The sequence below is a fragment of the Bacillus sp. MYb78 genome (genome assembly GCF_002975115.1).
GTDB lineage: Bacteria > Bacillota > Bacilli > Bacillales > Bacillaceae_G > Bacillus_A > Bacillus_A cereus.
In genome coordinates this window covers 1-57671 of sequence record NZ_PCOB01000013.1, presented here as the reverse complement: position 1 = coordinate 57671, position 57671 = coordinate 1, and the positions used below count along the sequence as shown (strand labels likewise).

The window sequence follows — 57671 nt, the reverse complement described above, 5'->3', positions numbered from 1 at the left end:
TGACTTTGTATCAACGGGGATTGGCTATGTACTTCCTGGTGCAGGCGCTGCGAACGTAGCGGGGAAACTGGGAATGGCTGCGAAGGTGGGAGAAAATACTTCTAAACTTGGCAAGATAGGGCAATTTGCCAAAGAAGGCGCAGTAACAGGTGCTCTGATTGCAGGTGCAGAAACACCAGCCAAAGCATATGTGAATCCGGAACAGACGGTAGAAGACCATTTAAAACGGATTGGCGTAGAGACCGCAGCAGGGGCAGCTATTACGCCGCTTGCCCACGGTTTGATGAATGCGGTGCAAAATTTGCGTAAGACGAAGGGGCATACTTCTAACGTATCGGATGATGTCATTCAGCAGGAAAGACATCAAAGGGAATTAACCAATCAAGCTGTGGAAGAACAAGCATTACAAAATACGCGTATCAAAAACGAACCGGAATCTTTACCGATTCAATCTGAATTAGAATCCGCAACATCGCTAGAACAAGCAATAGAAAGTGTGGCCAAACAGAAAAAGAAAGCTTCTTCAAATGGAGAACTCCCTGATGACGTACAAGCGATGCGCAATGCACCACCGGTCATTCAATCCGCTATGGCGCCAGATGGGCGGACCATTACGCAGAAAAAGTTAATGGATAGTTTCCGTGATAACGTAGGCATCACGCTTCGTACAGGGCGCATGGGAGTCGGCGACGATGCGGTTTCGGGTATTTATAAGAATAGTCCCGAAGTCATTCGTACGCGCGATTATGGGGACTTAGAAACGTTAGCGCATGAAACGGGTCATCATTTGGATAAGAAATTTGGATTGAATGACCCAAAATTTGATGACGAATTAATGAAACTTGGTTCCCACACATCCGGTCAAAATTATACGCCTGAACAAATTCGTCAAGAAGGTATGGCGGAATTTATGCGCCGATACTTATTAAATCCAGCCATGGCAGAACAAGAAGCGCCTGCATTTATGAAGCATTTTCAAAATACCATTCCGGAAGATGTACAAAAGGGATTGAAAAAAGTACAAGAAGATGCGCAAATATGGGCGAATCAAGGGGATGAAGCGCGTTTCCGCGGAAAAATTAATGTAAATGAAAAACCTAAGGGTCTTGAGCGTGTGAAGCAAGTACTGCAAAAACTACCAAAAACGAAAGAGGAGTTCTATACAGATGTAATGGATAGACTTTATCCGATTTCTAAAGCAGAGAAAGAAATACTTGGTGGAGAATTGGCGGATGCGTCTGTTTCTCCTTATAAGAAGGCAAGACTTGCAGCGGGAACGCCTAAAAAGGCGCAAATGAAGGTAGAAGAGTTCCGTAATATCTTTGGAGATTCAAAGGTTGATATGGCAGATATACGGGATTATGTGACCGCTACACATGCAAGAGACTTAGAAAAACAAGGCATTAAAACTGGGTTTACTCCGGACGAGATAGAGAAAACAATTGCGAAGTTTGATAATCCTGAAATACAAGCGGCACACCAAAAGATTAAAGCCTACAATGACTCTTTGCTAGATATGTTGGTTGAAGGGCAAATGTTATCTAAAGACGCTGTTACTGCCATGCGTGAAAAACACCCAAACTACATGCCATTCAATCGTTATTTTGATGAAGAAGGCATAGGTGAAGGTTTCGGCGGAGGAAAAGGATTTGTAGATTTAACCAATCCTGTTAAGCGTATAGAGGGTTCGAGCCGAAATGTCATTGATCCATTTGAAAGCATTGTGAAAAATACCTTTAAGTCTATGCAAGCAATAGAACGGAATAAAGTTGGCCTAGCTCTAGCAGATTTAGCGGAAAACGAAGGCGCAGGGAAATGGATTGAAAAGCTTGCAGGTGATGGGAAAGAGTCGGTAGCGAAAGAGAACATTGTAACTGTTTTTCGAAATGGAGAGAAACAGCAATATCAATTAGCACCGGAATTGTATCGTGCAGTGAAAGCAATGGACAAGGAAGTTACAAATAAATTTGTATTGGCCGCTGGGAAACCGAGTGATTGGTTACGAGCAGGTGCAACTCTAACACCTGAATTTGCATTACGGAATCCAATACGTGACCAGTTTGCATCTTATGTGGTAAGTGATACAGGTTATAATCCTTTCGACTTTGTAAAGGGACTTAAAGAAGTTGGGAAGAAAAAGTTCGGGAAAGGTTCAGAGGTGTATGATGACTGGGTAAATCAGGGCGGTGCATATGGTGGATATTTATCTGCCGATCGTGACTTGTTGAAAGAACAGTTATCAGGATTAGAAAAACAAGAATCTGGACTTCCAAAAGCGATAAAGGCTATTACAGCTCCTGTTAATCCTAAAAATTGGCTGAAAGTACTACAGAATATCTCCGAAGTATCGGAAGAAGCAACAAAAGTCGGAGCTTATAATAAAGGATTGAAAAAAGGATTAACGCCTGAGGAAGCTGCGTATCAAGCGCGCGATTTAATGGATTTCAACCGTATGGGGAATTCCATGCAATCTGCCAATCGAATATTTACGTTCTTAAATGCAAACGTACAAGGAAAAGACAAATTAATTCGTGCGATGAAGGAACATCCAGTTCGAACAAGTGCCCGTATTGCAGGTTCAACCCTACCACCAAGTGCACTAGCCATCGCAAGTTATGCAAGTGCAAATGATAAACAAAAAGAAATGATGGATAATATGCCGCAACAAGAGAAGGACACGTATTGGTCATATGCCATTCCTGGTACTGATAAAGTGGGACGGATTCCTAAGCCTTTCGATATTTCATTACTAGCTAATACAGTAGAAAGAGCAAATAAATATAGAGAGGGAGATCAGTATGCGTTTGATGGATTTGATAAAACTGTAAATGATGCGGTGAAAGTACCGTGGATACCGACTACGTTACAACCAATTGTCGAGAATATGGCAAACTATAGCTTTTTTAGGGATGGTCCAATTGTTCCAAAGCGTGATGAGAAAAATTCACCGAAAGAGCAATACGGTCCGAATACGAGCTTAACAGCTCGTGAAATGGCAAGTGCATTAGATAAGATTGGAATTGAAGCTTCTCCATACAAAATTGATAATTTATATAAAGGATATACGGCTGGATTAGGTCAGTTTCCATTGAAAGGATTAGATAGTGCGATTTCATTAATATCTAATAAAGATGTACCTACACCAATTGCACAAGAATGGAATGAATCGACACCAGGTGCGAAAGCGTTCTTTGTAAATGGACAAGGTGGTGGGCAGGTCATGGAAGATTACTATAATATCATGGATGAACAACAAGCGATTCAAGCGGATAGTAAAAAGAATGAAGAAGATGCATCAAATGCCGAAGAAATGAAAGCATTTAATAGAATTGATAGAGAGATGGCTAAGTTACGTAAAGAATATTATGTTGTAAAATCGGATACCGAGATGAATCCAGAAGTAAAACGAAGTGAATTAGATCGTTTGGATGAAGAAATGCGTACACTTGCCCGAGAAGGAATTACAATATTTAGACCTGATTATAAGTAAGAGCTCCTAAAAGGGCTCTTTTTCTATTGCCATGACAAGGGGATGAGAACAATGGAAGAACAAATCTTCAATTCCATGATTCAACAGGGAGCATTCGCAGCGTTATTCGTGTGGATGCTTTTTACTACGCAAAAAAAGAATGAACAGCGTGAAGAACAATATCAGAAAGTCATTGAAAAGAATCAGGACGTTATCACAAAACAAGCAGAAGCTTTTGGGGATTTATCAAAAGATGTTTCTGAAATTAAACAAAAAATCTTAGGAAGTGGAGATGTTCAATGATGGAAATCAGAAAAAACTTAGTTGACCCAAGTAAATATGGTACAAAGTGTCCGTATACAATGAATCCTGAGTTTATCACAGTTCACAATACGTATAATGACGCACCAGCGGAAAATGAAATCGCGTATATGATTCGAAATAATAATGAAGTGTCCTTCCACATCGCAGTAGATGATAAGGAAGCGGTACAAGGAATTCTTTTAGAGCGTAACGCTTGGCATTGTGGTGATGGTGGAGGTAACGGAAATCGTAAATCTATCGGGGTGGAAATTTGCTACTCTTTAAGTGGTGGAGATAGATATTATAAGGCGGAAAATAATGCGGCTATTATTGTGGCTCAATTGATGAGACAATATAACATTCCGATCAGTAAAGTTCGTACACACCAATCGTGGAGCGGAAAGTATTGTCCACATCGTATGTTAGCAGAAGGACGTTGGAATTCCTTTATAGAAAGGGTGCAAAAAACATATGACGGTGGTGGGAATACAACTCCATCCACACAACCTGCCAACAATGGTGTAGGTGTCGTTACGATTACAGCGGATGTATTACGCGTTCGTACAGGACCAGGAACGAATTACGACATTGTGAAAAAGGTGTACCGCGGAGAACGCTATCAATCTTGGGGCATTCAAAATGGATGGTATAACGTTGGGGGAGACCAATGGGTGTCAGGGGAGTATGTGAGGTTTGAGGGGTAGGGTGTAACGGTTTTATAGAGTATGCATACTATGTAACTGCGAATGAAGCCTGTGTGTATGTGAAGTAAAGGAAAAAGGACATCGCTCAAATTAGAACGATGTCCTTTAGTAAGTTTAAATAATTATTTATTCAACTACTTTTTCAATAGTAGGCATAATAGCAATTGGTGGAATAGAGTAAGTCCATGCTTTTGCAAATACATTTAACTTTTCGCCTAATGCGTAATTATCACCAGAAGAAATAGGAACTCTTAAGATTTTATTCTGAGAAGCTAATTCCCACCAATTATTTTGGTAAGAAAGTGCTTCTTCTTTTGTAGAAGTGTTAGCAACAACTAAATAATGACTATCCACTGAAATAACATACCCAGTGAACGATAGTTGTTCTTGGTTCTGTATAGAAGAAATCGGTGTATTAGTTGTGGAAACTTCATTAGAATCCGCAAAAGCTGGTGTAATACTGAAAGAGAATCCACATCCTAATGCTAAAGTAGTTGCGACAGTTACTAGTTTTTTTGTAAACATAATAAATTATCCCCTTTGTAATGAATTTATTCGTACGTATCAATAGTACTCTGTTGATTAAGAAAAAACTTAATAATTTCCTATATTTAACAGAAAATTCGCATTTAGAATGTAAGTGTGCATATTCGGTAGTTTTTGTGGGTGAATTATGTTACAGGTGAAAAACAAAGTGATAGTAAATTTTCTAAATCTAAAAAGACACCTTCCCCAGTTGAAGGCGTCCAAAATGTGGTGATTCTCTAGATGCATAAATAGTATATCCGTTAACAATGCAAAGTAGAACTCGTTATTGACTGTTAGATTAAAATATGGTATATTCTAACTATTCCATTTTATAATTGAGTGGTTAACCTGCAAAGAGCCGTTTCCTTTTGGGAGACGGCTTTTTTGCGTTTACATCCAGAAATTTATACAAAAGAATAGTTTTATTAAAATGAATAATAAAAACCAGAGCATTCTTTAGGAGTGCTCTGGTTACATAGGATGCTTATTATAAAAGAGGAACGTGTTAATTTATTTTATGTAGTAAAATGTTAAAATATGAGAAAAAGCACTCCAGGGTGGTGAGACCGGAATGCTTTTTCTGTATAGATTGGCATGTTGTATGACATAGCCGGAGCAATTTATTATATGCTTCTAAAGTGCTTAACATGCTTTTGAAAAATACACTTTATTCAAAATAGAATCAGCTATTGACTAATAATTTTTGTTATATTATATTTTATATTCAACCATTCTTAACTGAAATAGTTAACCTAAAAGTCCGTTTCCTTTCGTGGAGGCGGACTTTTTTGCGTTTACATATCCCAAAAATCATCAGCTCTTATTTTAGGATCAAATTCTCGAAGTACTTTTAATATTTTCTTCATGGTTTTTTGTGTAGGATATCTATTAGGATTATTAGCTAGTTCTCCAATTGTATTTCTTCCTAAATCCGATTTTCGTATAAGCCATTCTTGTTCGATTTCATGTTTGTCCAAGAATTTTCCTAGTTTTGTACGTTTTTTACCAAGACCCCACATGTTTTCACCTCATTAATTAATTTATTATATACAGTCATGTCCAATTTTCACTAAAAATAAAACCCCAAAAATGGTGAATATTGTCCAAGCTCTCCACAATATGATGTATCAAGGTAGTTACCACGGCAAGAAGAAACTCAGTTATCAAAGTAGCTATCAAGGTAGGAATAGGTAATTTTACCGAGGTAGTTATCAAGGTAAGATTTAGATTTCTACCACAGTAACTACCATGGTTCCTATCAAGGTAACTCTACCACGGTAATGAGTGTGTGAAGCGTTATTTTATCTGGGTTTTATATTCTGTTTATAGAGGGGCGAAAGAAATGAACATCAAGATGGCATTATCAGAAGAAACTTGTGAGTATTGTAAATGTCTGCTATCCGATTGGTTGTTTTGGAGATGGAATGGAAAGAAGTATTGTTCAGAGTCTTGTGCGGAATACGATAAGAAATAAATGACGGGGAGTAGATTCTATGTTTACAAGAAAGCAAGTTATTCCTTTTCGGGATTTTATGGATGGATCATACAAAATGAAAGAGCAGAAAATACAAAGATATCATTCATTAAGTCCGTTAGCATTTGTTCATATGTCGGATTCTATTTTAAATACGTATCTGGCATTAGGGATAATGGGAACGGCTTTAATTGGGGCAGTCATGTTAGAAAGATATCTTGTACGAAATGATTATGTATCAGCGGCTAAATTATTATCCAATGGGATTCATTATGGCGTAAAAATTGGTGGAGTGGGATTCATTACCTATGTATTTGTTCGAATTGTAATTATGTTCTAGGAGGCTTGTCATGGGAATCATAAAAGAATGGCTTCATAAGAGGTCTTTAAAACACCAGATTATTGAGGTGTTCCAAAAGGCAGGTTTATATACGGAACATCAAACACGTGGAGGGAAAATCCCAATTTATCCAAAGGTTCATGCTGTTTTTTCTTCAAACGAAAGCGTGAAATATGTATTTACTATCCCCAACGGATTAGATCCAAAGACAATTGAAAAGAAATGGTTTTGCTTTCAACAAATATTTGGACGGAATGTAGCAATTGAGGGAGATATTAAAAAGTTTGTGCTCAATGTATTTCATTCTGATGGTGGTTTGAAACAATACAACTACAGTTATAAGCAATGGCAACCATTCATAAAAGAATGCCGTCTTCCTGTTATAGTAGGGCGTGACCAGTTTGGAAACATGCTTGTTTATGATATGGTAAACCCCAATACACCCCATTTACTAATTGCAGGAGAAACAGGTAGCGGAAAAAGTAGTATGGTACGTGTTGTACTTTCTACACTCATTCAATACATGCCTCCTGATAAATTATATTTGTACCTAGGCGACTTGAAAAACTCTGAATTTCATTTCTTGCGTAGAGTAAAACATGTGAAAGAAGTGTGCATGGAAGAAATCGAAATGAAAGTCATGCTTCATAAGGTTTGGAATGAAATCAGGGAACGCAGAAAGCTCATGGAAGAATATGAAGTGGATCACATTGATGAGTACAACAAATTAAATCCTGATAAACAGAAACCTTATATTTTGTTAGCTATCGATGAAGTAGCGATGCTACAAGATGAAAAAGAATGTATGACGACAATAGAAAAAATATCGGCAGTTGGTCGGGCGCTAGGTGTATTCCTTATGCTATCCATGCAAAGACCAGATGCAAAGGTGTTAGATGGTAAGTTAAAGCTAAATATGACGGTTAGAATGGGCTTTAAATGCGATAACACAATTAATAGTAATATAATGGGCACACCTGGATCAGAACAATTAGAGCAATCTGGCCAAATGATTTTAAAGTTAAATGGATTAAAGAAAGTGCAAGCTCCTTATTTAGAACTTAATAAAGCAAAGCAAATAGTTGAACCTTACCGTTTACTCAAAGAAGATATAACGCTTCAGAATTCGCTACAACAAGAACTTCCTTTGTTTGGAGTGTTGGAACATGAAGAGTAGAGATAAAGCGATTATAAAAGACTTATGTCGCTTTAGATGCCTATCACGAGATGATATTATCGATTTGCATTTCCAAGGACTCAAGAAAGCTGTGACCAGTTGCAATACGGTTATGAAACGATTAAGGCGAGATGGGAGCGTGGACGTAAATTTGTTACAGAAACCATATATCTACTTTCCACAACCGAGTCCGATTCGAAAAACAAGTCAAAAGATTCCGCACTTCCTTGCTATTGTGAATGTATATAAGCAACTTCTTCAGTACGAAAAGCCTAAATTGTTTAAAGTCGAGCCCAAGTATGGTAAAGCATATATGGAGCCAGACATATTTACAATTTGGCGACAATCTCCATTTTTCATAGAAGTGCAGAATTCGGTATACAGTAAGAAAGTAATGCAAGAGAAATTAAACCGATATGAATTTTACTTTCATAGTTTGGAATGGCAGCAAGAACTATGGCAACCCAAGAAATCGAAATACTTCCCTTCTCTTCTGGTAATTACCGATAGCCAGTATGACATCTCCTCTTCAAATTTTCGCATATTTCAAGCTAAATCCATTCACGATTTCATGAATCAAATGGTTGTTAAGACATAACAAGTTAACCATCAATAAATTCTTTGAAAAAAGCTAGTCCAGTATATTTATTTGCCTTACGACTTGCAAGGTTATGTATCTCTCTAAAGCTATCAATGTAGTTATAGACGATTCTTTTGAACGTTCGAGTAAAGTATCCAATAGGATTTTTCATCGATTTTCCATTATGCTCGTACTTATGTGTTTTAAAGTACAAAACAGAAGAAGCATTTGCAAGAAGGTTGTGAAATACATCTGTATCTGCTAATAAATTAAATTGTTTTGCAGCCTTCTTTGCAATGTTTCTGGCATTTTTGAAAGACTCATTAATCACATTGGGTGAAAAAGCAGTTTGTAATTCCATACGCATAGATTGTGGCACACGATAATCGATGAAGTCTAAATCATGTTGAAAAGATTGCGAAACTTCCTCTTTACGTTTATTTATATCTTTTATCTTTTGTTTTAAGGTTTTTGTAGTTGTTTTCTTGGTGTGACAAATTTCCACAGTTTTAGTAGGGGCTTCTGTGACAAGTTGTTCTTTCGTAATAATTGGCTGAATAATGATTATATTACTAGTTTGTCTCATGTCACTCTTACGTTTCATTTCCAGTTGCTTAATAATACCAAGTGATTCTAAGTGGTGGCATGCACGAATAACTGTTCTACGGCTAATATCAAGGTCTTCAGCAATGTGTTTTTTCGTTCTGAAAGATACACCAAGGAATTTAGAAGAATAGTTGTGCAATTTATTTAATACAGCTAATTGGTTTTTATTTAATTGATCAGCAAATTGCCTCTTATATGCGCGTACAGTGTCATTTAATTCCTTGAGAGTTTGAAAAGATACTAAGTTTTCGTATGTTTCTATGCTAGCAAGAATAGTAATTGCTTGTTTCTTTTTCATAAGGGCTCGTCTCCTTTGAAAATAAAAAAGCAACAGTATGCCACAAAAATGTAAGCAAACTGTTGCGGAAGAACCCTTACGTACGGTAAAATAAAGTACATAAAGAGTTACAGCAAGTGTTTGCCTAGGTGATTTAGGCGGACGGTATAAGGGGTGTTGACGCACCTTTTATACACGCTGTGCTCTTTTATTTTTTTATTAGTTTAATTTTGATTTTTTCGGTAACGAATATGGTCACAAATCAACAGAAAAGTGTTGCCATTTACATTTTTCGATATAGCGACAAACTGCTTAATATAGCTGTTTTGTGCTCTTTTTGGAAATTAAAGTTTTGTATATTAATGATTACTCTGATCATTATCCAGTAGAGGCGACTATTTCTATGAAGTAGTTTCAAAAAGTTTCTTCGTAAAGAAGAAACTTTTTTTATTTGCAAACAGGAAAATCATACTTTCTTTCCAATATGTATAAGACATATTGAAAAGAGGAGAGAAAAATGTGGATCGAGGAATTTTTAAAGAAGTTCCATTACCGTGTGCATTTTTGGATGAAGTGGCTTTAGATAGAAATATTCAATCGATTATAGAGTTAAGTGGAAATAAGAAGATTCGTATAGCGAGTAAATCGTTACGTTCTGTTCCGATTATGCAAAAGATTTTAGCTGCAAATGATCGATTTCAAGGTATTATGTGCTTTTCACCTAGAGAGGTTTTATTTTTAATAGAACAAGGATTTAATGATTTATTGCTCGGATATCCTGCTTATGATGAAAGAGCTTTGTGTGAAATTAGTTTGCTAACAAAGAAAGGTTTCATTATAACTTGTATGGTGGATTGTGAAGAGCATATTGTGTATTTAGAAAAAATTGCTGAGAAATCTAAAGGATGTTTTCGTGTTTGTTTGGATATTGATATGAGTAGTCGTTTCTTTCAATTTCATTTTGGTGTACAAAGATCCCCAGTAAAAAATGTGAAGGATGCGTTGAAAGTAGTAGAAAAGGTGAGAAGGTCATCATATTTAATGTTAGATGGTGTGATGGGTTATGAAGCTCAAATTGCTGGGGTGGGAGACCATATACCGAATCAATGGCTGAAAAGTAAAGTGATTTCGTATTTAAAGCAGAAATCAGTGCTAGAAGTGAAAGAAAGAAGAGAATATATTGTAAAAGCAATACAAAAACTTGGTATTGAGCTAAGGTTTGTAAATGGAGGCGGAACAGGAAGCATAAAAACAACTGAGAAAGATAATTCAGTTTCAGAGATTACAATAGGTTCTGCTTTTTATTCTCCGAAGCTGTTTGATTATTATAAAGAGGTGAAATTTCATCCAGCGGTCGGATTTGCTTTACCAGTTGTGCGTAAACCAGTCCCGTTTATTTACACTTGCCTAGGTGGTGGATATATTGCTTCAGGAGCAGTTGGAAAAGATAAAGAGCCTGAAGTTTGGAGACCGAAGGGTGCAAAACTATTAGCTTTAGAAGGTGCTGGCGAGGTACAAACGCCAATTTTTTATAGCGGCGAGGAACGAGTGGATATAGGAGAGTCCATTTTGTTTCGTCATAGTAAGGCTGGTGAATTATGTGAGCGCTTTCCTTTTTTGTATCGTGTTAAAAAAGGAGAGATTGTTGGGGAGTATTCAACATATCGGGGGGATGGCCAATGCTTTCTATAAAGGGACAAAAGTGGAGGAATTGGACAGGGAATGTAGAAGGAACGCCGCATTATACGATGTATCCAGAAAGTATACAAGATGTAGTAGAAGTAGTGGGGCTTGCACGAAAAAAGGGGCAGAAAATTCGTGTTGTTGGTTCAGGACACTCGTTTACACCCCTTGTGCAAACGGAAGAAGTTTTAGTTTCTTTAGATGAATTGAAGGGCATTGTGAATATTGATGAAGAAAAGATGGTCGCTGAAGTGTGGGCAGGAACAAAGTTATATGATTTAGGGAAGTTACTTGAGGAAAAAGGTTATGCGCAAGAAAATTTAGGGGATATTGATTCGCAATCTATTGCAGGAGCGATTAGTACGGGGACTCATGGAACGGGTATTACCTTTGGGAGCTTATCAACACAAGTTATAGAGATTACGGCAGTTTTATCTAATGGTGAGAGTATAGTTTGTTCGGAAGCTGAGAACGTAGAATATTGGAGAGCGTTTCAGTTGTCACTTGGAATGTTAGGTATCATTGTAAAGATAAAATTGAAGGTTATTCCAGCGTATTCACTCGTTTATAAAAGTGAAAAACAGTCATTATCTACTGTAATGAACAAACTAGAAGAGTATAAGAAGCATCGTCACTTTGAATTTTTCGTTTTTCCTTATTCTGATGAAGTACAAGTAAAACTTACGAACGAAACAACGAATCAAGGCAGTGATTTGAAATGGCATAAACTAAAGGTGGAGTTACTTGAAAATAGGATGTTCTCTTTACTATCTAAAGGGTGTAAATGGTTTCCTTCTATAAGTAAAGGAGTGAGTCGATTATCAGCTAAGGCTGTACCAAACACAAAAATAATTGGCCCGAGCTATGAAGTATTTGCTACATCACGTACGGTACCATTTTATGAAATGGAGTATAGCATTCCTTCAAAGTATATGAGGACTGTGGTAGAAGAAATCTCAAATATTATTGAAAAGAAAAAGTATAAGGTGCACTTCCCGATCGAATGCCGCTATGTGAAAGGTGATGATATATGGCTTAGTCCAGCCTATGGAAGAGATTCAGCGTATATCGCTGTTCATATGTATAAAGGTATGAAATATGCTGCTTACTTTGGCGAAGTGGAAAAAATTTTTCTAAAGTATGAAGGGCGTCCGCATTGGGGGAAAATGCATACATTATCGTATGAGCAATTACAAGATATATATCCAGAGTTTCATTCGTTTTTACAGGCGAGGAAGTCTCTAGATGAACTTGGAATGTTTTTTAATCCTTATGCAGAAAAGTTATTTATCCCGCTATTTGCCGGGCAGTAAGACCCCCACTGATTAAAGTTTCACATTATGTATATAAAAAAGCTGACAAATAATTATTTGTCAGCTTTTTTTAGTGTAATTGCATTTCTTGTATGACTAATATGTTCATAAAAAAGTAGTTTATCACGGCTAAATACATGCAGTAAAACATGAATAATAAATAGGCCGTTAATGATAAATAGGAATAACAATGTAACGAGTAATACTAAAGGCTCTGTATGATTTAACATAGAGCTACTAGAAAGAATGTAATTGATTCCGCCTAACGCAAAATAAAATATACCGTAGCGAATAAATAGTTCTTTTAATGTAATACGATCTGATTTTCCTTTCAGGTGAATGCGAAGCAATGCTTTCCCAATTGTTTTTCCATTCGTAAAGTATGGAATAATAATAAAGTAAATAAGGATTGAACACGTAATGAAAATGAGTTCATACATATTGGTGTAAGATTGCATATTAGAAACGAAGAAAGAATTTCCTTTGTTTTTAACGACAGGTACAACGATAGATAAGAAAATCCAATCAATTTGCATCGCGATAAGGCGACGAATGAATCCGACTGGTTTCGTTTCCAAATCAATATGACTATCTAACTCATTTGTCTTCGGAAGGAAGTACGTAAATATTGGTGCAATGATAAAACCAATTACGCCACCTAATGTATTTAAAAACAAATCATCGATATCAAATAATCGGTATGCACAATTGTATATACCGTATAATCCAGTCACTTGTGTTAGCTCGAAAAATAGTGAAAGGAAAAAGGAAATGCAAATTGTTTGTAAGAAACTACGTCGGAAATAATAACGTAAGTAAATACCGAATGGAACAGTTAATAGAACATTAAATGCAACTTGTAAAAACGCAGACTCTTTTAATAAGTAGAAATAAGTAGCTGGTTTCGTTAAAACTGCCGATGTATGACTACTAATCTCTTGTATGAAATAAAATGGTGAGAGTTGCATGTGTTGTGTATTAGCCGGTTGTAGGCTACAAGTATCAAACGTTTGTGGTAACGGCAAAATAACAAGAAAATAGGCATTTAATAAGTAAAGTAATAATGAGTATAAAATAAATGAGCGCCATTTATTTAAATAACCGTATTTTCGATAATTAAATATTAAAAAAGGGATTAAAAGAAACATTGCTAAAAAGGGAAATAAAATAAACGCTGTTTTCACTGGAAATAAATATGCAGTCAAAGTAAAACTCCTTTCAATAAAAATTCGTTTATCATTATAGCGCTAAAAATATTTAAATACAAAGTTAAAATCTTTCGAAATAGAAATAATTACTAATTTTATAGGAATTAAGTTATAATAAATTTAATATGAGGATATTATGATTATATAAGTTGAGAGAGGGTACAAGAGATGCGATATGAACTTTTTTCTGTAAGTGGGGATCATATTACGACTTTTGAAAGTGCATGGCGTTTTCAGGAGGGAGAACAGATTTTTGTTCATGATGATCAAACAAAAAGAAACTTTATTATTATTCGTCTGACGCATGATGTATTTCAACAAAATAAACATGTTATTCGTTTGTATTGTCAAGAGAAGAAAGTGTATGCATAAGAGAAGCCCTCTTACAGTATGAAAAGTAAGAGGGGCCTTATCTCGTTATTTGTGAACAGCCCGATTGATGAGAGCTGATTAAAGTTTCACTTTATCATTTTGCCCCTCGTAAGGAATAAAAAGAGGAGGGTTAATGTACATAGCTAGCATTTGATTTGGAAGAAAGGATATAGCCTTGTATTTTGCGCTTCAAAGTTACATTTCTTTCTCTTTGAGAAAGCCATGTATGGTAATCTTGTTGTGTTTTCCATAACATACGAATCATATATTCTGTCTTATCATTTGTACGATGAACATGTGAAAACTCTATGTTAATACAACCGTTCGTTCCGGGAGAAGGATAATATTGTTTAAGCCCATAAAGAAGCTCACATTCATATCCGTACTTAATATGAATGAGTTTAGTAACAATAAACATATAAACACCTCTTTTACGATAATAGTAGGAAAGATAGCTTTACTATAATAGTGAACTTAAATAATATTATACTATTCAGAAAATTCAAAGTAAATAATAGATTTTAACTTAATAAAGGTATAAAAAAGCGAGTCATCTAGTGTAATAGAATGACTCGCTTTCAATTTGTAAGTTTCATTTTATAAGAAAATAAGAGTAAGTACACCTACGATAATACAATAGAAAGAGAAATATTTTAAATTTCCTTTTGCCATAATGTTCATAAACCATTTTAGTGAAATATACGTCATGATAAATGTTGCGATGAATGCAACAACATATGGCACGAATAATGTGTCTAGATTTGGATCATTTGCAATGTCTGTAATGCTTAACAATAAGCCACCTAAGCTAACAGGAATGTATAGTAAGAATGAAAAGCGAAGAGCTGTTTCTTGCTTCATACCAAGTAACATTGCTGCTACGATTGTGGCACCAGATCGGCTTATTCCGGGAATCAGTGCGCAAGCTTGTGCTAATCCGACGATGATTGCATCTTTCATAGAAAGGTCGCCATCATTTTTACGACCGCGTAAATTTCTAATAATCCAAAGGCCGACAGCAGTAATAAGAAGGGAAATCCCAACCATCTTCACACCTTTTAAGTACTGATCGATGTAATCTTTAAATAAAACACCAATAACACCTGCTGGAATGGTTGCAATAACAAGATAAATAATAAAGAAGAAATCTGATTTTGCGTCTTCTGCTCTTGTAAATATATAAGAGAGACCATTCTTCGTTAGACGAATTAAATCATTTCTATAAATATGTAATACAGCTAATAATGAAGCTGAATTAACAAGTAGTTCGAAGCTAAACCCTTCTATTTTTAGTCCTAGCAAATGTTGTGCTAAAACGAGATGACCACTTGAAGAAATCGGAATTGGTTCTGTTAGTCCTTGGAACAGACCGAGAATTAAATATTTTAAAACGTAGTAAAATTGTTCCATAATAACCTCCTTGTTTATTAGTTGAAAGAAACAACTTTTCCATTATAACAAAGATATGGATGAATATTGAAAAGAAATAAATATTCGAAATAAAATAAAAATCCCTCATAGCAGTATAAGGGATTTTTATTTTTAATTAAGAATTTACTGTTCCTTGAAGACTTTTAGACAATTGAACATCGACTTTTTCAGCATCATGAATATGATTCATAATAGTAGTATTTAATTTTTGGAACATTTGTTGTGTGTTAGCGAATTCTCGTAATATGTCATCATTACAAGATTTTTGGTTTTCAATAGCCTTAATAACATTTGTAGCACCATTTTGTAACGTTTGAATCATAACTAAAATATTTTCAATTCTAGCATTTGTATCGGCGCTCATTTCTACACCTTCATCGACTAAATGTAAATTATCTTTTGTGTTATCGTATGCTTTTTCAATTTCTTCTTGAATTTTTTTCGTTAAGTTGCCTATGTTTTTTGTACTTTCTGCTGTACTTTCTGCTAGTTTTCTTACTTCATTGGCAACGACAGCGAATCCTTTACCGTGTTCTCCAGCACGTGCGGCTTCAATACTCGCATTTAAAGCAAGTAAATTTGTTTGTGCTGCAATGTTTTGAATGACTTCTACAATTTGCTCGATTTCCTTTGAGCGTTCGCTTAGATGATTCATACTATTAGACGTGCGTTGGGATTGTTCACCTAATTTATTAATTACAATAAGTAAGCGGTGAACGGATTCTTTACCTTCATTAGAGCAGTCAATAATTTCTGCAATAGACTGAATTAAGCTTTGTTCCTTTTGTAACATTTCATTATTTAACTCATTGGAATGTGTCGTACGTGTTGAAACATTTTCGAAACATGAACTTAATTGTTGAACTAAATTTTGGAGTGTATTGTGTTGGTTATTTACAAGTTGGTGCTCTTGGACAACGCTTTGTACACGATCGTGGATAGTAGAAATAGTCTCTTGTTTTTCAATATCTTTTTGTTTTAATTCTGCTTCTAATTCTTGTATACGCTCTTCTAATTGAGCAATTGTATGTTGGAGTGATTTCTTTTGAGTAAACATGTATTTATTTCAACCGCCTTCGAAAGTTATATTTTCTCTATATTTGGATTTTAGCATCTTTTGTATTTTTTAAATATAGGAATTGTTAAATATTTAAGAATCTATTACATTTTATTCATAATTCTCTTTTTTTTGTCACGAAAAATAAACTGTATTTAATCGTTTTGTAAACAAACTGTAAAATAAATCATGTATAACTGTATAAGAAGGGAGTCGGATTATGAACTATTTTAAGCGAATCAGCTGTCTAGTATTAGCAGGAATTATCGGTCTTTCTAGTACAGTCGCTGTTAAAGCAGAGTCAAACGACGAGAAACTTAACAACATGCAACAGCAATTGCAACAAAACGATGCAGAAATGCAAAAGAAAGAGCAAGAGAAGCAAGCTGTTAGTAAAGAAATTAAAGGTATCGAAAACGAACTACATAATTTAAATAATACAATTGCAAAAAATAAAGAGGATCAAGCTGCTATTCAACGTAAAATCGATGAAACACATAAGCAGATTGAACAAAAAAAGGAAGAAATTGTCGTTTTAGAGGATAAAGTCCTTGCTCGTAAAGATATTATGAGAAAACGTATGGTTTCTGTTCAAAACAGCTCAAATACAAGTTTAGTAGTAGAAGTTGTAGTAGAGTCAAAAAACTTTGCAGACTTCTTACAACGTATGAACGCAGTTTCTACTATTCTAGAAGCTGATAAAGAAATTTTACGTCTACAAGAACAAGATCTTCGTCAAATTGAAGAAGATAAGAAAACAATTGACGATAAAGAAGCATCTTTAGTAGTAGATAAACAAAAATTAGCAAAAGCACAAGCTGAACTGCAAGATAACTTGAAAAAACGTCAAGATAACTTACAAACAGTTCAAGCTAAATATAATGAGGTTGCAAGTCAACTTAATTTAGCAGCGGAAGAAAAAGCTAAAATTGAATCAAATATGAAGGCAGTACAAGAAACAATTGCTCGTGAACAAGAAGCAGCAAGAATTGCGGCAGAAGAGCGTGCAAAAGCAGAAGCGGCTGCAAAAGCAGAGCAAGAAGCCTTAGCGAAAGCACAAGCAGAAATTGCTGAAAAGCAAAAGCAAGAAAAAGCTAGTAAACCGGCTGAACCAGTTGCTAATAATAATTCGAAGGTAGAACCTGCAAAACCTGCAAAACCTGCACAACCTGAACCATCTTCTAAGCCAACTGCTGGCGGGAAAGAACTTTATGTACATGCAACAGCTTATACAGCAGATCCAGGTGAAAATGGCTATGCACCAGGTCAACAAGTATATTCTGCATGGGGAGGCTATAATCTAACTGCAAACCCAGGAATGAAATTGATTGCGGTGGACCCATCTGTTATCCCATTAGGTTCTCGTGTATATGTTGAAGGATACGGAGAAGCAATTGCAGCAGATACTGGTGGCGCGATTAAAGGTCACAAAATTGATGTTTTAATGCCAGATAAAGCTTCGTCTAGTAAGTGGGGCAGAAAAAATGTTAAGCTTACAATTTTAAACTAAAACGTAATCCAACTTTACAATACGTAAAGTTGGATTTTTTTGTAAGAATAATGTTAAGTTGAGTTTACATTTTGTTAAGGATAGCATACAATAATGGTAAGAGGTGGTAAATTTGACCATTTTAAACAGAGTAAAAGAATTAAGAGCTCGTTTTAACTTTACACAAAGCGTATTAGCAGAAAAGGTGGGAGTAACGAGACAAACAATTGCAGCAATTGAAAAAGGGGATTACGTTCCTTCGTTGTTATTAGCACTTACGATTTGTGATGTGTTTCAGTTAAAGATGGAAGATGTGTTTGTTTTAAATAAGGAGGGGGAAGAGGATGAATAGAATTGTTTTTTCTTATATCATAAACGTGCTTTATACTGCTTTAGCATGCTGGACATTTGTTGAATTTTATAGTGTCATTACAGAGTTAGCAGATATAATTAAAAACGAGAAATTCCCATTTGAAGTATGGTTTAATGGAGTACCATTCATTTTATTATTTATTGGAGCAATTATAGTTACAATTTTTTATAGAATTCAAAAGAAAAAATATAAGAATTTATCTTTTTGGATGTATCCATTATTATTTCCACTAGAAGATGAACGTGAAAAAGCGATTACGGATAAAGCTTGCCGAACAACATTTGTATCGTTATGGTTTGTGTTACCTTGTGCAGTTGGATTTTTAACTTTTTCGCCTATTATTAATGAATATCTTCCTGGATACCCATTATATATTCTATTTTTGATTTTCTTTATTCAAATGACAGTATTTCACGTATCACTATACAGAAATAAATTAGCTTAAAAAGAAACCTTCTTGCACCGGCAAGAAGGTTTCTTTTTAAGCTAATACTTGTACATATGACGATATTATTTTATCATTTTATATAGAGTAAGATTTTGTAAGGGAAAGGAATTGTATATGAATAAGCAAAGAATTTATAGTATAGTAGCAATCCTTCTATTTGTTGTAGGTGGCGTGTTAATTGGAAAGCCATTTTATGATGGATATCAGGCTGAAAAGAAACAGACTGAAAATGTACAGGCTGTTCAAAAGATGGATTATGAAAAGCATGAGACGGAATTTGTAGATGCTTCCAAAATTAATCAACCAGACTTGGCGGAAGTAGCGAATGCATCATTAGATAAGAAACAAGTAATCGGTCGTATTTCGATTCCAAGTGTTTCAGTAGAACTGCCTGTTTTGAAAGCTTCTACTGAAAAAAACTTATTATCAGGTGCAGCGACAGTAAAAGAGAATCAAGTTATGGGAAAAGGAAATTACGCACTAGCAGGACATAACATGTCTAAAAAAGGTGTTTTATTTAGTGATATAGCTTCTTTGAAAAAAGGCGATAAAATTTATTTGTATGACAATGAAAATGAATATGAGTATGCGGTTACTGGTGTATCTGAAGTAACTCCTGATAAGTGGGAAGTTGTAGAGGATCATGGGAAAGATGAGATAACGCTTATTACATGTGTATCTGTAAAGGATAATTCTAAGCGTTATGTTGTTGCTGGTGATTTAGTAGGAACGAAGGCGAAGAAGTAAAAAAAGAAGGTGAACTCTTTAAAGAGTTCACCTTCTTTTTTACTAATGTTGAGAAATAATAGAATATTTTGGTTGGTATTTAAGTATTCTTCTATTTATGTATAATAAAGTTAGAATTCTATATTTTGGGAGGAACAAGAGTGAGACAACAGGTGAAGAAACTTCTTTTAACAACGAGTATAGCGTTATTGGTAGCTCCAATTTCAGCTTATGCGCATCCAGGGCGTACAGATGCTAATGGCGGACATACGTGTCGTACAAATTGTGAGAAATGGGGATTACAGTACGGGGAATATCATTATCACAATAAACCAGCTTCTAGTAGTGGTGCAACGAGCCCAGCTCCTAGCCAGAATAATAATAGTGCTGTAGAAGCTGAGAGACAAGCAGAAGCCCAGCGCAATAATGAGGCTGAAAAACAACGTGCTGCAGAAGCACAGCGTAAAGCTGAGGCTGAAAAACAACGTAATGCAGAAGCACAGCGTAAAGCTGAAGAAGAGAGACAACGTGTAGCCGAGGAACAAAGAAAAGCTGAAGAGGCACGTAAACAAGAGGAAGCGCAGCGCCAAGCTGATATGGAAAAAGGTCAACTTGAAGGTCAAAAGAATGGAGAAACTGATTTTAAAGCAGGAAAAAATGATGCAGAAGTGCATGTAGCTGGAAAATCTGATGCATATAAACAAGCGTTTAAAGCGACTTATGCAGCCGCATGGTCTTTAGAAGAGCAGAAGAAAACGCATTTTGAAAAAGGAAAAGAACAAGGTTTAGCACAAGAGACGATGGACGATAGTCAAGTTGCTCCAGAGTTTAAGGTAAACTTTGCAGACGGGTTCAAAGTAGGGAATAAAGAAAGAGTAGAAAAAATTGAAAAAGAGCAAGCTGAATTAGGGGAAAAGACAGGGAAAGAATTAGCTGAAAAGAATCCTGGAAATAGAGAGAAAGAAGTATACGTGAAGGCATATGAAACAGCGTATGAAAAAGGCTATAAATCTACAAAAAAGGCAGTAGAAAAAGCTGGCTATAAGTATGCATTTGAAAACTATGATTTAAAAGTTCCTGCTAAGTATGAAAGAAATGAATTGTTAAAGAAATGGTTTACTGAAGGATTTAAATCGAATAAAAAAGCAGCGGAAATTCGAGAAGAAGGGTATAAAAAGGGAGACAGCTGGTTCTCATTCTTCTATAAGAGTTTCGTACCAAGTGAATATAAAGAACATAAAGAGCTGTACGAACAAGCAATCGAAAAAGGTAAAACAGCATAAAAAAAGATGAGGAGAAATTCCTCATCTTTTTTAATCCATCCATTTCACTAATTTCTTAGAAATTAATAATAAAACACAACCTAATACAATTGCCACAGCGCCAATAACTGTGAATACTTCAGCGTATCCAAGTGAAGTTGTGAAGCTTGCAAGTTGTCCGCCTAAAATGTTGGCGATACCTGAACTTGCTAGCCATACACCCATTAGTAAAGATGCTAATTTTACCGGAGCAAGCGCACTAACCATTGATAGTCCGACAGGTGATAAGAATAGCTCACCTAACGTATGGAAAAGATACGTAAAGACGATAAATAGTAAGTTTGCTTTTTCTGTAATGTTATGTTCATCACTACCTGTTTTTAATGTTGCGATAACGAGAATGATATAACCGATACCGAGCAAGATCATCCCAAGTCCCATTTTAGTTGGGATTTTTAAATCACCGCGCTTGCGAGTTGCAAGTTTTGCCCATAATGCAGAAATGACTGGAGCAAGCAAAATAATAAATAATGGATTGACCGATTGGAACCAAGATGTTGGAACTTCCCATCCGAACACAGAGCGGTCTACAAATTTGTTTGTATATAATGTTAATGAGCTACCAGCTTGTTCAAAGCCAGCCCAGAAGAAGACAACGAAGCATGTTAAAATGACGATAACTGCGGTACGTTGTTTTTCTTTTTTTGTTAATGGTGTATCTCCTACTGATGGTTGTCCAGCAGCTGTTTGTAAATCGCGAGTTGGTTTTTTACCGATATTACCAAGGAAGCGATTTGATAGTGTTGTAAATAAAATTTGTCCAATAATCATTCCGATTGAAGCGGCTAAGAAACCGTAACGGAATCCGTAATGTACAACGCCATCAACTGTTGTTTTGAATAAATTTTCTGATAAAAATCCGCAAACGAGTGGAGCTAAAAATGACCCGACGTTAATACCCATATAGAAAATGGTAAATGCACTATCACGTTTTGGATCGTTCTCTTCGTATAATTCTCCAACCAGTGTAGAGATGTTCGGTTTGAAGAATCCGTTACCGATAATAATAAGCGCTAATCCGAGGTATAGGCCTAATTGGTTTTGCAAGGCAAATAGTGTAAGGTTACCGATTGCCATTGTTATACCACCAATTGTGATCGCTTTTCGTCTACCTAGAAAACGATCTGTTAAGTATCCACCAATCATTGGTGTGAAATAACAGGCTCCAGTGTAAAATCCGTAAATAGAGAGTGCCCATGCGGGACTAAACCCAAGACCACCGCTTACTAAAGCTGTCGTTAAATATAATGTTAATAATCCTCGTAATCCATAGTAACTAAATCTTTCCCACATTTCTGTAAAGAAGAGTAAGTATAAACCTGGAGGATGTTTCTTTTTTCTTTGTTGTTCTCTTTCTAGTTGTATCGTTGATTCCATTTTATTTTCCTCCTGACACAAACAAAAACAAAGTTAATAATTTTGTACATTTAATATTTTACCTTATTAACTATTATAAGTCAATAAAGGTTGATTTTTCAGAAGAAATTGGAAAAGGGGGATAGCTATAGAAGGGGGGTTTCTTTTGTGATAGACTATGGACTATGTTTTCTTTGTAAGGAAGCAGGTTATTGTACTTTTTTTATATGTGGAATTGATTTCATAAGAGATAAAATTAAAGAAGGAGAAAGAAATGAAATTGTTACAGAAAAAAGAAATTTTACTTATTAGTCTTATGTTATTTTCGATGTTCTTTGGAGCAGGGAATCTTATATTCCCACCTTTTCTTGGATATGAAGCAGGAGAACATGTGTGGATTTCATTAGTAGGATTTATTATATCAGCAACAGGTCTTCCTATATTAGGTGTTATCTCTATTGCAAAAGCAGGAAGTTTTCAAACGTTAGCGGGTAGAGTTCATTCTTCATTTGCAATTATTTTTCCATGTATCGTGTATGTATTTATTGGACCTGGGCTTGGTATACCACGTGCGGGAAGTTTAGCCTTTGAAATGGGGCCAGGTCAGTTATTCCCTGAAGCAGGAAGCGGAGTATTATTGTTTTATACAGTTATTTTCTTTAGTATTGTTTATTGGTTAAGTTTATCACCATCTAAGTTAATGGGTTTGTTTGGGAAAGTTTTAACACCATTATTATTATGTATGATTGCCATTATTTTTATAAAAAGTATGTTTACATCAGTAGGTGGCGTGAAAGAGGCTGCGGGGAACTATGGCCAAGCTCCTATGTTTCAAGGATTTTTAGATGGATATTTAACAATGGACGCGTTAGCTGCTTTAATTTTTGGAATTGTGATTGCAAATGCATTACGTGCAAAGGGTATTGAAGATGATAAAGGTTTAGCGAAATATATGAGTATTGCTGGAATTGGGGCAGGACTATTATTATCTATTATTTATGTCATCCTTGGATATGTGGGGGCAATTAGTGGCTCATTAGGAACATTTGATAACGGTGCGAAAGTGTTAGCACAAGTTATGATTACATTATTTGGACAGGGCGGAGTCGTTTTATTAGGTCTTATTTTTACTATCGCTTGTTTATGTGTTTCAATTGGACTTGTTACGTCTTGTAGTCAATTTTTTGCGATTGCATTTCCGAAAGTATCTTATAAAGTGTGGGCATTTATAGTAAGCGTTGTTAGTATGATCTTAGCTAATTTAGGATTAACGCAAATTTTAAAAGTATCAGTACCAATTCTTGGATTTATTTATCCAATTGCATTAACGCTTATTATTCTAGGGTTATTCCATAAGTATATTGGGAAGTATGCATACGTATATGCAGTAACTGTTTGGATTGTAGCAATATTTAGTGCAATTGATATTTTAAATAAAAATGTAATGATGAATCAGTGGACGTCAGTATTAAAATACATTCCATTTTATACAGAAGGTGTTGGGTGGATAGTTCCAGCTATTATAGGCGTGTGTGTTGGTGTCATCGTTAGCATTGTTCTAAATAAGAATAAATGAGTAAAAAGGTGTTTTCCTATTTTGGGAAGGCATCTTTCTTTTTTTGGAAAAAATACTATTGAAAATGAATAGACTAAGAGTATGATAAAGATAATTGGTAATATATAGGTTTAATGAGAGTTACGAATAAGGGGGTAGCGTATGAAGAAGGATTTGGATAAGAAAATAGAAGCACTCGAAACGGCAATTGAAACAATTCAAGAAGCACTTGCTGAATTAAAAGTGAAGCAAAGGGAAATAGAAGTAGAGAACGCTCAGCAACATGTTAGTAAGGAAAAGAAAGAATATATTGAAACGGTAATGGAGGAAAAGCCAAAAGAAGAAATAGTTACGATAAAAGAGCCTGTGCAAGAATATGAGGTAAAACAAGTAGATATATCTGCTTTTAAACCAGAGCCATTTAATATTATTAAGTTTTGTCAAACGTGGTTACCGCGTGTATTTGTCGGTATTATGTTGCTTGGAGTGATCTGGTTATTTAAAGCAGGAGTAGATGCTGGTTTATTAACACCAGCAATACGAATTGTGTTTGGTATCGCATTATCTATCGGTTTGTATTATATAGGAGATATTCAAATTAAAAGAGAGCGGCAGGCGTTAGGATTAGTATTGGTTGGAGGAAGTATTTCGGGGATTGTTTTAACGACGTTTGCGGCACATTATTTGTATGCATTTATTCCGGCAAGTATCGCGCTTCTCTTTAATATTGCATGGGTTATTTTAGGGATTTATTTAGCGAAAAGATATAACTCGGAATACCTTACTATCTTCGTAGCGGTAGGAGCGTTCTTCGTGCCATTCTTGTTAAATAGTACGACTCCTAATCCTTATATTTTCTTTGGATACGAGACGATATTAACACTTAGTTTATTATGGTATGGATTGAAAAATCGTTATAAATACTTATATATGATTTCTTACGCTGTTGCGGCCATTGTTCTTTTTGTCTTCTTTGCTGTTATGTCAATATTATTAGAGAACTTGCAAATACAGTTAACGATTGTATATGGTTTGATTCATTTACTATTATTTTGGCATATGTTTACGGAGAGAAGTTTTATACCAGAACCGCGTTTGGCGATATTTAGTGCGAATGCAGTGTTCTTTATACTAGCTATTTCAAAAATACCTGATTTTACAACATGGGGATTAATTATTAGTGCACTCGTGCATGCCGCTATGTTCGTATTTGAATATAGGAAAAATAGACATTCTACATTTACAAATCTCTTATTTGGTTTCGCAATGGGAGCATTTAGTTTAGCGATTTTATACGAGTATAGTTTAGTGAATGCAGCGATCGTACTATTGTTACAAGGTTTCCTCGGTATGGTTACTTCTATTAAAGGAAAACAACAGATAAAGTTGTATGTTAGTGCAACGATTTACGCAATTGGAATGATACAGACGATTTTTAGCCCGTTTGATCAATTTATTTCGGCAGGTTTTGTTGCTCATCTTATTTTAATAGGAACGTTCTATTATTGCATGAGACAGGCGAAAGAAGTGTTAGCGAGTTTTGGTAAGTATGTGTACTCTATAGCACTCTACTGGTTAATGGTCATTGTATTTATTACAATCACTAGAATTGGTGAAGTTCTTTCTACAGATGGAAGTATAATTAGCGTATCTGTATCGTTATTATGGATGATATATGCGTTATTTGCAGTTTGGTTTGGCCGTTATAGACAGATGAATGAAATATTATATGCTGGATTAATCGTATTAGTAGTAACGGTAGGGAAGTTATTCCTACTTGACTTACCAGAGGTTTCGATGATGATTAGGGCAGTGTTATTCCTAATCGTCGGTAGTATAGGTATCGTTATTTCAAGAATGTTTTTCTCGAAGGAAGAGAAGTGAAAAGAAGGCAATCCATGTATGGATTGCCTTTTTCATTATTTTTTATTAATCGTTACAGTTTCATTATATTTCGCTGTTGTATTTTGACGTAGACGAAGCGTTGCTTGTCCAGTTGTATTTGAATCAATCTGTACATTTACAACTTTCTCAGCAGAGCCTAAGCTGTTTGTTGTGAAAGAGAAGGCACTACTATATCCAAAAGCAGATGGCCAAGTGCCGTTTGTATTTTGAATTTTTGCTACTTGTGTTCCACCAGTAGTGAATATACCTAAAGAATAGTTGTTATAAGTTGTATTAGGTAGTAAGTTGTTTACTTGAATCTTCATTTGGAAAATTTCATTGTTTGGTAGAATGCTAGGGTGTGTAACGACGTAGTCGCTTGTTGTTACCGCACCGTTATAACCGTATGAACCTGGTTTAAAAGTATTTGTATTAAACCATTGATAACCTGCATTTGGTGCACTCCAAGGTTCAGGTTGTGGTTCTGTTGATAAGCTTGGCTGTTCAAATGTTTGTAGAGCTGTAGGTGAATCAAGTTGTAAACCATTTACTTGATCTAAACTTGTAAATGTCTCTTTATTCGATAACCAATTTACGATGTTTTCTAATAAAATCGCATCGTTTTCTTCTTTATAACCATCGTAAGTTTTCTTTGTTTGGCCAGAATCTTCACGAACGTACTTTGGCGTAGCATCTTCAACAGGAGAAGAGTCACCAATAAAGGCAGCTTTTCCAAGTCCTACTTTTGCAATTGCAGCATATGGGCCTTCTGCAATACCACCGCCATTATAAACGCCACTATCAACAGCGTTATTCCATTTTGATGGATTTTCTGGAAGGTAAACAAGTCCTTTTGCTAGTTTTGGATTTGTAATTGCTAGAGTAGAACCAGCATGCATTGCTACAGAAGAAACACCTTTTGTAATTCCGAAAGATTGTTCAGGCGATACAATTGTTTTCGCTGAAACATCACCAAGTGCATTGTAGCGGAAGCGAATACCGAAGTTGTCAGATAGCCAATCAGAGCTTTCTACTCCTTGCATAGTTTGTGAATTTGCTTCTTCATTAGACATTCCTTTTGCTGGATTATCCCAAGCACCGCGTCTATATCCATTAAATACTTCAGAAGAGTCCCAGCGATTTTTATTACGATCCGCATTGTAATGATCGGCAATAAAGAAGATACTACCGCCATTTTTTACATATTGTAACATAGCGTCCTGCTCAGATTTTTTGTAAGGAATATTAGCTTCTGGAACGATAAATACATTGTAACCTTTTAAGTCTTCGTACGTAATAGGTGTTGATTTACGAAGTTCTTTTACGTGATAACCGTTTTTTGCAATGCCGTTTCCGAAGTCAGAAAAGCCGCCGTCAATAACCCAGTCAGCTGTCCCAGCAGTTTGACCGTGTGTATTATCGAATAATACTTTCTTCCCATTGTTTTGATTTACAACTTTTGCAGCAATTTCAGGAGCTGGGTCTACAGAGCTTTCGGCATAAGTAGACGGTATGAACGAGGTCCCTATACTTAGTGTAATTGCTGTTGCTAAAGAAAATGTAATCCATTTTTTATTCTTCATAGAAGAATCCCCCTAATAATAAATATATGTGCTTTAATAATGTAATTTATTTTTCTGTAAAAATAAAGACGGAAAACATAAAAAATATTAAAAGATTGTAAAAATACCGTGAATTTTGTTGAGAAATATTTATATAGATATAAAAACACCCCTTCCAAGTAATAAGGAAGGGGTGCTTTGCTTAACTAATTTTTGAGTTAGGTGTTTCATCAATCTTATGAAACCCTTTCATGTAATATACGATTGCTAAGCCGATAAGCCAAATTGGGCCGACAATCAATGCAATTCGTGTATCTTCTGAATACGCCATTATACCTAGTACTAATACAAGGAAAACGAGTGAGAAATATGAGCTTAATGGGTATAAAGGCATTTTATACGATAACTTTTGTTTATTTTGAGTAGGTAAGCTTTTACGGAATTTAATTTGAGCGACTAATATAATGCCCCAAGTCCAAATTGCGCCGAAAGTTGAAATGCTAGTAAGCCATGTAAATACCTTTGCAGGTACGAGATAGTTTAATATAACGCCAATGAGTAAAACGATAGCAGTTGCTACAATTCCTTGGCTTGGAATGCCATTTTTATTTAAACGACCAAATCTTTCAGGAGCTTTTTTCTGCTGAGCTAATGTAAATAGCATACGGCCTGTACTAAATAAACCGCCATTACAAGAAGAAAGAGCTGCTGTTAATACGACAAAATTAATAATACCTGCTGCTTTTGCGATACCAATTTGCTGGAATGTTAATACGAATGGGCTTCCTTTCTCACCAAGTTCGTTCCATGGATAAATTGCCATCATAACGAATAGAGCTCCTACGTAGAACAGTAATATTCTCCAAAACACGTTATCAATTGCTTTTGCGAGTGTTTTCTTCGGATTTTGAGCTTCACCAGCTGTAACACCGATTAATTCAACGCCTAAATAAGCGAATAGTACCATCTGCATGGAGAGTAGTAACCCAGAAAAACCATTTGGGAACCAGCCACCATGTGACCAAAGGTTTGAAATACCAGTAGCGATACCACCGTTTCCGAATCCGAATAAAATAATACCAGCTCCGACTACTATCATACAGATAATTGTGACAATTTTAATTAGAGCAAACCAAAACTCAAGTTCTCCAAATACTTTTACCGATAAGAAGTTAAAAGCGCTCATTAACAATAGAGCAAGTAACGCCCAAGTCCAGCGCGGGATATCTGGGAACCAGTACTGCATGTAAATGCCAGCTGCTGTAATTTCAGCCATACAAGTAACCACCCATAAGAACCAGTAATTCCAACCAGTAATATAACCAGCGAGTGGGCTGATATAATCATATGCATATTTACTAAAAGAACCGGCAACAGGTTGTTCAATTGCCATTTCCCCGAGAGCTCGCATAATGAAAAAAATAACGAGTCCGGCAATCATATAGCCTAGTAAAATAGAAGGACCGGCTAGTTTAATCGCGGAAGCGGATCCTAAAAATAGCCCAACGCCAATAGCTGAGCCCAGTGACATTAAAGTAATATGTCGTTCTTTTAAACCACGATTTAAAGTTCCAGATTTGTTTGTGTGCTGCATAAGAAGACTCCCCCTTGTAGAGTGAACGATATTTGAATGCGTTTACTAAATATTTAACTATTTCAAATTATAAAACATTTCTATCTGTTATGCTACAAAAATAATCATAACGAACTGTACTACATCTGTACTTGTCAGACTTAAACTTAAAATTCGAACTATTAGGGAATATGTTGACTCTTCTTTTTATTGATTGTTAAGATTAAGTATTATATTTTCTCACATACTAGTAAGAAAAAGAATGTGTGATAATAATTCAGGTGTAGGAAGGGTACATAAGCATGTTTCAATTACAAAAATATAACACTTCTGTGAAGCAAGAGTTTTTAGCTGGCATCACAACTTTTTTTACATTTGCGTATATTCTTGTCATCAATCCAAAAATATTATCTGATGCAGGTGTACCATTTGACCAAGCGTTTACAGCAACAATTATTGCAACCGTTGTTGGAACAGTAGGTATGGCGATTTTCGCGAATTACCCGATTGTTATTGCTCCAGCTATGGGAATGAATGCATATTTTGCTTATTCTGTTGTACAGAAGGCAGAAGGGATTACATATGTAGTTGCCTTTTCAGCTGTATTTGTAACGGGGATTATTTTTCTTTTATTATCTTTTACTTCGTTTAGGCAAAAGTTAATTTTAGCAATTCCTGATAGTTTAAAGCATGCAATTGCAGGTGGAATTGGACTATTTATTGCTTTTATTGGATTGCGCCTTTCTGGAATTATCGTGGATCATCCGTCTAATTTAGTTACGATTGGTGATTTTCATTCTCCAGCCGTTATTTTAACTTTAATTGGTTTAATATTAGCGGCGGTATTAATGACATTGCGTGTGAGCGGTGCATTATTTATTAGTATGATTGTGACAGGAATTATTGCTTTCTTTACAGGGCAATTGAAGTTTGCTGATAAAATTGTGGCGATGCCTCATTTACCAGAGGGTATCATCGTTTCAAACCCAATCAATGCCTTTTCAGATGTAATTGAATACGGATTATACGGCGTTGTATTTTCATTTTTACTTGTACTTTTATTCGATACAACAGGTGCATTACTTGGTTTAATTAAACAAGCAGGTTTAATTACAGACAATACAGAGAAGCGTTTTGGTAAAGCGTTTATTGCAGATGCAATTGGCGGGACTACAGGTTCTATCTTTGGAACAAGCCCAACAGCAGCGACGATTGAATCGTCAGCAGGTATTGCTGCAGGTGGTAAAACTGGATTAACAGGGATTGTAGTTGTTGGTCTAACAATTATAACGGCATTTTTTAGTCCTGTTATTGCTTCTTTATCAAGTGTAGCCGCTATTACAGCTCCTTCATTAATTATAGTAGGTAGTTTAATGGCACAAAGCATTCGAGATATTAATTGGAATGAATTTGAAGATGCGTTACCAGCATTTTTGATTTTTATAGGTATTCCGTTAACGTCTAGTATTGCAAATGGAATTGCAATTGGATTTTTAGTATATCCAGTTTTGAAAATTGTGAAGGGTAAAGGAAAGGAAGTACATCCATTACTATACTTATTTACAATTTTATTTGGATGTCATTTATTCTTATAATATAGATATAGGAGAGTGAGCTTCTTATGAGAGGCTCCTTTTTTTGTGTATAATAAAGTGAAACTATAGGCAGTAGTGGGGATTTATCCCCACTGTGTATTAGCCCGCATCAATCGGGATAATGTGGAAATTAAATTAATTTCGTAAAATATAAATTACCTAATGGAATGTATATGTTACAATAAAGGTGGAGGAGGAACATGAATGGCTGTAAGTAAAATAAAAGTCGCGCGTGTTCAGTTAGATTTAACACAGCAAAAATTAGCAGAAAAAGTAGGCGTTACAAGGCAAACGATTAGTTTAATTGAGAAGGGGAAATACAACCCATCTTTAGATTTATGTTTGAAAATTTGTTATGCGGTAGATAAAACATTGAATGATTTGTTTTGGGAGGAAAAGGAGTGATAGGGTGAAAATCGTGAAAGATGAACGTTTAATGATTGAGGGGTTAAAACACATTAGGTTAGTTTTCATTTTACAAAATATCATCATACTAGGCATTGTTTTTTACCGTTATGTTTTGCAAGGAGCAGGATATGAAAGTGTTTCGGATCTATTAATGGTATTTATGGGCGGGATCGTAGCCATTAACTTCTTAAATTTAAAACATTCTGTAGAGGCATATGAGCATACAGGTGGGGTATCACGTAGCTATTTCATGAAACTATTATTCATTCCGGTAGGTATTGTTATTGGACTGTTAGCTATTTGTATTATTGTAACACCGGATATTTCGATAAAAGCAATCAGTATAACAGCACTTATTATGTTTGCTTGTTTTTTAGTTCCTAGTTTATTTATCTACATATATATGAAAAAGATAAAAAGTGAAGATTGAAATATAAGAAAGGCTTTCCCGTATTGAGGAAAGCCTTTCTTATATCTTTTTATACAGTACTTTATGAAGGCCAATCGGTTCAATTTCAAAGATTTCACCATGCTCCTGAAAGTCTAATCGCTTGTAATAGTCAGTTACAGTAATACGGCCATTACACCATAGGATGTTTGCTTTCCGTTCTTTTAAAATTTGTTCTGCCTTCTGAATTAAGGAGCTTCCAGCTCTTTTGTTCCGAAAGTTAGGTAATGTTGCCATTCCTCGTAGTCTATAATGGATACCTTTTTGCAAATCAGGATATATTTCTTTTGAGAAGGAAGCGATGCTAATCAACTCATCGTTTATAAAGGCACCTAAGTGGAATGTGTCTTTTTCGTAATCAGAAGAGTATTTACAGTCTGCTAGGGACTGATTGGGACGCAACACCGCTTGGCGTAATAAGTGTGTCTCGGATGCATCAATATACTGCACAGTAATCATGTTATCATCCTTTCTTATAAACCTTTTTCTATAAGTTGTATAAAGAAGTATGCAGGTGCAGCGAGAAGGCCGAGTATACTAGCGGTTCCGAGAAGGAGTGAAAGAAAAAGGAATGAGTATTTAACTCCATTTGATTTTTTCCAACCATAGCTGCAAATTTCAATGCTAACACCGATGAGAATAATGGCGACGAGTACTTCCGCTAATAATAAGAGAGCTAAAGTTACAATAGACATAATGTAATCCATCCTCATAATATGTGATAGTAACATTTTACCATATGAAATTAAAAAAATGCCCCTCAATTATGTGAGGGGCATTTTTTACTCTAATATGTTTTTTAGTGTATCGATATGCTCTTTTGAACCTGTTACAAGTAATGTATCGCCGTGTTGTAGTCTTGTATCACCATGTGGTATTAATGCTTTATTACCGCGGTAGATTTGAATGACAAGTACATCACCTAAAAACGGAAGGCGGCGAAGCGCAATGCCGTTATATTTATTGCTGCGTAGTTCAACTTCGCGTACTGTTTCGTTTGCTGTTGTAATTAAGCGAACGAGACTAGGTTTATCAATAAGTGCACGTAATAAAATACGTGTAGAGTTAATTGTTGAGAATACAGCGATATGTTCTTGCGTTGCTTTTTCTTGTAGAAGTGGATCTTCTACACTTGCAATAACATGTTCAACACCTAGCTCTTTTGCATGTTCTGCTAATAATAAGTTTTGTTCATCATCGCTTGTTGCAACAACGACGCGATCTGCATCAAATGCTGTTTGTTCAGTTAATGATGCGATTGTGATGTCATCTAATTTCACGATAGGGAAGTCATGCGATTTCGCTTCCTCATCATTTATTTTGTTTTGACGCATCATATATAGCGTTACGTCATAATCTTCTCGTTTTAAATCTAGTGATAACGGAAGGGTAATTCTGCTCGCGCCAATAATAGCTACTTTTGGTTTTGGTGTTTCTACTTTTGGGAACATTTTTTTAAACAATATAGGTGCAAAAATACAAGTAATAACTGCGCTTAAAATAAGAGAGGCAGATAAACTTGGACTGATAATCCCCAGTTTTTCACCAATTTGTGCAGCCGCAATAACTAAAGAAAGTGTCGATGTTAATAAAATTGCACTTCCAAGTACTATATTACGTGGATACCATTTTCGTAAGACGAGTGATGGTAAGAGTTTTGAAATAAATAGTCCTACAATTAAGATTGGGATCATTAGCATGCTAGAAGGTTCTTTGAAAATAGACCATACCTCTAGATTTACACCAACCATTACGAAGAAAATAGGGATGAAGAAACCATAGCCGATGGAATCAAGTTTTTCAACCATATCTTCATTTGGTGATAATAACGATACAAGTACACCTGCTAAGAAGGCACCTAAAATATTTTCTGCTCCAACAGATTCCGATAACCCTACTAATATTAAAATGAGTGCAAAAACAGCTCGTGTATCAATTTGTACACTACCAGCTTTTAAACTATCTAAGTATGGAATGTTTTTAAAGCGTTTTGCAATAAAGTAAATGACAATACCAGCACCGAATAGAAGAAGTAGGAGCCACATACTTTGGCCGCTTTCGGAATTTAATCCGACGAAAACAGCGAGTAAAATCATTGTAACTAAGTCTGCAATAACAGCAACTAATAAAATGATTTGTCCGATTGCAGTTTTTCCTAGGTTGTTTTCTTTTAATGTTGGTACAACAACACCTAAAGAAATAGTTGAAATAATTAAAGTCATGAACATTGCATTATCTACAAATCCTAGCCATACGAATAGTAATGATAGGGCATAAGATAAGATGAAAATAAATAAGAAGATAATGCTTGCTACTTGAAATGTATTTGGCTCGTTTGTCGTATTTTTTTTCCCTTTTTGTTTAAAGATAGAAAAATCAATTTCTAAACCGCTTAAGAACATGAGGAAGATAAATCCTAATGTTGATAAAACTTGAAGCCATATATCTGGCTCAATAATATTAAACCCACTTTTACCTACAAAGATTCCTGCAATAATTTCTGCAACGACAACAGGAAGTGCTTTTAATTTAAAGCGTTGTAACAAAAGGGGAACGAAAAACGCGATTGCAACGACAACCATAAGTGATAGAACAGAAGTATGATGTTCCATTGCGTTCTCTCCCTTCAAATAAATATAGTACCTATTTAGCCATATAATAGGTAGAAAAGCAACGCATATGGATTCGATTTCATAAAGAAAGATTTTTCTTAACATTTGTCATAATAAGTATATTTTTCATGATTCTGTTGTTAATTCCGTAATGTGGATGTAATAGGGGAGGGGATAAAAAAAGACTGCTGAGGAATCTCAGCAGTCTTTTTCATGTACATTACATTGAGAAGAAGATCCATACAGTTAAACCAACTGTTGCAGTTGCAACGAAGAAACTGTATATCATTGTAAGAATTTGAACTCTTCCTTCTCCTTCTTTTAAATGCATGAACATAATTAATTGTAACAATGCTTGCGCAACAGCCATTATGATAATAGTTGTTAAGACTGTTGAAAGTGGCAATGTTGTGTAAAGTGCCACGTATAACGCTAGAAACGTTAATGCAAGCGATAAAATAAATCCGAAAACGTGTGACCAAGGGAATCCGCTATGCGCATGCCCGTTTGCTTGATTGTTGTTTTGAGCCATTTACGCCACCATCCCGTTCAAGTAAACTAGTGTGTAAATAAAGACCCAAACTAGATCAAGGAAATGCCAGTATAAGCTGATAATGAATACTTTACGAGCTGTAACTGGTGTTAAACCTCGTTTTAAAATTTGGATAATAACACAAGTTGCCCAAATGATACCGCCTGTTACGTGGGCTCCGTGCGTTCCAAGAAGAACGAAGAATGCAGATAGGAAAGCACTTGTTTGAATTGTTGCGCCTTCACCGATGTACATAATGAACTCTTCGATTTCAAAGAATAGGAAACCTGCACCTAAAAGTAATGTAAGGATGAACCATCCAAGCATTGCTTTTTGGTTGTGCTTACGCATTTCGTGAATTACGATACCACATGTGAAACTACTTGTTAAAAGTAGTAATGTTTGAATTAAAAGCGTTTTAAGTTCAAACAGTTGCGCTGGAGTTGGGCCATCTGCCGTACGACCAGCAAGGACTAGATAAGAGGCGAAAAGTGTTGCGAACAGCATAATTTCAGCCCCAAGAAAAATCCAGAATCCTAGGATATTCAATCTGCTTTGTTCGGATTGATATTCCAAAGGTAAGCTTTTATCTAAAGCCGCCATGTCATTTCACCTCTCATGCTATATGTTCTGTTTCTTTAATTTCATCAACACTTACGTAGTAGCCATCATCATAATCGAATGAACGATAGATTAAGCATGCTAAAATACCAACGCCGCCGATTGCTGCAAGCCAGAACCAGCTAAATACTAATGCGAAACCTGCAAGACCGAAGAATAAAGACGCAATAATAGGCACACCAGAGTTACTTGGCATGTGAATTGGTTTGATATCTTCTGCTGCTGGTGTAACTGTTTCTCCGCGTTTTTTCATGTACCAGAAAGCATCAGCTTCTTTGATTTCTGGTAGTTTCGCGAAGTTGTAATGTTGTACAGGAGATTGAGTTGCCCATTCAAGTGTACGGCCATCCCATGGATCTCCAGTTGTGTCACGTTCACCGTGACGTGCACTCCAAATTACGTTGTAGCAAAGAAGTAGGAAGCCAATACCCATCATTACCGCACCAACAGATGCGATTTGGTTTAGCCATCCCCATCCAAGACTTTCAGAGTAAGTGTACATACGACGAGTCATACCGTCTAAACCTAAGAAGTACATTGGGAAGAAACAGATGTTGAATCCGCTCATAAAGATCCAGAATGTCCATTTACCTAGGCGTTCATTTAACATATGACCAGTCATTTTTGGATACCAGAATGTGAATCCAGCAAGCATAGCGAATACTGTACCTGCGATTAATACGTAGTGGAAGTGAGCGATTAGGAAGTAGCTGTTATGGTATTGATAATCAGCTGCTGCCATTCCAAGCATAACTCCTGTAACCCCACCGACTACGAAGTTTGGAATAAATGCCAATGACCAAAGCATTGGAACTGTAAAACGGATACGTCCTTTATACAGTGTAAACAACCAGTTAAAGATCTTAACACCGGTTGGAATCGAAATCGCCATTGTCGAAATCGAGAAGAATGAGTTAACCGCTGGACCTGCACCCATCGTGAAGAAGTGGTGAAGCCATACGACGAAACTTAGTAAAGAAATTGCAACCATTGAGTATACCATCGCACTGTAACCGAATAGACGCTTACGTGAGAATGTACTAATGATTTCAGAGAAAATACCGAATGCCGGTAAAATAACGATATATACTTCAGGGTGACCCCATACCCAGAACAGGTTGGCCCATAACATCGGCATACCGCCGCTCGCCATCGTAAAGAAGTGAGCATCGAATAGACGGTCAAATGTCATTAATGCAAGAGCAACTGTTAATACTGGGAAAGCGAAAATAATGATAATTGTTGTAATTAAGATTGACCAAGTAAACATTGGCATTCTCATTAAAGTCATACCAGGTGTACGCATTTTTAAGATAGTAACAAGGAAGTTAATACCGGTCATTAGCGTACCGAGACCTGAAATCTGTAATGCAATTGCGTAGTAGTTATTTCCTACGCCTGAAGTAAACTCTGTACCTGCCATTGGGAAGTAAGAAGTCCACCCAGCGTCTGGAGAACCACCGATTACGAAAGCGATGTTGAATAACATTGCTCCGACAAAGAATAACCAGAAACTTAAAGCATTTAAGAACGGATATGCAACGTCACGAGCACCAATTTGTAATGGTACTACAAGGTTCATTAATCCCATAACGAATGGCATTGCCATGAAAAGAATCATTACTGTACCATGCGTTGTAAAGATTCCGTTATAGTGTTCAGCGTTTAAATAAGTTGTTTCTGGGAATGTTAACTGTGCACGGATCATTAAACCATCCATACCACCACGGAATAACATGATAACCGCAGAAATAATATACATGGCTCCGATTTTTTTATGGTCAACAGTTGTCAACCATTCGTCCCAAAGCCATTTCCATTTTTTATACTTTGTTAGTACGAAAATGATTGCTAATGTCACAAGAACGATAGAAGCGTCTGCACCGTAAATAATCGGGTCACCTGTGACAAAGAATTCATCAAGCTTCACTGTGTTCACTCCAATCTGTTGGAATAATAGCTATTATTTTTTGTTTTTGTAGTAGTTGTAATCACAATATTCAAGTGATTTTGGATCTACATAACTTAAGTGGTGACTAGAGAATGTCATACGACCAACTACACCAGGTTTAACAATTTCGTTGTACTTAGCTTCTGTTAGTTTAGGAGCAGTTTCTTGTACTTCTTTAACCCACTTGTCATATTTCTCTTTAGTTTTCGCTTCAACTTCGAACTCCATGTGTGTGAATCCTTCACCAGAGAAGTTCGCACTACGGCCTAGGTAAGAACCTGGCTTGTCAGCTTGTAAATAAAGATCCATAATCATGCCATCCATTGTGTACTTCATACCACCAAGTTCTGGTACCCAGAAAGCATTCATTGGGCCGACAGAAGTCAGTTTGAATTGAATTGGTACACCAGCTGGGATGTTTAAATAGTTAACGGTTTCAATTTTTTCCTCTGGGTAACTGAATAACCATTTCCAGTTTGCAGATGTAACATAAATTTCAACTGGTTTAATATGTTTGGACTCTTTCGGAACCTCTTCCGAAGCATAAGTTGCTTTTACTGTTGGAATCGATAATGCGATAACGATAATAACAGGAACAAGCGTCCAAATAATTTCTAGTAATGTGTTACCGTGTTGTTCAGGTGGCTCATAGTCCATATTCTCTGGTTTTTCACGATAACGAATCAAGATGACTGTAAACAGAATGAATACAATTGCGATAATTAATGACATAAGCAAGAATGACCAAACAATTAAATCATACTGTGCTTTTGCAACAGGTCCTTGCGGATTTAATACTGCGAGTTTTTTATCACAGCCACCGAGGAACAGAAGTAATGATAACGGAAGAAGCGAAGCCAACTTCCAAAACGCTTTCTTTAGTTGCACGATTGAAAATCTCCTTTCTCCTTGGATTGAAACTATGCCAATAAAACAATATAAACCTATTAATTTATAGAAGGCAATAGTTTTTGATATATTGTTAAAAAATAGACACAAATGCACACTTTTTAAGGTGAATATCATTTGTAACTTGATTACATTGTAAACTATTTTCCAGAGAAAAACGTGATTGTGAAAATTTTAAGATAAATAAAGTTATACCAGGATATCCAAGAAATAGAAAAAAGCTATCTTATCATAAGAAAGATAGCTGAATATTTCGTATATTTAGTTTATTTCTTGTGTGACAGTTCGTGGCTGTTCAATTGTGACAACTTTTTTATATTTAACTTGGTATAAAATGTAACAAATAATCATAAATGGAATGCCACAATAAAGAGCAATTCTTTGATCTGGAATGAAAGCCAAACTAACAAATGTAATGAAATTAAGTGAGAACGCTACGATTGGAACTAGCGGATAGAGCGGTGTACGATATTTTAAATCATTTATGTCGCCACCATTTTTCACGAAATTTCTACGGAAGAAAAACTGTGAAGCGGCGATTGACATCCACACGACAACAGCAGCCATCGCTGCAATAGATGTTAAAACTAGAAAGACAGTATCTGCCGCAAATACACTTGTTAATAAGGAAAGGCTAGCGAAAATTAGGCTGAAAATTAATGCATTTAGCGGTACACCTTTTTTAGTTAATTTCGTAAATGCTGGACTTGCCATTCCTTGTTTTGCCATCGCCCACAGCATACGAGAATTTGCGTATAGACCAGAGTTAGCAACGGATAATACAGCTGTAATAATAACGAAGTTCATAATGTCTGCTGCATATGGGACACCGGCTACATCAAATACAAGTACAAAGGGACTTTCGACTAGATTAGCCTCTTGCCACGGGAGTAAACCTACAACAACTGATATCGCTAAGACGAAGAAGAAGAGAGTTCGCCAAATTGTATTTTTGATTGCTTTTGGAATTGTTTTTTCAGGATTTTCACTTTCTCCTGAAGCGATTCCGATTAATTCTGTTCCTTGGAAGGAGTAATTTACTGTAATCATCGTAAGAAGAACAGCTAATGCACCGTTTGGAAATAGCCCGCCATTTTCAGTGAAATTATGAAGCATTGGAGCTGGCTTTCCATTAAAGTCTAGTAGACCGAACATAACAGCGCCACCAAGTACGATGAAAATAACAATTGTTGCGACTTTTACACTTGCGAACCAAAACTCTGCTTCTGCATATGCTTTTGCTGATAAAGCGTTTACGAGGAAGAGCGCTGCTGCAAATGTAACGCACCAAATCCATGAAGAAACGTCTGGAAACCAGCGTTTCATTAAAATACTTACAGTTGTTAACTCTACGCCAACTGTAACAGCCCAATTTAGCCAATACATCCAACCGACAACAAATCCAAAACCAGGTGAAATGAATTTGCTTGCATAGCTTTGGAATGAACCTGCTTCTGGCATAGCAACGGATAATTCACCAAGACATAACATCGTTAAATACATAACAAATCCACCGACTAAAAATGCAAGAATAGCACCACCAGGTCCGGCATTATGGACAATTTGACCAGATCCCATAAATAGCCCGGTTCCGATAACACCACCGAGTGCAATCATAAATAGGTGTCTACTTTTCATTGTTCGTTTTAAATCTGTTTGTTCAATTTGTTGATTCATATGCCCCTCACCCCGTATTTTCTTGAATGTGTGAACTTCGTTTTATTCTGAGTTTTTAATCATTAGTGGGGGATGCAACACACACTCGGTTTATTTACTATGAAATGAATGGAGTATGTAAAAAAACGAACTATGACTAAATACTCTAAGAATGTTTGTTAACATGGTGATATCTTCACCATGTTAACAATTTTGATTTTAGCAAAATATTCTGGAAATGTATATTTATTTTTCTTTTTATTAAAAATAATTAGAATTTTTACAATTAATTCTATGAACGATAATTCACATGATCTTTCTAGCAAACTAGTAAGAAGAAGGGTACAATGATAAGAGTTGTGTCTGTAAAATAATAATTAATGGAGTTTTGTTTATAATGAAAAAGTTAAAATATCTTTTTGTTTTTGGGATTATACTTGCTGCTGCATTTTTTATAGGAAAAGATAAAATTATGCAAAAGGCGCAAGTTCTACGCTTAGAGTTTCTATCTGAAATGAAAGAAGCAGCTATGATTGAGGATGTTCCGTTTATTAAACAATTACCAGAATTACCTCGAGGATGTGAAGTGACAAGTTTAGCTATGTTGTTGCAATATAAAGGTGTACAAGTAGATAAGATGCAACTTGCTAGCGAAATTCATCGCGTTCCATTTGAACAAAATGGCGTACGGGGAAATCCTTACGAAGGGTTTGTTGGAAATATTTATACAAAGGCAGAGCCTGGATATGGTGTATATAATCAACCGATTTTTAATTTGGCAGAAAAATATGTTCCTGAAAAAGTAATTAATTTAACAGGTAGAGACATGCAAGATATATATAAAGTAATTAGTTCTGGTTCTCCGGTATGGGTCATTATTAATACGACGTTTAAGCCGCTAGCTGAAAGTAGTTTTGAAACATGGAATACGAGTTCAGGTGAAGTGAAAATTACATATTATGAGCATAGTGCAGTAGTAATTGGATATGATCAAAACTTTGTATATGTAAATGATCCTCTTAAAAATAATCCGCGTTTGGCTGTTCCGCGAGCAGAATTTGAGAAAGCTTGGGAGCAAATGGGAAAACAAGCAATTACTATTTTATAATAATGAAAAAGTCATCTTTTGGGTGGCTTTTTCTTTTTGGATTATTATTGCGGAAAATTCAGAAGATTCTTTTAAAAGTTAACAATTCACGTTATAATAACATTTAACTTGGTGAAGAAGGAGTGAAGGGGTATGGATGTTGCAAAGGAATTTGTTTTGTCAAAAAATCAGTTAGTTGAGTGGAGAAGGCATTTTCATAAGTATCCAGAGTTATCTTTTCAAGAAGAAAAAACATCGCAGTTTGTGTTCGATATACTTCGGAAATTCCCATATTTAGAAGTGTCACGGCCGACTAAATATAGTGTGATGGCAAAGTTAGTAGGTAAACATCCGGGCAAAACAGTTGCGGTTCGAGCCGATATGGATGCTCTTCCTATTCATGAAGAAAATGAGTTTAATTTTATTTCTACATATAAAGGTGTAATGCATGCATGTGGTCATGATGGACATATAGCGATATTACTTGGGGTTGTACATAAGTTAGTAGAAGAAAGAGAGAAGATTAAAGGGGAGATTCGTTTTCTATTCCAACATGCTGAAGAAAATTTCCCTGGTGGTGCAGAGGAGATGGTTGCTGCAGGTGTAATGGAAGGTGTGGATTATATTATTGGTGCTCACCTTTGGGCGTCGTTAGAGGTTGGGAAAATAGGCGTTATTTATGGTCCTGCAATGGCTGCACCAGATGTTTTTAAAATTAAGATAGAGGGAAAAGGTGGACATGCTGGAATCCCTCATGAAACGGTGGATAGTATTGCGATCGGAACACAAGTCGTTTCGCAACTTCAGCAAATTGTATCTCGCCTCACGAATCCATTAGATTCTCTCGTAATATCTGTTACACAATTTCATGCGGGGACAACTCATAATGTAATACCAGAGCAAGCGGAGATTGAAGGGACAGTGAGAAGTTTAAGACATGAATTACGAGGTGAAACAGAGAAGAAGATTGAGCGGATTGTGAAGTATATTACGGAATCTTACGGAGCGAAATATACATTTTCATATGAATATGGATATCGACCAGTTGTAAATGACTACGAAGCTACAGATCTTATTGAACAAACGGCATTACAACTTTATGGAAGGGATAGAGTTGTTCGTTTACAGCCGACGATGGCTGGAGAAGATTTTTCAGCGTTTTTACAAAAGGCACCGGGGACATTCTTTTTTATCGGAGCGGGAAATAAAGAGAAAGGTATTATATATCCTCACCATCACCCTCGTTTTACGATTGACGAAGATGCATTACCGATTGGAGTGGAAGTCTTTGTATCAGCCATTATGAATTTTATAAGTAAAGGAGAATGAGATGAAGAAAATACACATCCTAGCGCTTATTCCAGTTCTTTGTTTAGTAGTTGGGCCAATATTTGCGAATTCGGTTACTCCTTACGTATTAGGGATGCCCTTTTTATTATTTTGGGTATTATTATCAGTGTTTATTACATCTCTTTGTATGGGGCTTGTGTACGTGTTTGATCCTGCTAATAAGGAGGATGTAAAATGACTGCATTACTTATTATTATTTTATTTTTGTTTCTCGCACTATTTTTAGGGATTCGGGCACAACATGGAAAAGATATGAATTTAGAGCAATGGTCAGTTGGAGGAAGAGGGTTTGGCACTATTTTTGTTTTTCTCCTTATGGCAGGTGAAATTTATACGACGTTTACATTTTTAGGAGGAAGCGGCTGGGCATATAGTAAAGGCGCACCTACCTTTTATATTTTAGGCTATGGCGCTTTAGCTTATCTTTTATCGTATTTTTTATTACCACCGATTTGGAAGTATGCAAAAGAGCATAACCTTGTTTCGCAGTCGGATTTTTTTGCGAAGAAATACAGAAGTAAGGCGCTTGGACTTATTGTTTCAATTGTTGGTGTTGTTTCCATCATCCCATATCTTGTTTTACAGTTAAAGGGACTGGGAATTATCGTTTCAGAAGCGTCTTACGGAAGGGTATCACCTGTTGTTGCGGTTTGGATTGGTGCCATTGTTATAACTATATATGTAATGGTTTCAGGTATACACGGTTCAGCTTGGACGGCTGCTTTGAAGGATATTATGATACTGTTTATCGTTATGTTTTTAGGTATATATTTACCGTATCATTATTATGGAGGATTTCAGCCGATGTTTGAAGCTGTAGAAGCAGCGAAACCAGGATTTTTATCTTTACCTGAAGAAGGAATGAGTATTTCTTGGTTTGTTTCTACTATTATATTAACGGCCCTCGGTTTCTATATGTGGCCTCATACATTTGCTTCTGCTTTTTCTGCAAAAAATGAAAAAGTATTTTGTAAAAATGCAGCAATTATGCCATTGTATTCTTTAGTGTTACTCTTCGTATTTTTCGCAGGGTTTGCTGCTATATTGCAAGTTCCTGGGTTAAAGGGAGCGGATGTAGATCTTTCGTTAGTCCGTCTTGCTTTACAAACTTTTGATCCTTGGTTTATTGGGATTATTGGTAGTGCGGGAGTATTAACGGCATTGGTTCCAGGCTCTATGCTTGTTATGGCGGCTTCTACACTGTTAGCAAAAAATATTTATCGAACGATTGTTCCATCTGCTTCAGATAGACAAGTTGCTAAGATGGCAAAATTATTTGTGCCTGTAGTAACGCTCGTGGCAGTTTTATTTACATTTAAAGGAGGGGAAACAATAGGAGCGCTTCTCTTAATGGGGTACAGTATCGTTACGCAACTTTTCCCTGCACTTGTATGTAGCTTGTTTCCACGCCAAATTGTTACGAAGCAAGGAGCGATTGCAGGAGTGGGAGTTGGGCTGTTAGTGGTCGCATATATTACCTTATCTGGCTCAACTATAGCTACGATGTTTCCGAGTTTTCCGCAGTATATAAAAGATTTGAATGTGGGCATAGTCGCATTGTTAATTAATATGATTGTGATGTTTGTAGTTAGTGGATTTACAAAAGGTGTATTTATAAAGAAAAACACTACAATAGTAGAAAAGTAATTCGTTTATTGGAGCTATCTTTGCAAAGAGATAGCTCTTTTTTGTATATATTTTCTTCTATTAGCGGAATCTAACTAAAAACTTGTTGAAAAGGAAGTTAGGTGGGGAAATTGTTAGAGCTTGAAGGTAACTTATTTGAAGTTATGAAAGAAATTAGGGATGAGTTAGGTTCACCTAATGATTTAACAATTAGAGAAGTTGCTCTTGCTGGGAGTTTTACACGTTGTGCGGTTGTGTTTTTATGTGGATTGACAGATAAGGATAATGTTTATAAATATGTCATTCGCACACTGCAATACGAAGAAATTATAAATGAGGAAGCTGTTGTTCAAACGTTATTGGATCGTTTTATTTCTATCGCAGAAGTGGGTGTAAAGAAGAAGTTTCCAGATATTATGAATGCGATATTAGCGGGAGATACAGTTATATTAATTGATAATATTCAAACCGCTATCGTTATTAATAGTAGAGCTTGGGAGAAGAGAAGTTTAGAACCACCAGTGACAGAAGATTTAATACGCGGACCGAGAGTTGGATTAAATGAAGATATTAATGTGAATAAAATGTTAATCCGACGCGGTTTACGTGATCCAAAGTTGAGGTTCCAATCTTATATTATGGGGAAGCGATCGCAGAAAGAAGTAACCCTAGTATATATAGAGGATATTATTAATCCTCACATTGTAAAAGAGTTAGATCGCCGTCTTCAATCAATAGTGACAGATGTCGTTTTGGAAACAGGTACGATTGAACAATTAATTCAGGATAATAATTTATCCCCATTTCCACAATTTTTGAATACGGAGAGGCCTGATAATATTATAGCCTCATTAGCGAAAGGGAAGGCGGCCATTTTAGTAGATGGATCCCCGTTTGCTCTTATCGCGCCACTCGTATTTGTTGATATTTTTCAATCTGTAGAAGATCATTACGAGCGCTGGGTGATTGGAACGTTATTAAGATTTTTACGTATGGGTTCAGGTATAATTGCGGTTTTGTTACCAGCTATGTATGTAGCGCTTGTATCTTACCATCAAGGACTTATTCCTTCTAAACTGGCTTATTCAATTGCGGGTGCGAGGGAAGGTGTTCCGTTTCCAGCATATATTGAAACGTTAATGATGGCCTTGACTATGGAATTAATACGAGAAGCTGGAATCCGATTGCCGAAACCGATGGGACAAACGATAGGGATTGTAGGAGGTCTTGTAATTGGAGAAGCTGCGGTAAATGCAGGGATTGTAAATCCGTTTTTAGTTATTATTATTGCGGTTACTGCGATTGCTACGTTTTCGCTTCCTGTATATAGTATTACGATTACGTTCCGAATTTTACTTTTCGTCTTTGTATTAGCTGCAACGGCTTTTGGATTGTATGGGATCATTCTAGCTCTGATTGCACTTGCTATTCATATTACAAATTTAACAAGTGTTGGTATACCGTATACAACCCCAATTGCTCCTGCATTTTATAAAGATTGGAAAGAAGAATTTATTCGCATGCCAAAATCGATGTTGAAAGATAGACCAGAGTACTTACAAACAAAAGATTCTACAATACGTCCAAAGGAGCGAAAATAAGTGAAACCATTTGAGTATGGCGATGAAGAGATTGGATCTCGGGAAATTGGGTTTGCGGTATCATCGACCATTATTGGTATAGGGGCATTGTCTATGCCAAGAGATATCGCTAACCAAACTTTATTTTCGGACGGTTGGATTATCTTACTTTTGGGTGGATTGATTTGCGCAGTTTTAGGTTGGTTTGTGACGAGAGTAGCTATCTTATTTCCGAAACAAAATTTTGTTCAATATACGAGTGCGCATTTGACGAAGCCTGTTGCATACACAATTAGTAGTATTTTAGTATTAACGTTTGCTGCTTTGACAGCATATGAATCGCGAATGATTTCAGTTATTTCTCAAACGTATTTATTTAGTGATACACCGATACAACTACTGTCTTTCTTCTTCTTATTAGTTGTTATTTATGGAATAGCAGGATCACGAGCAGCCTTATTAAGGTTAAATGTTTTATTCTTACCTATTGTTTTAATTGCAATAGTACTTCTTTCTTTATTGAATATAAATTTAATGGAAATAAATAATTTACTACCAGCTTTTCAAACGAAAGTAAGTCAATATGCTGTTGGAGTTAAAAATTCTATTTTTACGTTTATTGGATTTGAAGTAGCTTTATTTTATGCGGTGTTGCTAAATGATAAGACAGCGAAAAAAGCGCCAATGGCAGTCGCGAAAGCGGTGATGGTAAACGTACTGTCATACATTTTAATTTATGTAACTTGTATTAGCGTTTTTACTTATATGACAACACGTGGATTGACATATCCAACAATTGAATTAGGGAAAGAAATTGAAATTGGGGGAGGATTTTTAGAAAGGTTTGATGCGATTTTTTTTACGACTTGGATTATTACAATTTATAACACTACAGCAATGTATTATGACGTCGCATCTTTATTGTTTTGTGCTATGTTTCCGAAAGTGAAGAAACATATTTTTATTTTCGTAAGTGCCCCTATTATTTTTATGGTGAATATGATACCTAGTAGTTTGAATACTTTATCAAGTTATGGGACTTATTTAGCTTGGATAGATATGGGGTTTGTTGTGTTAGCTCCTTTGCTCGTTTTAATTATATATAAAATAAAAAGAAGGAATGGTGGCAATGAAACACCTTCTTAAAATTATAATGGTTATGGCTTTAACTGGATTTATGAGTGGGTGTTCTGAGTTAGAAGAGATAGAAGAAAGAGGATTTGTAGTAGGAGCGGCTTACGATATCGTGAAGGAGAAGAAAGCGAATCCAATTATGAAAGGGACCTATCAGATGGTACTCCCTAGTAAAGTGTCTCAACAGGGCGGACAAGGGGGTGGGGATAGCGAAAATTATATTAATGTTAGTGCAAAAGCAGATAGTGTATTTGAACAAATAAGAATAATCGCAAAAAAAATTAGTCGTACATTATTTTTCCCTCATATACAGGTGATTATTTTCTCTGAAGAATTACTTTCACATCCATACATTTTACAAAATACGTTAGATGTATATATTCGCGATCATGAGATGAGAAGAAATATTCGTTTGTTCGTTTCTAATAAAAATGCCGAAGCTATTTTAAAACAAAGTGCCAAGCCTGAAAATTTACCGGCGCAGTATATTGATATGTTAGCTGAACACCCTCCGAAAAATGCCCAAATGATTGAGGCTGCAAGAATTGGTGAGGTGCAGGAAAAGATGATCTCTAACCGAAGTTTTGTATTGCCTATTCTGGAACTAACAAAGCAAGGAGTACAAATGAACGGTGCAGCATTGTTTCGTGGAAAGGATAATAAGTGTGTAGGCAATTTGAGTGGGGAAGAAACATTAGGGATGAATTATATAATAGGTAAAAAAATTGGAGGTTTTTTTACCATCCGTAAAAAGAATCAACTTATTACATATGAAATTCATAAGTTACGTCGAAAAATTAAAGTATCCACAACGAATGCTACAAAACCGAAATTTAATATTCATTTATTTCTGGAAGGTACAATAGCTGAGTTGCACTTTAGTGATCATAAAAAGGTTTTGAATGAAAAGCGTTTAGAGAAGGATATATCGGAAGAAATGGAGGAGCGTATTCAAAAATCGATTAAGCTTGTTCAAAAAAAATATAAGGTAGATGTATTAGAGTTAGGGGAAGTGTATAAGAGACATAATTATAAAGAATGGACAAAAATAAGTAAGAATTGGGATCAAGGCGAAAATTACTTTAGTAATGCTGAAATTACTGTTCACGTTCATCCAACAATTGAACATTCAGGTTCAGCTTTACCGAAAAGAGTGAAATAAGGTGATGAAAGTTGTTTACTGGATTAGGAATTAGTTGCACGATATTAATGGCGGTGCTGCCGGGGGCTATTTATTTCATTCATAAAAAACTCACAACGTATGGAGCGCAGCCGTGGAATACTGATGTACAAAAAAAGAAACCTGAATGATTTTCAGGTTTCTTTCGGGCAAAGCATATGTGAAGGGGGATGCCTTCTATGTATGCTTTGTTTTATACAAGCCCTAACCAATGTACCAATTGTGTAGAGAGGAATGTAACAACAATGGCGATAACGGTAGGGATTGCAAACGATAAGAATGTCCATTTTGCACTTTTTGTTTCTTTGTATATGTTAACCAGTGTTGTTCCACACGGGAAATGAAGAAGTGAGAACAACATTGTGTTTAACGCTGTTAACCAAGTCCAACCATTTTCTAGGAATAGATTTTTAATTTGATTAAAATCATCTATTTCAGTTAAAGCCCCAGTTGATAAGTAAGACATTAATAAAATTGGGATTACAATTTCATTAGCGGGTAGTCCAAGAATGAATGCAGCTAGAATAAACCCGTCAAGTCCTAACATTTTAGCAAATGGATCTAGGAAATTTACAAAATACATAAGTAAGCTTGTGTCACCGATAAAAATATTAGCAAGTAACCAAGTTAATGCAGCTGCAGGGGCAGCAACAACTATAGCTCGTTTTAAAACGTAGATTGATTTATCGAGTGTTGCGCGAACAATTGTATTCCAAACTTTTGGCTTGCGGTACGGAGGTAACTCCAGTGTGTAGTGAGTTGGAACCCCTTTTAAGGCTGTTTTTGATAGTACCCAAGAAACAGTTAATGTCATAATAACACCAATTACAACCATTCCAACTACAACGCCAGCAGTAACCAATGTTTGCATACTGCCTGTATAACCAGCAGCCATAAATAGTGAAGCCATTAAAATTAACATAGGCCAGCGACCGTTACAAGGAACGAAGTTGTTCGTTAAAATTGCTAGCATACGTTCACGTGGTGATTCAATGATACGTGTTGACATAATGGCTGCTGCATTACAACCAAATCCCATTGCCATTGTTAAAGATTGTTTCCCGTGTGCGCCGGATCGTTTGAATAAGCGGTCCATATTAAACGCGACACGTGGTAAGTATCCGTAGTTTTCTAATAGCGCGAACATAGGGAAAAAGATTGCCATAGGTGGTAACATAACGCTAATAACAGCACCGATACCACGGAACAAACCAAGTATTAAAATGCCATGTAACCATTCAGGTGCATGCGCTGCTTGGAACCAAGATGTTAAATATCCTTCGGCCCATCCGAAGAATTCGGCAATCATATCAGATGGTACGTTAGCGCCTGCAATTGTAAGATAAAAAATAATAGATAAAATACCGAGCATAATTGGGAATCCCCAGATTGGAGATGTGAAAATTTTATCTAGTTTTTCGGAACGATATAATTTATCAGTATTTGTATATTGGACAGATTCTTTACATATGCTTGCAGATGTTCGGTAAATATCTCCGACTATATCATCTCGTATATCTTCTTTTGAAAGTGTTTGTGCATGTTGAATAATATAGTCTAATGGAAGAGCTTTACTGGCTGAGTGAGATTCCATTAATTACGACCTCCCTTACAAGTGGTTCATTATGGTGTTTTTGAAGTGTAGTTAAGAAATTTTTATCTCCATCTAATATACGTAACGCAATCCAACGTGCTGGATACGTATCACCGAACACTTTATAAATTTGTGGTTCTAATTCCTGAATCATATTTTCGATTTTTTCGCTGTAAGTAATTTTAATTGGTGTTGGAATTAGTTTTTTATTTGCTACTTTTGCAATAACATTTAGCAAATGACCAATACCTACTCGGTTACGTGCTGAAATTTTAACGACAGGTACACCAAGTGATTTTGCTAATTTCTTTTCATCGATAACAATCCCTTTTTTCTCGGCTTCATCAATTAAGTTAATGCAAATGACTACATTATTTGTCATCTCCATCACCTGGAGTGCTAAATTTAAATTTCTTTCCATAGCAGTTGCGTCTATGACAACTACAGTTACTTCTGGTTTTTCGAATATAATATAATCCCTCGCTACTTCTTCGTCTGCGGAATTTGAGTATAGTGAGTAAGTTCCAGGTAAATCTATTAATGTATAATTACTTCCGTTATGTTCATATTCTCCTTCAGCTTTTAAAACAGTTTTTCCCGTCCAGTTTCCAGTATGTTGTTTTAAACCTGTTAAAGTATTAAATAATGTACTTTTCCCGGTATTCGGGTTACCAGCTAAAGCAATACGATGTTTGCTCATCTGAAATCATCTCCTATTAATACCCCGAAAATAAGGGAGCTTTCTTCTTTGCGCAGTGCAATAGTTGTGTTGCTCACTTGATAAGCGACCGGATCTCCAAGTGGACTGCGTTGCAATACTTTAATCGTTGCCCCTGGGATAAATCCCAAATCTAATAAACGTCGTTTCATAGTTCCTTCTAATTGTATCTTCTCAATTTGTACAAACTCCCCTGTTTTAAACTCGGAAAGGGGTTTAGTATTAGCCGATACCATAAAAGTTACCTCTTCTCTATATTTTTAGTGTTAGTTTAAAAAGTTTCCTTAGGTAAACTTTTTGTTAGTAATATAGTAGACTACATTGGATGATGCTGTCAATTAGTACTTTAAAAATATTCATTTAATTTTAGAATTGTTCCAATTTATTTAGTTGTACTAAAAAATATTACTGAAATTCTTTTTAATGTGCATAAATTAGGCGTGAAAAAGTTACAAAATACAGCGGAATTGTAAATGTAACTTTAACTAAAAGGGAAAAAGAGAGAAAAACATTTACATTGAATTTACATTGTTAAGAATAAATTTACATTACAGCATAGTTAGTGTGGTTTTTGTTTGCTTCTTTAACTACAAATGTTGGGATTCCTAGCTTTTGAGGATGATTATCGTCATTTACTTAAAATTAAAAATTGCTTAACACTCACATAATATTGTTGTCCTACAATGAATTTGTGTTCGAAAGAAAATGAATTCGAAAAGTGATAATCCAAATGGGGGTACAAGACATGGTTATGAAAAAAGGTATTAAATTTTCTTTAGCAGCTTTAGTGGTAGCAGGAGCATTAGTTGGGTGTGGGAAAGCAGAAGATACAACTAGTAAAGAAACTGCTAAAGGAAGCGATAATACAAAACAAGAATTATCAGGTACGATTGCAGCAGCTGGTTCTACAGCTCTTCTACCTCTTGCGGAGGAAGCTGGAAAGAAATTCATGGAGAAAAATTCAAAAGTTTCTATTCAAGTTCAAGGTGGCGGTAGTGGAACTGGGATTAACCAAGTAGCATCTGGTGCAGTACAAATTGGTAATTCAGATGTTCCGTCTGGAGATAAAATAAAAGATGCTGAAAAGGCGAAAGAATTAGTAGATAACAAGGTAGCGGGTATTGCATTCGCTCTTGTCGTAAATAAAGATGTAAAAGTTGATAACTTAACAGTGCAACAAGTACAAGATATCTTCACTGGAAAAGTAACAAACTGGAAAGAAGTAGGCGGAAAAGATGAAAAAATCAACGTAATTAATCGTCCGGCTTCATCTGGTACACGTGCTACATTTGAAAAAACGATTATGAAAGACGCGAAAATTAATGATGGAACTGGTACAACACAAGATTCTAACGGTGCAGTAGAGCAAGCTATTAATTCTACTCCAGGTTCAGTAAGCTATTTAGCGATGTCTTACATGGTTGGAGATAAAAAAGGTGCACTACAAACAGTGAAAATTGATGGTGCTGAACCGAAAGTTGAAAACATTGCGTCTGGTAAATATCCATTCTGGTCTTACGAGTATATGGTAACAAAAGGTGAAGCGAAAGAAGCAACAAAAGCTTACATCGATTATGTAAAAGGTAAAGACTTTGAAAAGCAAGTAGAAGATATGGGCTACATTCCAATGTCTAAATTAAATAAGTAATAAAGTTTTATGGGGCTGGCTGCAAGGCCAGTCCTGTTCATTTCAATCTGTGAAGTGGGGTCTGTCCTGTGATGAAGGGGAAAAAACAAATTAATTACGTAAAAAGTGAATATATAGGAAGATCACTTGTTACGTTTTGTGGTATTTTTATTGTTTTAATTACATTAGCTATTATTGCGTTTATTTGTGGTAAAGGTATTCAATCTTTTACACAAAGTGGTATCTCGTTTACTGAGATGTTAACATCGACAAAATGGAATCCAAATGCTGATCAAGGATCCTTCGGGGCTTTAATTTTCATTGTAGGTTCAACGGTGGTTTCGTTAGGTGCGGTTATTATTAGTGCACCAATTGCTATAGCTCTTGCTATATTCATGAATTTAATTTCGCCAAAGTTTGGAAATAAAGTGTTGAAGCCTGTTCTAGAATTGTTAGTTGGTATTCCTTCGGTTGTATACGGATTATTAGGTGTTACGATTTTAGTACCACTATTACGTGATTCGTTTGGGGGAGTAGGCTTTAGTTTAATTGCAGGTATTGTTGTATTAAGTATTATGATTTTACCTACTATTGCTAGTATCGCTTCTGATGCAATACGTTCTGTTCCATTTGATTATTTAGAAGCTTCTTATGGTCTAGGATCAACAAAATGGCAAGCGATTAGCCGAGTGATTGTTCCTGCTGCGAAAAAAGGGATTTTAACAGGTGTTGTTTTAGGCTTAGCGCGTGCTTTCGGTGAAGCGTTAGCGGTTCAAATGGTAATCGGGAATACGATTAAATTACCAGAAGGAATATATAGTCCGACAGCGACGTTAACTGGTATTTTAACAATGGACATGACGAATACATTGAACGGAACTGCTTGGAACAATGCGCTATGGACTTTAGCGATGATTTTACTTGTTATTTCATTCCTGTTTATTTTAGTAATTCGAGCGATTGGGCAAAGAGGTGAGCGATAATAATGAATGCAAGAACGGTAAATAAAGTTTGGACAGGTATCTTTTATGCGGTTGCGGCTTTAGTTGTAGCTTTGCTAGTGTTCTTAGTATTTGAGATTTTACAAAAGGGATGGGGATTTTGGGATCCTAATTTCTTGTTTGGAGAACCAAGCAATACAAGAGCTGGTGGTGGGATTGGTCCGCAGTTATTCAATTCCTTCTACATGCTTGTTATAACGCTTATTATATCTATTCCTCTTGGATTAGGTGCTGGAATATATTTAGCAGAGTACGCAAAACAAGGACGTTTTTTAAATTTTGTTCGTCTATGTATAGAGACGATGGCGTCTTTACCTTCTATTGTTGTTGGTTTATTTGGTTTGTTAGTGTTCGTTACAATGACAGGTTGGGGATACACAGTAATGGGTGGTGCTCTTGCTTTAACTATTTTAAATTTACCAGGTTTAACGCGTGTTTGTGAAAATGCGATTTCAGAAGTTCCTCATAATGTAAAAGAGGCAAGTCTTGGATTAGGTGCAACGAAGTGGCAAACAATCGCTCGTATTATTATCCCATCGTCATTACCACAAATTATTACAGGGATTATTTTAGCGGCGGGTCGTATATTTGGGGAAGCGGCAGCATTAATTTACACAGCGGGTTTAACATCCCCGATTTTAAATTCAGCAGCGGATTTCTCAAGTCCTGCGCATCCTTTAAATCCGTTTAGACCAGCTGAAACATTAGCGGTTCACATTTGGAAATTAAATTCTGAAGGAGTTATTCCAGATGCGAAGTTGATTGCGACAAAATCTGCAGCTGTATTAATTATTATGGTATTACTATTCAATGTTATTTCACGCTTGATAGCATCTATATTACACAAGCGCTTTACAGGAACGAAAAGAAAAAGTAAAGCAACGAAAAAGGTAAAAGCGGCATAAATTATAAAGAAGAACTCTCTATTTATAAGTAGGGGGTTCTTTTGTATTTTAATATAGAAGGAATGGATGTAATGATTGTTGAATTTGTGGTTAATTATAAAGAAGAACAGATGTAATTTAGAGAGGAGTTTTAATTTGTTTTTTCTGGAAATGTCAGGTTTTCCTGGGTCAGGAAAATCGACAGTTTCTAAGTATATAGCGAAATTAACAGGTGCTGTAATTATAGATCATGATGTTTTGAAATCCGCGTTGTTAAAATCATTAAAAGTAAAAGGAATTGAATCAACGATTGTTGGTGGGCTTGCGTATGATGCCAAATGGGTATTGATTGATTCTTATTTAGAACAAGGGCATAGTGTTATATTGGATAGTCCGTGTTTATATGAGGGAATGGTTGAAAAAGGAATTAAATTATCAACTAAACATGGTGTGAAATATAAATATATTGAGTGTTATCTTAATGATATGGAAGAGATTAATAGGAGACTGCAAACACGTAAGCGTATGATCAGTCAAATTGAAAAGGTGGAGTCGGAAGTAGGTTTTGAAAAGTGGTTAAATGGTAGTCAAAGACCTTTAAATAATGAATACCTTATTGTGGATTCTAGTAAACCTATAGAGCAATATGTGGAAAAAATGATGGATTATATGACTAAGTAGAGAAAAGACGTTATCTTCATTTGTGAAGATAACGTCTTTTGTTTTTAAATATCAGGTGTTTCTGTAGAAGTGCTTATTTTCCTACGGGAGCGTCTTTTTCTCCCGATTTTATCTAATAGTTCATACATAACTGGAACGACTACTAATGTAAGAACAGTCGAGACTGCCAAACCGCCGATGACAACGACGGCTAAACTTTTTGATACCATACTTCCTGCTTGGGATTGGCCAAATAGGAGTGGGAGCATAGCGACGATTGTTGTAATAGCTGTCATAATAATTGGGCGTAGTCTAGTAGAACCTGCTTCAAGTAAGGCTTCTCTAGTTTCCATTCCGTGGTCCCGATTTTGTTGGACTCTTTCTATTAATACAATAGCGTTTGTAACAACAATCCCGATTAACATTAATGCGCCAATCAAGGAATTTATATCAACAGGTGTTCTTGAGATGATTAATCCTAAAATACCACCGACAGCAGCTAACGGTAAGGAGAATAGGATTGCAAAAGGAGCGCGTGCTTGCCCGAAGGTGATAACCATAATTAAATATACAATCCCGATTGCAATCCCCATAATTTTGAATAAATCTGTAAAATTCTCTTGCATAGATTCAGTAGCTCCTGCGATATTTACTTTTGAACCGCTAGGTAAATCTAAGTCAGTTATCGCTTTATTTACTGCTGTGTTTACTTTACTCAAATCTTCATTTGAAGCTTCGGCGGTAATTTGAATTGTTTCTTTTGCGTCTTTATGGAAAATTTCTGTTTGCGTTTGTTTTTCTGAAATAGTTGCGATGTCTTTTAAAGGAATTGGTCCATTAGTAGGTGATAGTATGTTTGTATTTAAAATATCTTCTTGTTTACTAATGTTTTCCTTTTTATGTTCTATCATAATAGTAGTTTTTTCATTATTAATTGTAATTTCGCCAATAGGTGACTTCTTCATAAGGAATGCTACTTGTTGCGCAGCTATTTCTGGTGTTAAACCTAGTTGCTCAGCCTTTGTTTGATCAATATGAATTTGCCATTCTTTCTTAGAGTCTTCTAAATTCGTTTTTACTTTAGAAAGATCATCCATGTTTTTTAGTTTTGTTTCGACGATAGTAGCCGCCTCTTTTAAATCCGCTTCGTTAGTAGCTGTTACGTTAAATTGTAAGTTGTTGCCGCCGCCAGAGCTTGAATAACTTGTTTTTATATAATCAAGTTCAGCAGGCTCAAAAGTTTTATTTTCCTTTTTTAACTCTTTAATATATTGATCAATATCAGAACCTTTTTTAAAGACTACAAATATACTAGCAAGGTTATTTTTAGTTGTTTGCCCCCATTGTGCATCTTCTGCGCTAGATCCCATTCGTAAAATAACGTCTGTTACATCTGAATTAGAAAGTAATTTCTTTTCGAAATCAAATGCTTTTTGTTTTTGAGCTTCAGCATTATAATCGACTGGAAATGTCATGTTAATAGATAACATTGTGTCGTCCTCAGATTTTATGTTTGCTTTCGGTAGTAATATATAGGCTGCAATTGATCCTGCAAATAATAAAAATGCAGTAAGTAGAATAATGAATTTATGAGAAAGAGACCACTTTAACGTAGCGACATATCGTGATGAAGAACTTGGCTTTCGATGCTTTGTTTTTTTGAGTAGTAAAAAAGCCATAAGTGGAACGACTGTGAGTGCAACGATTAAGGATGATAGAATAGAATATACAACTGCTAATACCATAGGTAACATTAATTTTCCGATTGCTCCTGATACGAGGCCGATAGGTAAAAAAACAGCGACCGTTGTTAAAGTAGAAGAAGTAATTGCGACGGCGACTTCTTTCGTTGCATCAAGAATAATATTTTTAGAGAAAGAATCTTTTTGTAAACGGCGGAAAATATTCTCGATGACAACGATACTATCATCGACGAGACGTCCAACCGCAACAGCTAAACCACCAAGGGTTAAAATGTTAAGTGTGATGTTAGATTGATGTAGTAAAAAGAGTGTTAATAAAATAGATAATGGAATACTGACAACAGCGATGAGTGTTGTTCGGAAGTTACGTAAAAAGATTAAGATAATTAGAGTTGCAGCGATTGCTCCAAGTATTACTTCTTTTCCCATGCTAGTAACAGCATTTTCAACTTGTTCATGGGTTGAGGCTAAAAGTTTAATGGAAAACTGATCTTTATATTCTTTATTTATCTCTTTAACTTTTTTATCAATCTCTTTTCCAATTGCAACTGCATTTTTGCTCGGTTCTTTCATGATGATTAATCCAGTGCCTTCTTCTCCGTTTATATGTGAGATTGTATCGTAGTGTTGTTTGATTTCGATTTGAGCAATGTCTTGCAATTTCACTTGGGGTACCACAGTGATGTTTTTAATGTCATTTACATTTTTTATGTCCCCAATGACGCGGAGGTTGTATTCTTCCTGATTAACAGTAATTGCCCCAGCTGGAGTAGAAGTTTCTTTTCCTTGTAAAACAGTGAGTACCTGCTGTGATGTTACGTTTTTGTTTTTTAATTGGTTCGGATCAAGTACGATAGATAATTCAGAGGTGGATTTTCCGAAAAACATAACATTAGCAACACCATCAATGTTTTCGAGTTGTGGTACGATTTCTTTTTCAATTTGTTTTTCATCTGCTTTTGAAAACCCGTTTTGTTTCTGGATAGTAATTTGGGCGAGTGGAATCATAGAAGTGTTTAGTTGACTAACTACGGGCTTGGTTACATCTTTAGGTAATTTAATTGTATTGACGGCTTTTTCGACTTCGCGTGCTGCATCTTTCATGTTTGCTTTTGATGTATACGCAATGTCGATACGTGATAATCCCTCGTATGTAGAAGAAGTAATGGTGTCGACGTGTTCTAAATTGCGAAATTGTTTTTCGAGAGGATCAGTTACATCCTTTGTCATCGTTTCAGCGTCGAGTCCTTGAGATAAGGTTGTGACGGTAATTGCTGGATTGTCGATACTTGGTAAAAATTCCATAGGTAATTTAGAGCCGGAATAAACACCGAGTATGGAAATGAGAAAAATCATGATGATAATGGCAGCTCGGTTTTTTAATGAAAACTTTGTTAACCTATCCATAAAATAATTCCTCCATTGGTTTATTTATAGTTGAGTACATCCTTTCTTACTATATAACAAAAAATGGATATTTTTCATTAATTAAATGTAAAAAAATTCTAATAATATTCTTAAGTTTATATTTGCATTGGAATTGTTTAATGTGGATGGGATTTTTTCTTACGGCTAAGTTATATCGTTATTCTATAGAAGGATAATTATTATAAACTTTAATATAGAAGAGAATGAAAACCTGGGAAGGTATTGTGAAATGCAATTTGGTTGAATGAATTGTAGTAGTATACAATCAGAATAACTATTTTTAGTAGGAAGGATAATAATTCTTTCTATAGAAGAAAGTAGGATAGATAATTTTTTTGTGTTTTTTATAAAAAACACTTGTTATTTAAAAATCATGATGGTATATTAATAAACGTCGCTGATGCGGAAACGCAGAAAACGACAAAAAAGAAATTTAAAAACTTAGTTGACATCGAAAAATGAAGATGTTAATATGATGAAGTCGCTTCTGAAGCGGCGGACAAGTTCTTTGAAAACTGAACGAAACAAACAACGTGAAACGTCAATTTTTATTTTTA

53 protein-coding genes and 1 pseudogene (1 of these 54 running past the window's edge) are annotated in these 57671 nt (G+C 35.7%); 32 read left to right on the top strand and 22 right to left on the bottom strand.

Annotated features, from left to right (window positions below):
* The 3 genes in view from CQ064_RS21770 to CQ064_RS21760 are tightly spaced (at most 51 nt apart) and all read left to right on the top strand, a layout consistent with a single transcriptional unit that may run on beyond the window.
* On the top strand, positions 1 to 3490 hold the 3' portion of the coding sequence (locus tag CQ064_RS21770) for an LPD38 domain-containing protein (RefSeq protein WP_001137510.1). The gene continues 779 nt to the left of window position 1, outside the view; the window shows 3490 of its 4269 coding nt (coding positions 780–4269); its start codon lies off the left edge, out of view; its stop codon occupies positions 3488 to 3490.
* 51 nt (positions 3491 to 3541) lie between these two features.
* A complete protein-coding gene (locus CQ064_RS21765) occupies positions 3542 to 3772 on the top strand; it encodes a BhlA/UviB family holin-like peptide (protein WP_000392441.1) in 231 nt (76 codons plus the stop codon).
* A complete protein-coding gene (locus tag CQ064_RS21760) occupies positions 3772 to 4476 on the top strand; it encodes an N-acetylmuramoyl-L-alanine amidase (RefSeq protein WP_003269494.1) in 705 nt (234 codons plus the stop codon). Before CQ064_RS21765 ends, CQ064_RS21760 begins: the two co-directional genes overlap by 1 nt.
* A 126-nt stretch (positions 4477 to 4602) precedes the next feature.
* On the opposite strand, the gene CQ064_RS21755 is transcribed toward CQ064_RS21760, so the two are convergent.
* Both CQ064_RS21755 and CQ064_RS21750 read right to left on the bottom strand, forming a co-directional pair.
* Positions 4603 to 5001: a DUF3221 domain-containing protein gene (locus CQ064_RS21755; protein WP_000494384.1), complete on the bottom strand. Its 399-nt coding sequence runs from the start codon at positions 4999 to 5001 to the stop codon at positions 4603 to 4605.
* Positions 5002 to 5798: 797 nt separating this feature from the next.
* Entirely contained in the window at positions 5799 to 6023 is a 225-nt protein-coding gene (locus tag CQ064_RS21750; RefSeq protein WP_000264500.1) for a hypothetical protein, read from the bottom strand.
* A 323-nt stretch (positions 6024 to 6346) separates the two neighbouring features.
* On the opposite strand from CQ064_RS21750, the gene CQ064_RS33175 reads away from it, so the two are divergent.
* Genes CQ064_RS33175 through CQ064_RS21735 form a run of 4 tightly spaced genes read left to right on the top strand, consistent with a single transcriptional unit; the run spans position 6347 to position 8593 of the window.
* Positions 6347 to 6478: a hypothetical protein gene (locus CQ064_RS33175; RefSeq protein WP_127057661.1), complete on the top strand. Its 132-nt coding sequence runs from the start codon at positions 6347 to 6349 to the stop codon at positions 6476 to 6478.
* A 19-nt stretch (positions 6479 to 6497) separates the two neighbouring features.
* On the top strand, positions 6498 to 6818 hold the full coding sequence (locus tag CQ064_RS21745) for a hypothetical protein (RefSeq protein WP_000495115.1): 321 nt from the start codon (positions 6498 to 6500) through the stop codon (positions 6816 to 6818).
* A gap of 10 nt (positions 6819 to 6828) precedes the next feature.
* Positions 6829 to 7995, top strand: coding sequence for an FtsK/SpoIIIE domain-containing protein (locus tag CQ064_RS21740; RefSeq protein WP_000511372.1), 1167 nt, complete (start codon positions 6829 to 6831; stop codon positions 7993 to 7995).
* Positions 7985 to 8593 carry a replication-relaxation family protein gene (locus CQ064_RS21735; protein WP_000842170.1) on the top strand — a complete coding sequence of 203 codons (609 nt, stop codon included), beginning with the start codon at positions 7985 to 7987 and terminating at the stop codon, positions 8591 to 8593. The genes CQ064_RS21740 and CQ064_RS21735 overlap by 11 nt, the downstream gene beginning before the upstream one ends.
* A 4-nt stretch (positions 8594 to 8597) precedes the next feature.
* On the opposite strand, the gene CQ064_RS21730 is transcribed toward CQ064_RS21735, so the two are convergent.
* Positions 8598 to 9479 carry a helix-turn-helix domain-containing protein gene (locus CQ064_RS21730; RefSeq protein WP_000730126.1) on the bottom strand — a complete coding sequence of 294 codons (882 nt, stop codon included), beginning with the start codon at positions 9477 to 9479 and terminating at the stop codon, positions 8598 to 8600.
* Between the two features lie 498 nt (positions 9480 to 9977).
* On the opposite strand from CQ064_RS21730, the gene CQ064_RS21725 reads away from it, so the two are divergent.
* Positions 9978 to 11150, top strand: coding sequence for an amino acid deaminase/aldolase (locus CQ064_RS21725; RefSeq protein ID WP_000373753.1), 1173 nt, complete (start codon positions 9978 to 9980; stop codon positions 11148 to 11150).
* Positions 11138 to 12454, top strand: a complete 1317-nt coding sequence (locus CQ064_RS21720; RefSeq protein ID WP_000948955.1) for a D-arabinono-1,4-lactone oxidase — start codon at positions 11138 to 11140, stop codon at positions 12452 to 12454. The genes CQ064_RS21725 and CQ064_RS21720 overlap by 13 nt, the downstream gene beginning before the upstream one ends.
* Positions 12455 to 12507: 53 nt before the next feature.
* On the opposite strand, the gene CQ064_RS21715 is transcribed toward CQ064_RS21720, so the two are convergent.
* Positions 12508 to 13659, bottom strand: coding sequence for a VanZ family protein (locus tag CQ064_RS21715; RefSeq protein ID WP_000128017.1), 1152 nt, complete (start codon positions 13657 to 13659; stop codon positions 12508 to 12510).
* Between the two features lie 171 nt (positions 13660 to 13830).
* Here CQ064_RS21715 and CQ064_RS21710 point away from each other — a divergent pair, with 171 nt between their 5' ends.
* Entirely contained in the window at positions 13831 to 14034 is a 204-nt protein-coding gene (locus tag CQ064_RS21710) for a hypothetical protein (RefSeq protein WP_001268332.1), read from the top strand.
* 130 nt (positions 14035 to 14164) lie between these two features.
* Here the strand turns inward: CQ064_RS21710 and CQ064_RS21705 are convergent, their stop codons facing one another.
* From CQ064_RS21705 to CQ064_RS34445, 3 genes and pseudogenes are all read right to left on the bottom strand, one after another.
* Entirely contained in the window at positions 14165 to 14452 is a 288-nt protein-coding gene (locus CQ064_RS21705) for a hypothetical protein (RefSeq protein WP_000471243.1), read from the bottom strand.
* A 179-nt stretch (positions 14453 to 14631) separates the two neighbouring features.
* Positions 14632 to 15444 carry an undecaprenyl-diphosphate phosphatase gene (locus CQ064_RS21700; protein ID WP_000434792.1) on the bottom strand — a complete coding sequence of 271 codons (813 nt, stop codon included), beginning with the start codon at positions 15442 to 15444 and terminating at the stop codon, positions 14632 to 14634.
* A gap of 136 nt (positions 15445 to 15580) precedes the next feature.
* A pseudogene (locus CQ064_RS34445) lies at positions 15581 to 16111 on the bottom strand (methyl-accepting chemotaxis protein); the annotation flags it as partial.
* Between the two features lie 631 nt (positions 16112 to 16742).
* Here CQ064_RS34445 and CQ064_RS21690 point away from each other — a divergent pair.
* From CQ064_RS21690 to CQ064_RS21670, 5 genes are all read left to right on the top strand, one after another.
* Entirely contained in the window at positions 16743 to 18032 is a 1290-nt protein-coding gene (locus tag CQ064_RS21690) for a 3D domain-containing protein (RefSeq protein ID WP_001105779.1), read from the top strand.
* A gap of 112 nt (positions 18033 to 18144) precedes the next feature.
* The gene (locus CQ064_RS21685) at positions 18145 to 18363 is read left to right on the top strand and encodes a helix-turn-helix transcriptional regulator (protein ID WP_000154019.1); all 219 of its coding nucleotides are present in this window, start codon (positions 18145 to 18147) and stop codon (positions 18361 to 18363) included.
* Entirely contained in the window at positions 18356 to 18829 is a 474-nt protein-coding gene (locus tag CQ064_RS21680; RefSeq protein WP_001080042.1) for a DUF2178 domain-containing protein, read from the top strand. Before CQ064_RS21685 ends, CQ064_RS21680 begins: the two co-directional genes overlap by 8 nt.
* A 117-nt stretch (positions 18830 to 18946) precedes the next feature.
* Positions 18947 to 19579, top strand: a complete 633-nt coding sequence (locus tag CQ064_RS21675; protein ID WP_001041724.1) for a class A sortase — start codon at positions 18947 to 18949, stop codon at positions 19577 to 19579.
* 140 nt (positions 19580 to 19719) lie between these two features.
* Complete coding sequence (locus tag CQ064_RS21670) at positions 19720 to 20841, top strand: YHYH domain-containing protein (RefSeq protein WP_001249808.1); 1122 nt, start codon at positions 19720 to 19722, stop codon at positions 20839 to 20841.
* Positions 20842 to 20871: 30 nt separating this feature from the next.
* Here the strand turns inward: CQ064_RS21670 and CQ064_RS21665 are convergent, their stop codons facing one another.
* Positions 20872 to 22257, bottom strand: coding sequence for a peptide MFS transporter (locus tag CQ064_RS21665; RefSeq protein ID WP_000446273.1), 1386 nt, complete (start codon positions 22255 to 22257; stop codon positions 20872 to 20874).
* Between the two features lie 253 nt (positions 22258 to 22510).
* Between CQ064_RS21665 and brnQ1 the strand changes: the two genes are divergently transcribed.
* Positions 22511 to 23812 (top strand): branched-chain amino acid transport system II carrier protein BrnQ1, encoded by a 1302-nt coding sequence (gene brnQ1 / locus CQ064_RS21660; RefSeq protein ID WP_000771703.1) that lies wholly within the window; start codon positions 22511 to 22513, stop codon positions 23810 to 23812.
* A 141-nt stretch (positions 23813 to 23953) separates the two neighbouring features.
* Entirely contained in the window at positions 23954 to 25675 is a 1722-nt protein-coding gene (locus tag CQ064_RS21655) for a DUF2339 domain-containing protein (protein ID WP_000710913.1), read from the top strand.
* A 35-nt stretch (positions 25676 to 25710) separates the two neighbouring features.
* Here CQ064_RS21655 and CQ064_RS21650 read toward each other — a convergent pair whose 3' ends face one another.
* Both CQ064_RS21650 and CQ064_RS21645 read right to left on the bottom strand, forming a co-directional pair.
* The gene (locus CQ064_RS21650; protein ID WP_000791514.1) at positions 25711 to 27258 is read right to left on the bottom strand and encodes a DNA-binding protein; all 1548 of its coding nucleotides are present in this window, start codon (positions 27256 to 27258) and stop codon (positions 25711 to 25713) included.
* A 181-nt stretch (positions 27259 to 27439) separates the two neighbouring features.
* The gene (locus tag CQ064_RS21645) at positions 27440 to 28831 is read right to left on the bottom strand and encodes an amino acid permease (RefSeq protein ID WP_001164901.1); all 1392 of its coding nucleotides are present in this window, start codon (positions 28829 to 28831) and stop codon (positions 27440 to 27442) included.
* A gap of 281 nt (positions 28832 to 29112) precedes the next feature.
* On the opposite strand from CQ064_RS21645, the gene CQ064_RS21640 reads away from it, so the two are divergent.
* The 3 genes from CQ064_RS21640 (at position 29113) to CQ064_RS21630 (ending at position 31243) form a co-directional block, all read left to right on the top strand.
* Positions 29113 to 30405: an NCS2 family permease gene (locus CQ064_RS21640; RefSeq protein WP_000487190.1), complete on the top strand. Its 1293-nt coding sequence runs from the start codon at positions 29113 to 29115 to the stop codon at positions 30403 to 30405.
* 204 nt (positions 30406 to 30609) lie between these two features.
* Positions 30610 to 30810 (top strand): helix-turn-helix transcriptional regulator, encoded by a 201-nt coding sequence (locus tag CQ064_RS21635; RefSeq protein ID WP_000301177.1) that lies wholly within the window; start codon positions 30610 to 30612, stop codon positions 30808 to 30810.
* Between the two features lie 4 nt (positions 30811 to 30814).
* Positions 30815 to 31243, top strand: coding sequence for a hypothetical protein (locus CQ064_RS21630; RefSeq protein ID WP_000706643.1), 429 nt, complete (start codon positions 30815 to 30817; stop codon positions 31241 to 31243).
* Between the two features lie 39 nt (positions 31244 to 31282).
* Here CQ064_RS21630 and CQ064_RS21625 read toward each other — a convergent pair whose 3' ends face one another.
* The 8 genes from CQ064_RS21625 to CQ064_RS21590 all read right to left on the bottom strand — a co-directional run bounded on the left by CQ064_RS21625 (position 31283) and on the right by CQ064_RS21590 (position 39563).
* Positions 31283 to 31720 (bottom strand): GNAT family N-acetyltransferase, encoded by a 438-nt coding sequence (locus tag CQ064_RS21625; RefSeq protein ID WP_000633846.1) that lies wholly within the window; start codon positions 31718 to 31720, stop codon positions 31283 to 31285.
* Between the two features lie 14 nt (positions 31721 to 31734).
* Entirely contained in the window at positions 31735 to 31992 is a 258-nt protein-coding gene (locus CQ064_RS21620) for a DUF4022 family protein (RefSeq protein WP_071714271.1), read from the bottom strand.
* A gap of 51 nt (positions 31993 to 32043) precedes the next feature.
* A complete protein-coding gene (locus CQ064_RS21615) occupies positions 32044 to 33873 on the bottom strand; it encodes a monovalent cation:proton antiporter family protein (RefSeq protein WP_000399974.1) in 1830 nt (609 codons plus the stop codon).
* 220 nt (positions 33874 to 34093) lie between these two features.
* A complete protein-coding gene (qoxD, locus tag CQ064_RS21610) occupies positions 34094 to 34405 on the bottom strand; it encodes a cytochrome aa3 quinol oxidase subunit IV (protein WP_000068425.1) in 312 nt (103 codons plus the stop codon).
* The gene (gene qoxC / locus CQ064_RS21605) at positions 34406 to 35008 is read right to left on the bottom strand and encodes a cytochrome aa3 quinol oxidase subunit III (protein ID WP_000729314.1); all 603 of its coding nucleotides are present in this window, start codon (positions 35006 to 35008) and stop codon (positions 34406 to 34408) included.
* A gap of 13 nt (positions 35009 to 35021) precedes the next feature.
* Positions 35022 to 36956, bottom strand: a complete 1935-nt coding sequence (gene qoxB / locus CQ064_RS21600; RefSeq protein WP_000762374.1) for a cytochrome aa3 quinol oxidase subunit I — start codon at positions 36954 to 36956, stop codon at positions 35022 to 35024.
* A gap of 33 nt (positions 36957 to 36989) precedes the next feature.
* On the bottom strand, positions 36990 to 37865 hold the full coding sequence (locus tag CQ064_RS21595) for a cytochrome aa3 quinol oxidase subunit II (RefSeq protein WP_001176165.1): 876 nt from the start codon (positions 37863 to 37865) through the stop codon (positions 36990 to 36992).
* A 282-nt stretch (positions 37866 to 38147) separates the two neighbouring features.
* A complete protein-coding gene (locus CQ064_RS21590; RefSeq protein ID WP_001075751.1) occupies positions 38148 to 39563 on the bottom strand; it encodes an amino acid permease in 1416 nt (471 codons plus the stop codon).
* A gap of 376 nt (positions 39564 to 39939) precedes the next feature.
* Between CQ064_RS21590 and CQ064_RS21585 the strand changes: the two genes are divergently transcribed.
* From CQ064_RS21585 to CQ064_RS33695, 8 genes are all read left to right on the top strand, one after another.
* A complete protein-coding gene (locus CQ064_RS21585) occupies positions 39940 to 40650 on the top strand; it encodes a C39 family peptidase (protein ID WP_000734491.1) in 711 nt (236 codons plus the stop codon).
* Between the two features lie 132 nt (positions 40651 to 40782).
* The gene (locus CQ064_RS21580) at positions 40783 to 41958 is read left to right on the top strand and encodes an amidohydrolase (RefSeq protein ID WP_000382087.1); all 1176 of its coding nucleotides are present in this window, start codon (positions 40783 to 40785) and stop codon (positions 41956 to 41958) included.
* Position 41959: 1 nt separating this feature from the next.
* Positions 41960 to 42157 carry a DUF3311 domain-containing protein gene (locus tag CQ064_RS21575; protein WP_000719836.1) on the top strand — a complete coding sequence of 66 codons (198 nt, stop codon included), beginning with the start codon at positions 41960 to 41962 and terminating at the stop codon, positions 42155 to 42157.
* A complete protein-coding gene (locus tag CQ064_RS21570; RefSeq protein ID WP_000125936.1) occupies positions 42154 to 43626 on the top strand; it encodes a sodium:solute symporter family protein in 1473 nt (490 codons plus the stop codon). Before CQ064_RS21575 ends, CQ064_RS21570 begins: the two co-directional genes overlap by 4 nt.
* Before the next feature lie 101 nt (positions 43627 to 43727).
* Positions 43728 to 45206 carry a spore germination protein GerLA gene (gerLA, locus tag CQ064_RS21565; RefSeq protein WP_003269520.1) on the top strand — a complete coding sequence of 493 codons (1479 nt, stop codon included), beginning with the start codon at positions 43728 to 43730 and terminating at the stop codon, positions 45204 to 45206.
* Positions 45207 to 46331: a spore germination protein GerLB gene (gerLB, locus tag CQ064_RS21560; protein ID WP_000802006.1), complete on the top strand. Its 1125-nt coding sequence runs from the start codon at positions 45207 to 45209 to the stop codon at positions 46329 to 46331.
* Entirely contained in the window at positions 46315 to 47481 is a 1167-nt protein-coding gene (gene gerLC / locus CQ064_RS21555; RefSeq protein WP_000681635.1) for a spore germination protein GerLC, read from the top strand. The genes gerLB and gerLC overlap by 17 nt, the downstream gene beginning before the upstream one ends.
* Positions 47482 to 47492: 11 nt before the next feature.
* Complete coding sequence (locus tag CQ064_RS33695) at positions 47493 to 47630, top strand: hypothetical protein (protein WP_000493991.1); 138 nt, start codon at positions 47493 to 47495, stop codon at positions 47628 to 47630.
* A gap of 62 nt (positions 47631 to 47692) precedes the next feature.
* Here CQ064_RS33695 and CQ064_RS21545 read toward each other — a convergent pair whose 3' ends face one another.
* Genes CQ064_RS21545 through CQ064_RS21535 form a run of 3 tightly spaced genes read right to left on the bottom strand, consistent with a single transcriptional unit; the run spans position 47693 to position 50047 of the window.
* Positions 47693 to 49093, bottom strand: coding sequence for a nucleoside recognition domain-containing protein (locus CQ064_RS21545; protein ID WP_000443602.1), 1401 nt, complete (start codon positions 49091 to 49093; stop codon positions 47693 to 47695).
* Complete coding sequence (locus CQ064_RS21540) at positions 49071 to 49793, bottom strand: FeoB small GTPase domain-containing protein (RefSeq protein WP_000033865.1); 723 nt, start codon at positions 49791 to 49793, stop codon at positions 49071 to 49073. Before CQ064_RS21540 ends, CQ064_RS21545 begins: the two co-directional genes overlap by 23 nt.
* Positions 49790 to 50047 carry a FeoA family protein gene (locus CQ064_RS21535; RefSeq protein ID WP_000252989.1) on the bottom strand — a complete coding sequence of 86 codons (258 nt, stop codon included), beginning with the start codon at positions 50045 to 50047 and terminating at the stop codon, positions 49790 to 49792. Before CQ064_RS21535 ends, CQ064_RS21540 begins: the two co-directional genes overlap by 4 nt.
* Before the next feature lie 509 nt (positions 50048 to 50556).
* Here CQ064_RS21535 and CQ064_RS21530 point away from each other — a divergent pair.
* The 4 genes from CQ064_RS21530 (at position 50557) to CQ064_RS21515 (ending at position 54004) form a co-directional block, all read left to right on the top strand.
* Positions 50557 to 51459 carry a phosphate ABC transporter substrate-binding protein PstS family protein gene (locus tag CQ064_RS21530; protein ID WP_000245112.1) on the top strand — a complete coding sequence of 301 codons (903 nt, stop codon included), beginning with the start codon at positions 50557 to 50559 and terminating at the stop codon, positions 51457 to 51459.
* Positions 51460 to 51530: 71 nt separating this feature from the next.
* Positions 51531 to 52421, top strand: a complete 891-nt coding sequence (gene pstC / locus CQ064_RS21525) for a phosphate ABC transporter permease subunit PstC (protein WP_000676676.1) — start codon at positions 51531 to 51533, stop codon at positions 52419 to 52421.
* A gap of 2 nt (positions 52422 to 52423) precedes the next feature.
* Complete coding sequence (pstA, locus tag CQ064_RS21520; RefSeq protein WP_000994139.1) at positions 52424 to 53344, top strand: phosphate ABC transporter permease PstA; 921 nt, start codon at positions 52424 to 52426, stop codon at positions 53342 to 53344.
* Positions 53345 to 53479: 135 nt separating this feature from the next.
* Entirely contained in the window at positions 53480 to 54004 is a 525-nt protein-coding gene (locus CQ064_RS21515) for a P-loop nucleotide/nucleoside kinase family protein (RefSeq protein WP_000465668.1), read from the top strand.
* Positions 54005 to 54048: 44 nt separating this feature from the next.
* On the opposite strand, the gene CQ064_RS21510 is transcribed toward CQ064_RS21515, so the two are convergent.
* Positions 54049 to 57093 carry an efflux RND transporter permease subunit gene (locus CQ064_RS21510; RefSeq protein WP_000375542.1) on the bottom strand — a complete coding sequence of 1015 codons (3045 nt, stop codon included), beginning with the start codon at positions 57091 to 57093 and terminating at the stop codon, positions 54049 to 54051.
* Between the last annotated feature and the right edge of the window lie 578 nt (positions 57094 to 57671).

Excerpts from the sequence above, each read along its gene's own strand:
- CQ064_RS21740 (WP_000511372.1), top strand. The coding sequence starts at position 6,829 with ATGGGAATCATAAAAGAATGGCTTCATAAGAGGTCTTTAAAACACCAG.
- CQ064_RS21645 (WP_001164901.1), bottom strand. The coding sequence starts at position 28,831 with ATGCAGCACACAAACAAATCTGGAACTTTAAATCGTGGTTTAAAAGAA.
- CQ064_RS21575 (WP_000719836.1), top strand. The coding sequence starts at position 41,960 with ATGAAGAAAATACACATCCTAGCGCTTATTCCAGTTCTTTGTTTAGTA.
- CQ064_RS21730 (WP_000730126.1), bottom strand. The coding sequence starts at position 9,479 with ATGAAAAAGAAACAAGCAATTACTATTCTTGCTAGCATAGAAACATAC.
- CQ064_RS21585 (WP_000734491.1), top strand. The coding sequence starts at position 39,940 with ATGAAAAAGTTAAAATATCTTTTTGTTTTTGGGATTATACTTGCTGCT.
- CQ064_RS21655 (WP_000710913.1), top strand. The coding sequence starts at position 23,954 with ATGAAGAAGGATTTGGATAAGAAAATAGAAGCACTCGAAACGGCAATT.
- CQ064_RS21590 (WP_001075751.1), bottom strand. The coding sequence starts at position 39,563 with ATGAATCAACAAATTGAACAAACAGATTTAAAACGAACAATGAAAAGT.
- gerLC (WP_000681635.1), top strand. The coding sequence starts at position 46,315 with ATGAAACACCTTCTTAAAATTATAATGGTTATGGCTTTAACTGGATTT.
- CQ064_RS21710 (WP_001268332.1), top strand. The coding sequence starts at position 13,831 with ATGCGATATGAACTTTTTTCTGTAAGTGGGGATCATATTACGACTTTT.
- CQ064_RS33175 (WP_127057661.1), top strand. The coding sequence starts at position 6,347 with ATGAACATCAAGATGGCATTATCAGAAGAAACTTGTGAGTATTGTAAA.
- CQ064_RS21720 (WP_000948955.1), top strand. The coding sequence starts at position 11,138 with ATGCTTTCTATAAAGGGACAAAAGTGGAGGAATTGGACAGGGAATGTA.
- pstA (WP_000994139.1), top strand. The coding sequence starts at position 52,424 with ATGAATGCAAGAACGGTAAATAAAGTTTGGACAGGTATCTTTTATGCG.
- CQ064_RS21700 (WP_000434792.1), bottom strand. The coding sequence starts at position 15,444 with ATGGAACAATTTTACTACGTTTTAAAATATTTAATTCTCGGTCTGTTC.
- CQ064_RS21750 (WP_000264500.1), bottom strand. The coding sequence starts at position 6,023 with ATGTGGGGTCTTGGTAAAAAACGTACAAAACTAGGAAAATTCTTGGAC.
- pstC (WP_000676676.1), top strand. The coding sequence starts at position 51,531 with ATGAAGGGGAAAAAACAAATTAATTACGTAAAAAGTGAATATATAGGA.
- CQ064_RS21640 (WP_000487190.1), top strand. The coding sequence starts at position 29,113 with ATGTTTCAATTACAAAAATATAACACTTCTGTGAAGCAAGAGTTTTTA.
- CQ064_RS21680 (WP_001080042.1), top strand. The coding sequence starts at position 18,356 with ATGAATAGAATTGTTTTTTCTTATATCATAAACGTGCTTTATACTGCT.
- CQ064_RS21545 (WP_000443602.1), bottom strand. The coding sequence starts at position 49,093 with ATGGAATCTCACTCAGCCAGTAAAGCTCTTCCATTAGACTATATTATT.
- qoxC (WP_000729314.1), bottom strand. The coding sequence starts at position 35,008 with ATGGCGGCTTTAGATAAAAGCTTACCTTTGGAATATCAATCCGAACAA.
- CQ064_RS21625 (WP_000633846.1), bottom strand. The coding sequence starts at position 31,720 with ATGATTACTGTGCAGTATATTGATGCATCCGAGACACACTTATTACGC.
- CQ064_RS21615 (WP_000399974.1), bottom strand. The coding sequence starts at position 33,873 with ATGGAACATCATACTTCTGTTCTATCACTTATGGTTGTCGTTGCAATC.
- CQ064_RS21735 (WP_000842170.1), top strand. The coding sequence starts at position 7,985 with ATGAAGAGTAGAGATAAAGCGATTATAAAAGACTTATGTCGCTTTAGA.
- qoxD (WP_000068425.1), bottom strand. The coding sequence starts at position 34,405 with ATGGCTCAAAACAACAATCAAGCAAACGGGCATGCGCATAGCGGATTC.
- CQ064_RS21540 (WP_000033865.1), bottom strand. The coding sequence starts at position 49,793 with ATGAGCAAACATCGTATTGCTTTAGCTGGTAACCCGAATACCGGGAAA.
- CQ064_RS21675 (WP_001041724.1), top strand. The coding sequence starts at position 18,947 with ATGAATAAGCAAAGAATTTATAGTATAGTAGCAATCCTTCTATTTGTT.
- brnQ1 (WP_000771703.1), top strand. The coding sequence starts at position 22,511 with ATGAAATTGTTACAGAAAAAAGAAATTTTACTTATTAGTCTTATGTTA.
- CQ064_RS21650 (WP_000791514.1), bottom strand. The coding sequence starts at position 27,258 with ATGAAGAATAAAAAATGGATTACATTTTCTTTAGCAACAGCAATTACA.
- CQ064_RS21530 (WP_000245112.1), top strand. The coding sequence starts at position 50,557 with ATGGTTATGAAAAAAGGTATTAAATTTTCTTTAGCAGCTTTAGTGGTA.
- CQ064_RS21580 (WP_000382087.1), top strand. The coding sequence starts at position 40,783 with ATGGATGTTGCAAAGGAATTTGTTTTGTCAAAAAATCAGTTAGTTGAG.
- CQ064_RS21765 (WP_000392441.1), top strand. The coding sequence starts at position 3,542 with ATGGAAGAACAAATCTTCAATTCCATGATTCAACAGGGAGCATTCGCA.
- CQ064_RS21755 (WP_000494384.1), bottom strand. The coding sequence starts at position 5,001 with ATGTTTACAAAAAAACTAGTAACTGTCGCAACTACTTTAGCATTAGGA.
- CQ064_RS21510 (WP_000375542.1), bottom strand. The coding sequence starts at position 57,093 with ATGGATAGGTTAACAAAGTTTTCATTAAAAAACCGAGCTGCCATTATC.
- CQ064_RS21535 (WP_000252989.1), bottom strand. The coding sequence starts at position 50,047 with ATGGTATCGGCTAATACTAAACCCCTTTCCGAGTTTAAAACAGGGGAG.
- CQ064_RS21620 (WP_071714271.1), bottom strand. The coding sequence starts at position 31,992 with ATGTTACTATCACATATTATGAGGATGGATTACATTATGTCTATTGTA.
- CQ064_RS21745 (WP_000495115.1), top strand. The coding sequence starts at position 6,498 with ATGTTTACAAGAAAGCAAGTTATTCCTTTTCGGGATTTTATGGATGGA.
- CQ064_RS21665 (WP_000446273.1), bottom strand. The coding sequence starts at position 22,257 with ATGGAATCAACGATACAACTAGAAAGAGAACAACAAAGAAAAAAGAAA.
- CQ064_RS21760 (WP_003269494.1), top strand. The coding sequence starts at position 3,772 with ATGGAAATCAGAAAAAACTTAGTTGACCCAAGTAAATATGGTACAAAG.
- CQ064_RS21570 (WP_000125936.1), top strand. The coding sequence starts at position 42,154 with ATGACTGCATTACTTATTATTATTTTATTTTTGTTTCTCGCACTATTT.
- CQ064_RS21635 (WP_000301177.1), top strand. The coding sequence starts at position 30,610 with ATGGCTGTAAGTAAAATAAAAGTCGCGCGTGTTCAGTTAGATTTAACA.
- CQ064_RS21690 (WP_001105779.1), top strand. The coding sequence starts at position 16,743 with ATGAACTATTTTAAGCGAATCAGCTGTCTAGTATTAGCAGGAATTATC.
- CQ064_RS21705 (WP_000471243.1), bottom strand. The coding sequence starts at position 14,452 with ATGTTTATTGTTACTAAACTCATTCATATTAAGTACGGATATGAATGT.